This is a genomic window from bacterium (assembly GCA_028821235.1).
Taxonomy (GTDB): Bacteria; Actinomycetota; Acidimicrobiia; order Spongiisociales; family Spongiisociaceae; genus Spongiisocius.
Genome location: JAPPGV010000143.1, coordinates 1 through 53,930 on the forward strand (window position 1 = coordinate 1; position 53,930 = coordinate 53,930).

General features: G+C 65.8%; 47 protein-coding genes. 27 read left to right on the forward strand and 20 right to left on the reverse strand.

Going from position 1 to position 53,930, the window contains the following annotated elements:
- The first annotated feature begins 118 nt into the window (after positions 1 to 118).
- Entirely contained in the window at positions 119 to 1,552 is a 1,434-nt protein-coding gene (locus OXK16_14455) for an IS1380 family transposase (GenBank protein ID MDE0377146.1), read from the forward strand.
- Between the two features lie 255 nt (positions 1,553 to 1,807).
- Here OXK16_14455 and OXK16_14460 read toward each other — a convergent pair whose 3' ends face one another.
- From OXK16_14460 to OXK16_14470, 3 genes are all read right to left on the reverse strand, one after another.
- On the reverse strand, positions 1,808 to 2,353 hold the full coding sequence (locus OXK16_14460; protein ID MDE0377147.1) for a MarR family winged helix-turn-helix transcriptional regulator: 546 nt from the start codon (positions 2,351 to 2,353) through the stop codon (positions 1,808 to 1,810).
- A gap of 203 nt (positions 2,354 to 2,556) precedes the next feature.
- Positions 2,557 to 3,609 carry an ABC transporter permease gene (locus OXK16_14465; protein ID MDE0377148.1) on the reverse strand — a complete coding sequence of 351 codons (1,053 nt, stop codon included), beginning with the start codon at positions 3,607 to 3,609 and terminating at the stop codon, positions 2,557 to 2,559.
- Between the two features lie 105 nt (positions 3,610 to 3,714).
- Positions 3,715 to 5,040, reverse strand: a complete 1,326-nt coding sequence (locus OXK16_14470; GenBank protein ID MDE0377149.1) for a sugar ABC transporter substrate-binding protein — start codon at positions 5,038 to 5,040, stop codon at positions 3,715 to 3,717.
- Positions 5,041 to 5,405: 365 nt separating this feature from the next.
- On the opposite strand from OXK16_14470, the gene OXK16_14475 reads away from it, so the two are divergent.
- The 3 genes from OXK16_14475 to OXK16_14485 all read left to right on the forward strand — a co-directional run bounded on the left by OXK16_14475 (position 5,406) and on the right by OXK16_14485 (position 6,021).
- Entirely contained in the window at positions 5,406 to 5,537 is a 132-nt protein-coding gene (locus OXK16_14475) for a hypothetical protein (GenBank protein MDE0377150.1), read from the forward strand.
- A complete protein-coding gene (locus OXK16_14480) occupies positions 5,534 to 5,734 on the forward strand; it encodes a hypothetical protein (protein MDE0377151.1) in 201 nt (66 codons plus the stop codon). Before OXK16_14475 ends, OXK16_14480 begins: the two co-directional genes overlap by 4 nt.
- 107 nt (positions 5,735 to 5,841) lie before the next feature.
- Positions 5,842 to 6,021, forward strand: coding sequence for a hypothetical protein (locus tag OXK16_14485; protein ID MDE0377152.1), 180 nt, complete (start codon positions 5,842 to 5,844; stop codon positions 6,019 to 6,021).
- Positions 6,022 to 6,111: 90 nt separating this feature from the next.
- Here the strand turns inward: OXK16_14485 and OXK16_14490 are convergent, their stop codons facing one another.
- Genes OXK16_14490 through OXK16_14500 form a run of 3 tightly spaced genes read right to left on the reverse strand, consistent with a single transcriptional unit; the run spans position 6,112 to position 11,074 of the window.
- Complete coding sequence (locus tag OXK16_14490; protein MDE0377153.1) at positions 6,112 to 7,830, reverse strand: hydantoinase B/oxoprolinase family protein; 1,719 nt, start codon at positions 7,828 to 7,830, stop codon at positions 6,112 to 6,114.
- Positions 7,827 to 9,866 carry a hydantoinase/oxoprolinase family protein gene (locus tag OXK16_14495; protein MDE0377154.1) on the reverse strand — a complete coding sequence of 680 codons (2,040 nt, stop codon included), beginning with the start codon at positions 9,864 to 9,866 and terminating at the stop codon, positions 7,827 to 7,829. Before OXK16_14495 ends, OXK16_14490 begins: the two co-directional genes overlap by 4 nt.
- Positions 9,867 to 9,892: 26 nt before the next feature.
- Complete coding sequence (locus OXK16_14500) at positions 9,893 to 11,074, reverse strand: amidohydrolase family protein (GenBank protein ID MDE0377155.1); 1,182 nt, start codon at positions 11,072 to 11,074, stop codon at positions 9,893 to 9,895.
- A gap of 419 nt (positions 11,075 to 11,493) precedes the next feature.
- Here OXK16_14500 and OXK16_14505 point away from each other — a divergent pair, with 419 nt between their 5' ends.
- Positions 11,494 to 12,750 (forward strand): M20/M25/M40 family metallo-hydrolase, encoded by a 1,257-nt coding sequence (locus OXK16_14505; protein MDE0377156.1) that lies wholly within the window; start codon positions 11,494 to 11,496, stop codon positions 12,748 to 12,750.
- Positions 12,751 to 13,317: 567 nt separating this feature from the next.
- On the opposite strand, the gene OXK16_14510 is transcribed toward OXK16_14505, so the two are convergent.
- The 3 genes from OXK16_14510 to OXK16_14520 form a co-directional block, all read right to left on the reverse strand.
- Positions 13,318 to 13,977 carry a hypothetical protein gene (locus tag OXK16_14510; GenBank protein MDE0377157.1) on the reverse strand — a complete coding sequence of 220 codons (660 nt, stop codon included), beginning with the start codon at positions 13,975 to 13,977 and terminating at the stop codon, positions 13,318 to 13,320.
- A gap of 259 nt (positions 13,978 to 14,236) precedes the next feature.
- Positions 14,237 to 14,992, reverse strand: coding sequence for a glucose 1-dehydrogenase (locus tag OXK16_14515; GenBank protein MDE0377158.1), 756 nt, complete (start codon positions 14,990 to 14,992; stop codon positions 14,237 to 14,239).
- A 14-nt stretch (positions 14,993 to 15,006) separates the two neighbouring features.
- Entirely contained in the window at positions 15,007 to 16,047 is a 1,041-nt protein-coding gene (locus OXK16_14520; protein MDE0377159.1) for a hypothetical protein, read from the reverse strand.
- Positions 16,048 to 16,592: 545 nt separating this feature from the next.
- Between OXK16_14520 and OXK16_14525 the strand changes: the two genes are divergently transcribed.
- Positions 16,593 to 17,276 carry a hypothetical protein gene (locus tag OXK16_14525; protein MDE0377160.1) on the forward strand — a complete coding sequence of 228 codons (684 nt, stop codon included), beginning with the start codon at positions 16,593 to 16,595 and terminating at the stop codon, positions 17,274 to 17,276.
- Complete coding sequence (locus tag OXK16_14530) at positions 17,273 to 17,779, forward strand: hypothetical protein (GenBank protein MDE0377161.1); 507 nt, start codon at positions 17,273 to 17,275, stop codon at positions 17,777 to 17,779. Before OXK16_14525 ends, OXK16_14530 begins: the two co-directional genes overlap by 4 nt.
- 129 nt (positions 17,780 to 17,908) lie before the next feature.
- On the opposite strand, the gene OXK16_14535 is transcribed toward OXK16_14530, so the two are convergent.
- The gene (locus OXK16_14535; protein MDE0377162.1) at positions 17,909 to 18,829 is read right to left on the reverse strand and encodes a dipeptidase; all 921 of its coding nucleotides are present in this window, start codon (positions 18,827 to 18,829) and stop codon (positions 17,909 to 17,911) included.
- 301 nt (positions 18,830 to 19,130) lie between these two features.
- Between OXK16_14535 and OXK16_14540 the strand changes: the two genes are divergently transcribed.
- The 12 genes from OXK16_14540 to OXK16_14595 all read left to right on the forward strand — a co-directional run bounded on the left by OXK16_14540 (position 19,131) and on the right by OXK16_14595 (position 36,017).
- Complete coding sequence (locus OXK16_14540; protein MDE0377163.1) at positions 19,131 to 21,011, forward strand: ABC transporter substrate-binding protein; 1,881 nt, start codon at positions 19,131 to 19,133, stop codon at positions 21,009 to 21,011.
- Between the two features lie 123 nt (positions 21,012 to 21,134).
- On the forward strand, positions 21,135 to 22,178 hold the full coding sequence (locus OXK16_14545; protein ID MDE0377164.1) for an ABC transporter permease: 1,044 nt from the start codon (positions 21,135 to 21,137) through the stop codon (positions 22,176 to 22,178).
- Complete coding sequence (locus tag OXK16_14550) at positions 22,175 to 23,005, forward strand: ABC transporter permease (GenBank protein ID MDE0377165.1); 831 nt, start codon at positions 22,175 to 22,177, stop codon at positions 23,003 to 23,005. Before OXK16_14545 ends, OXK16_14550 begins: the two co-directional genes overlap by 4 nt.
- Positions 23,002 to 23,961: an ABC transporter ATP-binding protein gene (locus tag OXK16_14555; protein MDE0377166.1), complete on the forward strand. Its 960-nt coding sequence runs from the start codon at positions 23,002 to 23,004 to the stop codon at positions 23,959 to 23,961. Before OXK16_14550 ends, OXK16_14555 begins: the two co-directional genes overlap by 4 nt.
- Positions 23,958 to 24,926: an ATP-binding cassette domain-containing protein gene (locus tag OXK16_14560; protein MDE0377167.1), complete on the forward strand. Its 969-nt coding sequence runs from the start codon at positions 23,958 to 23,960 to the stop codon at positions 24,924 to 24,926. Before OXK16_14555 ends, OXK16_14560 begins: the two co-directional genes overlap by 4 nt.
- The gene (locus tag OXK16_14565; GenBank protein MDE0377168.1) at positions 24,923 to 26,962 is read left to right on the forward strand and encodes a hydantoinase/oxoprolinase family protein; all 2,040 of its coding nucleotides are present in this window, start codon (positions 24,923 to 24,925) and stop codon (positions 26,960 to 26,962) included. The genes OXK16_14560 and OXK16_14565 overlap by 4 nt, the downstream gene beginning before the upstream one ends.
- A 138-nt stretch (positions 26,963 to 27,100) precedes the next feature.
- Positions 27,101 to 27,379: a hypothetical protein gene (locus OXK16_14570; protein MDE0377169.1), complete on the forward strand. Its 279-nt coding sequence runs from the start codon at positions 27,101 to 27,103 to the stop codon at positions 27,377 to 27,379.
- Entirely contained in the window at positions 27,379 to 27,609 is a 231-nt protein-coding gene (locus OXK16_14575; GenBank protein ID MDE0377170.1) for a type II toxin-antitoxin system HicA family toxin, read from the forward strand. Before OXK16_14570 ends, OXK16_14575 begins: the two co-directional genes overlap by 1 nt.
- A gap of 190 nt (positions 27,610 to 27,799) precedes the next feature.
- A complete protein-coding gene (locus tag OXK16_14580; GenBank protein MDE0377171.1) occupies positions 27,800 to 29,083 on the forward strand; it encodes a DUF4143 domain-containing protein in 1,284 nt (427 codons plus the stop codon).
- A gap of 179 nt (positions 29,084 to 29,262) precedes the next feature.
- The gene (locus OXK16_14585; GenBank protein MDE0377172.1) at positions 29,263 to 30,936 is read left to right on the forward strand and encodes an amidohydrolase family protein; all 1,674 of its coding nucleotides are present in this window, start codon (positions 29,263 to 29,265) and stop codon (positions 30,934 to 30,936) included.
- 117 nt (positions 30,937 to 31,053) lie between these two features.
- Complete coding sequence (locus OXK16_14590; GenBank protein MDE0377173.1) at positions 31,054 to 32,754, forward strand: hydantoinase B/oxoprolinase family protein; 1,701 nt, start codon at positions 31,054 to 31,056, stop codon at positions 32,752 to 32,754.
- A gap of 95 nt (positions 32,755 to 32,849) precedes the next feature.
- Positions 32,850 to 36,017, forward strand: a complete 3,168-nt coding sequence (locus OXK16_14595) for a S8 family serine peptidase (GenBank protein ID MDE0377174.1) — start codon at positions 32,850 to 32,852, stop codon at positions 36,015 to 36,017.
- A 309-nt stretch (positions 36,018 to 36,326) separates the two neighbouring features.
- Here the strand turns inward: OXK16_14595 and OXK16_14600 are convergent, their stop codons facing one another.
- Entirely contained in the window at positions 36,327 to 36,608 is a 282-nt protein-coding gene (locus OXK16_14600; protein ID MDE0377175.1) for a DUF433 domain-containing protein, read from the reverse strand.
- A 46-nt stretch (positions 36,609 to 36,654) separates the two neighbouring features.
- Here OXK16_14600 and OXK16_14605 point away from each other — a divergent pair, with 46 nt between their 5' ends.
- Together OXK16_14605 and OXK16_14610 are read left to right on the forward strand one after the other, a co-directional pair.
- Positions 36,655 to 37,428, forward strand: a complete 774-nt coding sequence (locus OXK16_14605; GenBank protein MDE0377176.1) for an AAA family ATPase — start codon at positions 36,655 to 36,657, stop codon at positions 37,426 to 37,428.
- The gene (locus OXK16_14610) at positions 37,403 to 37,885 is read left to right on the forward strand and encodes a DUF4143 domain-containing protein (GenBank protein ID MDE0377177.1); all 483 of its coding nucleotides are present in this window, start codon (positions 37,403 to 37,405) and stop codon (positions 37,883 to 37,885) included. The genes OXK16_14605 and OXK16_14610 overlap by 26 nt, the downstream gene beginning before the upstream one ends.
- 72 nt (positions 37,886 to 37,957) lie before the next feature.
- Here the strand turns inward: OXK16_14610 and OXK16_14615 are convergent, their stop codons facing one another.
- Genes OXK16_14615 through OXK16_14645 form a run of 7 tightly spaced genes read right to left on the reverse strand, consistent with a single transcriptional unit; the run spans position 37,958 to position 43,499 of the window.
- Complete coding sequence (locus OXK16_14615; GenBank protein ID MDE0377178.1) at positions 37,958 to 38,593, reverse strand: adenosylcobinamide amidohydrolase; 636 nt, start codon at positions 38,591 to 38,593, stop codon at positions 37,958 to 37,960.
- Complete coding sequence (locus OXK16_14620) at positions 38,590 to 39,126, reverse strand: hypothetical protein (GenBank protein MDE0377179.1); 537 nt, start codon at positions 39,124 to 39,126, stop codon at positions 38,590 to 38,592. The genes OXK16_14615 and OXK16_14620 overlap by 4 nt, the downstream gene beginning before the upstream one ends.
- A gap of 36 nt (positions 39,127 to 39,162) precedes the next feature.
- On the reverse strand, positions 39,163 to 40,299 hold the full coding sequence (locus OXK16_14625) for an SIS domain-containing protein (GenBank protein ID MDE0377180.1): 1,137 nt from the start codon (positions 40,297 to 40,299) through the stop codon (positions 39,163 to 39,165).
- A gap of 4 nt (positions 40,300 to 40,303) precedes the next feature.
- Complete coding sequence (locus tag OXK16_14630) at positions 40,304 to 40,714, reverse strand: Rid family detoxifying hydrolase (GenBank protein ID MDE0377181.1); 411 nt, start codon at positions 40,712 to 40,714, stop codon at positions 40,304 to 40,306.
- A 3-nt stretch (positions 40,715 to 40,717) separates the two neighbouring features.
- A complete protein-coding gene (locus tag OXK16_14635; protein MDE0377182.1) occupies positions 40,718 to 41,617 on the reverse strand; it encodes a carbohydrate ABC transporter permease in 900 nt (299 codons plus the stop codon).
- Between the two features lies 1 nt (position 41,618).
- The gene (locus tag OXK16_14640; protein ID MDE0377183.1) at positions 41,619 to 42,509 is read right to left on the reverse strand and encodes a sugar ABC transporter permease; all 891 of its coding nucleotides are present in this window, start codon (positions 42,507 to 42,509) and stop codon (positions 41,619 to 41,621) included.
- 39 nt (positions 42,510 to 42,548) lie between these two features.
- Positions 42,549 to 43,499, reverse strand: coding sequence for a nucleoside hydrolase (locus OXK16_14645; protein MDE0377184.1), 951 nt, complete (start codon positions 43,497 to 43,499; stop codon positions 42,549 to 42,551).
- Positions 43,500 to 43,855: 356 nt separating this feature from the next.
- On the opposite strand from OXK16_14645, the gene OXK16_14650 reads away from it, so the two are divergent.
- On the forward strand, positions 43,856 to 46,246 hold the full coding sequence (locus OXK16_14650) for an S-layer homology domain-containing protein (protein MDE0377185.1): 2,391 nt from the start codon (positions 43,856 to 43,858) through the stop codon (positions 46,244 to 46,246).
- A 163-nt stretch (positions 46,247 to 46,409) separates the two neighbouring features.
- On the opposite strand, the gene OXK16_14655 is transcribed toward OXK16_14650, so the two are convergent.
- Positions 46,410 to 48,140, reverse strand: coding sequence for a CHAD domain-containing protein (locus tag OXK16_14655; GenBank protein MDE0377186.1), 1,731 nt, complete (start codon positions 48,138 to 48,140; stop codon positions 46,410 to 46,412).
- Positions 48,141 to 48,618: 478 nt separating this feature from the next.
- On the opposite strand from OXK16_14655, the gene OXK16_14660 reads away from it, so the two are divergent.
- Both OXK16_14660 and OXK16_14665 read left to right on the forward strand, forming a co-directional pair.
- Entirely contained in the window at positions 48,619 to 50,058 is a 1,440-nt protein-coding gene (locus OXK16_14660) for a sugar ABC transporter substrate-binding protein (protein ID MDE0377187.1), read from the forward strand.
- Positions 50,059 to 50,350: 292 nt separating this feature from the next.
- Positions 50,351 to 50,560 carry a hypothetical protein gene (locus tag OXK16_14665; protein MDE0377188.1) on the forward strand — a complete coding sequence of 70 codons (210 nt, stop codon included), beginning with the start codon at positions 50,351 to 50,353 and terminating at the stop codon, positions 50,558 to 50,560.
- Positions 50,561 to 50,635: 75 nt separating this feature from the next.
- Here the strand turns inward: OXK16_14665 and OXK16_14670 are convergent, their stop codons facing one another.
- Positions 50,636 to 50,857 (reverse strand): hypothetical protein, encoded by a 222-nt coding sequence (locus tag OXK16_14670; protein ID MDE0377189.1) that lies wholly within the window; start codon positions 50,855 to 50,857, stop codon positions 50,636 to 50,638.
- Positions 50,858 to 50,899: 42 nt separating this feature from the next.
- On the opposite strand from OXK16_14670, the gene OXK16_14675 reads away from it, so the two are divergent.
- Genes OXK16_14675 through OXK16_14685 form a run of 3 tightly spaced genes read left to right on the forward strand, consistent with a single transcriptional unit; the run spans position 50,900 to position 53,446 of the window.
- Complete coding sequence (locus OXK16_14675; protein ID MDE0377190.1) at positions 50,900 to 51,439, forward strand: DUF3830 family protein; 540 nt, start codon at positions 50,900 to 50,902, stop codon at positions 51,437 to 51,439.
- A complete protein-coding gene (locus OXK16_14680) occupies positions 51,436 to 52,359 on the forward strand; it encodes a PfkB family carbohydrate kinase (GenBank protein ID MDE0377191.1) in 924 nt (307 codons plus the stop codon). Before OXK16_14675 ends, OXK16_14680 begins: the two co-directional genes overlap by 4 nt.
- Positions 52,352 to 53,446 (forward strand): alkaline phosphatase family protein, encoded by a 1,095-nt coding sequence (locus OXK16_14685; GenBank protein MDE0377192.1) that lies wholly within the window; start codon positions 52,352 to 52,354, stop codon positions 53,444 to 53,446. The genes OXK16_14680 and OXK16_14685 overlap by 8 nt, the downstream gene beginning before the upstream one ends.
- The last annotated feature ends 484 nt before the right edge of the window (positions 53,447 to 53,930 follow it).

Here is a 53,930-nt window from a genome sequence, read left to right on the forward strand (position 1 = left end):
CCCCAATTCTTCATGGGGGTAGTGGTGGGGGTGGGTGGTTTGACACGGGAATGCCCTTCTGACCTGCGATTATGGGCTGTGCAGTAAAGGTCCATGTCGCAGTCAGGAGGGCACCCGTATGGTGAAGGCTAACAGCAGTTCGGCGTTGAAGGTGGAGGTGGGTGGCGGCGGCCAGGTGGGTCATGTGGGGTTGTGGTTGTTGGGCCGGTTCGCGGATCGTCTCGGGCTGGGTGAGGCGCTGTCGGAGGCGTTCGGTGTGTCGGGTGTGACACATGATCGGGGCCGGTTGTTGGTTCATTTGATGCTGGTCCTAGCGGGGGGTGGGGAGGCGGTCACTGATATTGAGGTGTTGGGGGTCCAGCGGGAGTTGTTCGGTGATGTTGCGTCGGACTCGACTTTGTACCGGACGCTGACCAAAGCTGATGAAGGGACCTCCGAGAGGTTGGCCGGGGCGGTGGCCACGCTCCGGGAGCGGGTGTGGGCCGACTTCCCTGCGGGCGGGACGGTGGTGTTGGATATTGATTCGTCGGTTCATGAGCTGCATTCGGAGAACAAGGACGGCGCAGCGGCGACTTACAACTCCAAGTATGGGTTCCACCCAATGTATTGCTTCGCGGACTGGACGGGGGAACCGCTCGCTGCCCTGCTGCGGCGGGGCAACGCCTCGCCCAACAAGGTAGCGGACCTTACCGAGGTGCTGGACGCGGCTATTGCGGCGCTGCCCCCCCGGATGCGGGTGGGTCATTCGCCGGGTGACGACCCCGAGTCGGTGGTATATCCGATCCGGGTCCGGGCCGATTCCGCGGCGGGACCCGCGTTCGCTGCCGAATGCCGCCGCCGTAACGTCGGGTTCAGTTTCGTCGCGCAGAGCTCCGACGGGATCGCGGAAGCTCTCTCCTATGTTCCCGTGGACGACCCAGCCTGGGAGCCTGCCCTTCCCCAACCCCGCCCACTACAAGGTAACGATCCGAACAGTGGGCAAACCGACACCGGATCCTCCGACACCGGACTCGAACACGCAGAACCCACACGGCCACGTTCCCATGTGATCGAACTCAGCGGCCATGTCAAAGCCTACCGATGGCCCACAGACGGCCTCCGGCTCATCATCCGACGCGAACCCAAGCATCCCGGAGCCAAGACTTCACTGTTCGACTCCGACCGCTGGCGCTACTGGGGACACTGGACCGACAACCCCGCATCCCCACCCGAATCCGACCGTGACATGCGCGCCCACGCCCGGGTCGAAACCAACATCGCCCGTATCAAAGACCAAGGCGGCAGCCGCTTCCCATTCGCCCGATTCGCTCCCAACCGTCTCTGGCTCTACATAGTCGCTCTCGCCGACACCTTGGTCCGCTGGTTCCAGAAACTCTCCCTACCCAAACAACACCCCCTCTCACGCGCGAAACCCAAAACACTGCGCTGGAACCTATGGCACATACCCGCCACCATCGCCCGCCACGGCCGCCAAACCACCCTCCGAATACCAGCCATCTGGCCCACCGCCCCCCTCATCGCAACCACCCACCAACACATCCACACCCTCTAAACAACCCCGCACCCACACCAACCCGAACCCCCGACCCCCCACGCCCCGAACACCCCCGCCACCCTGCACAAGCCCCACCTGCGAACACCCAAACCCCTGAACCCCCCACAGCAGGCACCGCTCTAACCCCCCAACAGCTACAACACCCCCCAAACACCACCACCCGACCCCCTCACACCCCCAACCCGCCAACCCCGTGAAGAATCAGGGCTAGTGGCTAGTTTATGTTTGGTTATATTGACTGCTGACTGCTGACTAGTCCGGAGTGTGTGCTCCGAGAGGTCCGGGTTCTGCGGCGCGTCTCATGATGCTGCGAAGCAGGCGTGACAGTTGATCCTGTTCATCGGTATCGAGACCGGTCGTCAACGTGCGTTCGCACGTATGGAAGTGCGGGTAGAGCTCCTCGACCACGGCGAGCCCGTCAGGTGTCAGGGACACGGCTACCCGACGCCGATCCCCGGACAGGCGACGACGGGAGACCAGATCGCGTTTCTCGAGGGTCTTCACCAGGCCCGTAAGGGTGCCTTTCGAGACTCCGGCCTCGTGGGCGAGCCGCCTTGACTCCATCTCCCCCCAGATCCACAGTATCCACAAGCAGGTGAACCCTCCCCACGTGAGCCGCCAGCGCGTGAGCAGTTCCTGTTCGAGCCGGTTGCGCACGGTGATGGCCGCCCGGTAGATGTTGACAACCGCCTGATGGGCGCGGAAATCGAACCATGGCTCGTCGCGGAAGTGGTCACGGATGTCCCTCTCGACGCGAAGGATCGCATCACGGTCTTCGGACGGGTCGCCGCCTCTCAAAGCCCCTCTCTCTCCGGGCCACGCCACGTGAACACCCGTGGCAGATGACCCGCGGAAACATGGCCGGCTCAGCCTCTCCTCGCAATGATATGTCGTCATCCGGGTTACAGGTGCAAGGGGTCAGGTGCTACCAGACATGTCGCATCGTGACACGGGCCTAGCTCGGTAGTCGAATACCGTCAAGACTGACAGCTGACAGCTGACTAAATCCCCGAGCGGCCGAGCGCGCCGAGGCCACCGGTGCTGCGCCCTTCTAACCGGCGTCCGACCCCGTCGAGCCCGGCCGCCACGACGAGCGCTGCTCCTGCGCTCACGCGGAACCAGAACGGGGCCACACCGAACAGCAGGAGCCCGTTGTTCAGGAGCCCGACGAACAGGACACCGGCTATAACCCCGACCAGCGACCCTCGCCCGCCGCCGAATGCCACCCCGCCGAGCAGCACCGCGCTGAGGACGTTCAACTCGAGACCTTCACCGGTGAGCGGTGGCGCTGCGTCGAGCCTCGAGACGAGGATCATCGCGCCTACCGCGCTGCCCGCCCCGGTCGCCATGTAGAGGTAAACGGGAATCGCGTTGATCCGGATCCCAGCCCTGAACGCCGCTCTCGCGTTGACGCCGATCGCCACCACGTAACGGCCCCATCTGGTCTTGTAGAGGAAAATCGCCCCGAGCAGGACGGTCACCGCGGCAATGGCGACCGGAACGGGTATCTCCAGCCACCGGACCCGGCCCCGACCGATGATGGCGAAGGTGTCACCGAATCCAGAGGCGGTCCGTCCCTCGGTCACCACGAACACCACGCCTCGGACCCCCGTGAAGAAGCCCAGAGTCACCACGATCGGGGACAGCCCCAGCGGGGAGGAGAGGATCCCCTGCGCGGCGCCGACCGCCAAGCCGATCAGCACGGTGATGATCAGGGCAGGCACGATCCCCATGGTTCCCAGGAGCTTTCCGAGGAGAACCGCACACAGGCCGGTGATCGAGCCGATCGCGAAGTCGACGTAACCGGCCATCAGGAGTAGTGCGCTCGGTATTGCCAGGGTGGCGATGACGGCGGTCTGCAACAGGACCAGACGGAAGTTCGAGACGGTGAGGAACCGGTCGGAGAAGATGGCGAAGAAGACGACCTCGACCACCAGCGCCCCGACGATCCCGTTGCGCAGGATCTTGGCCCAGGTACCTGCGATCTCCTGCCGGTTGTCCCCCAACAGAGCCGCGGCTCGCGAACGCAGGCCTACAGGCTCACGTCCGGGCATCAGGCCTCGATCCGGTACTGATCTTCATCAGAACAACCGAGGCGGCCGACGAGCATGCTCCCTCGCACCGCTCGCCGACCGCCCGAGAATACGTAACCTGGTGATCTAGCCCAGGAATTCCGCGTAGTTGTCCAGCACCTGCTGTGCGAAGCTCGCCATACCCGGGGTGACTGCCACGTAGTTGAGCACCAGGCTCGTGGGCGGCTGCCCTTCCAGGATGTTCGCGGGCAGGTCTGCGACCGCCTTGCCCAGTTGGTCGAGAATCAAAGCTCCCGAGACACGGTAGATGCCGTACTCGTCGGCGCCGGCCAGCAATTCCAGCGCCTCGTTCTGCCCGTCCATTCCCCCGACGAAGATCTCGCCCGGGTCCCTGCCGTCCTGCTCGATCTGGGCAACGAACGCCTGGTAGGCGCCTAGCGCTCCGCCGTCGTTGATCCCGATGACCATGTTGAGTCCCGGATCGGCCTGGAGGAAGGTCTCCGTCGCTTCCAGCCCGCTGGCCTCGGCAACCGACTCCGCCTCGAGGGGCGCCACGCCGGTCGCTTCTGTAATGATCTCCCGGAGCGGATCGGTACGGTCCGTACACGCCCTTCCGCACTGGTCGAACGTGAACAGCGCCCAGGAGAAGGTCTCCGGATCGCCCGTGAAGTCCTCTTCCAACCAGCGAAGAGCCTCGGCTGCCACTGCGCGGGCTCCGTCGATGTTCGCGTAGACGATGGACGAGTCGCCACCGGGGACCGCCGTCGAATAGCCGACTACGACGATGCCGGCGTCCTTGGCCGACTGCACCACTGGCAGGTACGGATCGATGCCGCACAAGGGCAGGAACACGATGGCGTCGACACCGGCCGCCACGAAGCCCTCGATGTCCTGGACCTGCTTCTCGCAGTCGCCGTTCGCCGAACCTTCGACCCAGTCGTAGCCGCGTCTCTCGGCCTCGATCCTGGCGGGGTCGGCGACGATCGGATAGATGCCGGCACTCTCATTGCCAAAGCTGAATGCGATCGTGCCCTTGCTCTCCTGCGCTGCCATCGCCTGCTCTTCGGCCATCCGCTGCGCCTCGGCAAGGGCAGCCTCCGCCTCGGCAAGCGCCGCCTGGGAAGCCTCATCACCCTCCATAGCCTCCTCGGCCATCATGTTGGCTTCATCGAGCGCAGCCTCCGCGTCGGCCAACGCATCTTCCGCGTCGGCAAGCGCATCCTGGGAACCCGCGTCATCATCCATAGCCTCCGCGGCCATCGCCTTGGCACTCGCCAGAGCAGCCTCCGCGTCGGCCAACGCCGCGGCAGCAGCCTCGGCTTCAGCCCGAGCCGCAGCAGCAGCAGCCTGGGCGTCGGCTGCATCAGACTGAGCCGCCGCCGCCTGCGCTTGAGCTGCCGCCGTCTCGTCGGCCTCGCCGCCGTCGCCGCATGCGAAGGCGACCAGCGACAAGGCCGCCAGCAGCCCTAAGAATCTCCACTTCCGACGTGCCTGTCCACGCGGGCGAAATACCCGGTTTGTCCGTGACATGGATCCTCCCTACTCCGATCCGAGGAATGAAGCATCATAACCCAGGGATGATGCTGGTGGCTGGTGGCTGGTAGCTGGTAGCTGGTAGCTGGCGCCGGCAAGCGGCTCGTCGATCGCGACGCCGATTCATAACGGGCGTGGGCGCCGAGCGCCTTCCAATAACACGTGGCAAATAGAGAGGTTACCAACTTTTAAGAGATAGAATCATTATAGAACAGTATGCTCAAGGTTGGCAGAACGGTAGACAATGACTAGACTGGTGGTTGGTCAGCGCTTGGGAAGGTGAGATGACAGACGACAACCGCCAGGCCGATCTCGCCTGGGCAGTTCACAAGATCGAAGCCAGGCTCGACTCCCCGTCGAGGTGGATGGCCGGACTCGACCTCGTGTCGTTCACTGCCGTCGCGGTGCGGCCATGACGGTCACCGAGTCCCTGGTGGACGCCAAAGACGCAGCGGTCGAGGCCCGCCTCGAATCGAAGATCGAGCGAGCCGTGGCAGCCCTGGAGCGCCGCTTCGGCGCAATGGAACGCCGCATCAACCAGCACACGCTCTGGGTGGTCGGCTGGGTCACCCTCGTCGGCGGCCTCATCATCACAGTGGTGCTCAACCAGTAGCGTGGAGGGGAAGGCGAGATGACAGATGTCGAGACCAGGTTCGGTTACCCGTGTAGATGGCTGCTCAGAGTCGACCTCGCCCTGACCGCCGTCGTCACGGTGCGGCGATGACGGTCAGCGAGTCCCTGGTGGACGCCAAAGACGCAGCGGTCGAGGCCCGCCTCGAATCGAAGATCGAGCGAGCCGTGGCAGCTCTGGAGCGCCGCATCAACCAGCACACGCTCTGGGTGGTCGGCTGGGTCACCCTCGTCGGCGGCCTGATAATCACGGTGGTGCTCAACCAGTAGTAGGGGTCCCGCGAACCTGCGCAGGAATTCGCTTCGCCGATCCGGATATAGCTCATCCGCCACCATCCGGGAAGCTGTCGAGAACTGTATTCAGCCGCGGTCCAACCTGGCGCCGGTCGGGGTGGCGGTTCCGTCCGCGCCCACCTTAACGCCGTAGACCTGCTCGGCTTGCTCCGGTGACACGTAGCCGTCGAGGACGTCCTCCCGCACCAACTCGATGGCGCGATCGAGGGGGTTGCCCCAACCTCCCCCTCCGGCTGAGAGGTTGCGGAACCGTTCCCCGGGCTGCATGGTGAACCTCTCCATCCGCGCCCGCTGGGCACGGTCGGTGTCTGGCCAAACGATCATGGCGTTGGTCTCCGGCTCGTGCCCGCCCCGCAGCGCCCACGGCTTCGTCTTGGTCTTCTTCTTCATCGACAGCATCTCGCCGGTGGCGAGGAATCTCACTTCGCGGCAGATGCCCAGACCTCCCCGCCACTTTCCGGCCCCTGCCGAGTCCTGGCGCAGTTCTAGGCGCTCGTGGAAGATCGGGGACTTGTGCTCCAGAACCTCCATCGAGGTGTTGCGGACTGCCGTCGTGGAGGGATGCTGCAAAGCGGTGGCTCCGTCGTAGTCGGGTGTGGCGCCCCAGCCGATTCCCTCGTTGTTGCTGACCGCGTACATCTCTCCGGTCTCGGGATGCGTGCCTACCGCCATGAAACCCGGCTCGTCGGAACCGGAGGAGGCGTTGATCTCGTCCATCCCCTGAGCCAGGGCTTTGTTGATCAGCTCGAAGGCCGCCATCCCCGTCCACAGCGTGAAGGTGGCCGCCGGGTATACGGCATGGAAGAGGTTCCCGGGAGGGCATTCGACGGTGAGAGGGTCGAAATGGCCGTGGTTGGCGGGAGTGTCGGGGGTGGTGAGTGACTTGAAGACCGACTTGGCCAGGCTAGAGGTCTTCCCGAACGGCATGTTGACGGGCCCGGGCACCGCGTCGTCGGAGTCGCCGTAGTCGACGACGAAGCGGTCCCCGTCGATGGTGACCGTCACCGCCATCCTGATCAGGTCGTGTGAGATACCGTCGTCATCCAGCCAGTCATGGGCCGACCACTGCCCGTCGGGCATGGCCCGCACCGCTTCGGCGGCGGTCTGCGCGCCGTGCTCGATGATGCGGTCGATCGCCGCGTCGACGTTTGCCAGGCCGAACTTCTCCCAGATCTGGTGCAGGCGGCGCTCTCCCACCCTGATGGCGGAGATCTGGGCATGGAAGTCCCCGATGATGGTCTCGGGCATCCGGGAGTTGTAGCGCAGGATGGCCATGATCTGCTCATCGACCTCCCCCCGGCGGATCAGCTTCACGCCCGGCATGATCAGGCCCTCCTGGTGCATGGAGGTGGAGTCCAGGACGTAGCCGGGATCCTTGGCGCCCAGGTCCATCCAGTGAGCCCGGACCGCCAGGTAGGCATCGGGACGCTCGCTTCCCTCGCAGAAGACCGGGGCGAACAGCATGGCGTCGGACACGTGGGCCCCGCTCCAGTAGGGATAGTTGATCATCACCACGTCGCCGGGGTGGAGGTTCTCGACCCCCACCTTCTCCACGCCCTTGTGGATGGCGTAGTCGTTGGCGCCCAGGAAGGTGAGTATCCCCGTCGACTCGGAGATCAGCCGGCGGTGGCGGTCGTACATGGAGATGCCGAAGTCCAGGACCTCGTAGATCACCGGGTTGAAGGCGGTCCTGACCAGGGTGCGCCGCATCTGTTCGGAGGTGGAGTTCAGGTAGTGGCGGATCACCTCCACGGTGGCGCCATCGAGAGCCCGAGTCCCGCTCACTTCACCACCAGGTTTCCTGCGGGATCCGGAACTGCCGTTTGATCCCCATGGACAACGGTCACCGAGGTCGGCTCGCGGATGATGGCGGGGCCTTCGATCTCCATCCCCGGTTCCAGCAGGCTCCGTTCGTAGATCGGAAACAGGCGACGTTCCCGGGTGGCGAAGTCGAAGGCGTGACGCTCACCGACGCGGCTCTCCGCTCCACCCGCGGCGGCGGCATGGCTCCCTCCGAGGAGGGCGGACGGTTTCTCCAGACGCCCGATCGCCCTGACCCGAGCGGTGAGGATCTGGACTTCCTCCTCCAGCCGGTGCCCGTACCGCTCCACGTGTCTGTGATGAAAACGGTCGATCACCGAGTCAGTGCCGTCGGCCTTCTCCAGCTCGATCGACAGAGTGTGCTCCTGGCCGTTGTAGCGCAGGTCCAGGCGTCTCAGCAGAACCCGGTTCTCCGCGGGCACGTACTGGGTGGCGAGCACGTGGTCGGCCTCGCTCTCGAGTTGAGCGAATACGCCTTCGACCTGGGCCAGAGCGGCCTCGTCCAGCATCGTCAGGACGGTCTGGCCCAGGTCGTACTCCAGGTCGGACATGAGCATCCCCCAAGCGGAGAACACGGCCGGGGCGGCGGGCACGACCACCTCGGGCAGTTCCATCTCCCTGGCCAGAAGCGGCGCCAGCATCGGCCCCGCCCCTCCGAACGCCACCAGCGAGAACTCTCTGGGATCGAGACCCCTCTCCACCGTTATCTCCCTGATGGCGCCCACCGTGCGGGCCAGGAGAACGTCGAAGACCGAGGCGGCGGCCCGTTGCGTGGACATGCCGAGGGGCGTCGCCAGCTTCTCCGTGACACCCCGGACCGCCGCGGCCTCGTCCAGGCTCATCTCGCCTCCCAGGAACTCGTCCGCCGCCAGATATCCCAGGCAGAGGGAGGCGTCGGTCACGGTCGGCTCCGTGTTGCCCCGCCCGTAGCAGATCGGTCCGGGAACCGCGCCTGCGCTATGGGGGCCGACCCTCAGGAGGCCCTTGTCCATCCAGGCGATCGATCCGCCCCCGGCCCCGATGGTGCGGATGTCGAACACCGGGATCCGGATCGGGAGGCTCTCGATCTCGGCTTCGTATACCTCGGTGGGCGCCCCGTCCACGATCACGCAGGCGTCGAGGCTGGTTCCTCCCACGTCGAAGGAGATGAGCGAGGAGCGCCCGGTGGCCTCTCCCAGGCTGATGGTCCCGGCGATGCCACCCGCCGGACCGGAGAAGACGGTCAGGAGCGGTGACACCCGGGCGATCTCCGAGGTCATCGCCCCGCCCGCCGAGCGCATGATCAGGAAGGAGCCGTCGAAGCCGCCCTCGCGAAGCCGGTCCTCGAGATCGGTGAGGTAGCGGCCGAGTATGGGACGGATGTAGGCGTCGGCAACCGCAGTGGAGGTCCTCTCGTACTCGCGGTACTCCCTCACCAGGTCGACCGACACCGAGACCGAAAGATCGGGGAATGCCTTGGTCAGTATGCTCTTGGCGGCTTTCTCGTGCTCGCTGTTGGCGTAGGAGTGCAGGAAGCAGACCGCAACCGACTCGACTCCCCGCTCCGAGAGGAGCCGACCCGCTTCGATCACCGCCTCGTGGTCGAGCTCCTCCACCACCTTGCCGCGGTGGTCGATGCGTCCCGGTACCCCGACCGTGTGGCGGCGGCTGACCAGGAGTTCCGGCCGCCGGTAGCGGAAGTCGTACATCGAACCGCGGGGCAGGTCGCCGCGGGCGATCTCGAAGATGTCACGGAACCCGGCGTTGGTGATGATCCCCGTCACCGAGCCCTTGCGCTCCAGGATGGCGTTCAGCCCGAGGGTGGTGCCGTGCGTGTACACCGAGGCCTCCTCGAGGGCGGCGTCGGTAGCGCGGGTGGCCGTGATCACTCCGTCGGCGGGCGCGGCGGGAGTGGTGGGAGACTTGCGCACCGTGATCTCCCCGCTCTGCTCGTCGTAGGCGATGGCGTCCACGAAGGTTCCGCCGATGTCCACCGCCAAGCGGTATCTGCGTCCGGTCATGCTCTACTTCGGAAGGGATCCTGCGGTCAGGCTGCCGGCCGGTCGTCGCGCACCACGCGGCCGGACTGCATGACGAAGGAGATGTCTCGCATCGCCGCTACGTCGGAAAGCGGGTTCTCTTCGACGGCGACCAGGTCGGCGACCTTACCCTCTTCCACAGTACCGATTTCGGACTCCATTCCCAAGAGCCGGGCCGCGTTGGAGGTGGCGCCGGCCAGAGCCAGCCGGGGATGGAGCCCGGCGCCCTGCATGAGACCCATCTCGTACACCGCCACCGAGGTCCCCTCGATGGGGTCGCCCGGCGGGTAGTCGGTCCCGTTGACCATCGTGACCCCGGCCGCCACGGCCCGGCGGATGCTGGCCAGGTGCATCGGGCCCACCTCCAGGGAGGTTTCGATCTGGAACTCCTCGAACCCCTTCCAGCGCATCCACTCCTGCGAGCGAGTGACACACAGGGTGGGGGTCAGGAACACGCCCTTGGCCGCCATCCGGCCGGCCGTGTCCTCGTCGAGGTCGTAGGCATGCTCGAACGAGCGGATGCCGGCGTCGAGCGCCCAGTTGATGGCCAGTGACGAGGCTGCGTGGGCCACCACGTAGGTGTCGCGCTCGGAAGCCGCGTCGACGGTGGCCTGCATCTCGGCCTGGTTCATCTGAGGGCTGTCGAAGGTCTCCCCCAGGTTGGCGATCCCGCCCGTGATGAACACCTTGATATGGGAGCAGCCGGCATCCAGTTCGGCCAGGGCCGCCTCCCGGAAGGCTTCCGGTCCGTCGGCGATCGCGCTGCCCTGCCCCGTGCCATGCCCGCCCGGGACGGAGATCGCCCGGCCGGCGCCCACGATCCGCGGCACGTCGGCCCATCCCGCCCGGGCTGCTTCGGCCAGCAGCAGGTCGGCACGGTTCAACTCGTGGACGCAGCGAATGGTGGTGATCCCCGCCCGCAACGCGTCCTGCGCCCGCCCGTAGGCGCGGAGCACCGTCAGCCCCGGATTCTCCCTCTCGTCCGTCGCCGAGAACGGGTACACGACCGACAGGTGGGTATGCACGGAGATCAGACCCGGAACGAGATAGCGCCCGCCGAGGCTCATCCGCTCACCGGCGCCCGGCTGCCTGCGGATGGCTCCGATCCTTCCCCCCGAGATCTCGACGCTCACCCCGTCCCGGACCTCCCCGGTGACAACGTCAACCACCCTGACGTCGGTCAACCACATCTTGGCCTCCTGGTTGTTAGTTACTAGTTGTTAGTTATCAGTATCGGTGCTTAGCCAGGGAACACAACCGGCCACCTGGCCATCGCGACCGGTGGGGTCGACTGCAACCCCTCGTCTGAGCCACGCCACCCTACAGGTGTCGGCAGGCTCTACAGGCTCTGCATTCGTGCATTCCGGCGGCGACCCGGGCTCCCGGCTCGGATATCCTCATCCCCGATTCGAACGACCATAACGCAAGGAGGTGGTCTGCGTGCGAAGTGGCGGCGTGTGATGCGCCGGCAGCGGCGTCCCTCGCCAGGCCCGCCGACGAAGGCGTACCCGCAGCGATACGTCAAGGAGGTGGAACGCCGCGAGGGGCGTCGGTGGCAAGCAGGACACGGCGAATCACTACGCAGGCAGACCACTAGGAGAAGGGTCCCATGCCGGTCGACCTGACCGCCGCCTTGGAGGCGGCCGACCAACTGGAGGGTTACGAGCGGGAGTTGCTCGCCTCACTCGTTTCCACGCGCAGCGTCCGCGCCGAGGTCTCCCGCATCCACGAGTTGTGCGCCGAGGAGGTCGGGAAGCTGGGAATGGCGGTGGAGATGGTCTCTCCCCGGGTGGGCGAACTGGAGAGCCATCCCGAGTGGTGCCCGCCGTACCCGGCCAGCGCCGAGCCAGAGCGGATGGTGAGCGTGCTGGGGTCATGGGGTGAGGGACCGGGCATCTTCCTGTTCGCCCACACCGACACCGAGCGTCCCGACCCGCTGGGCGACTGGGACACCGACCCGTACCGGGCGACGGAGGTCAGGGACCGGATCCACGGGGTGGGAACGGCCGACGACAAGGCGGGGGTGGTGTCGGTACTGGCCGCCACGAAGGCCCTGCTCCCCCGTCTCGAAGGAGTTAGGGTGGTGGTGGGACTCGTGCACGGGAAGCTCGGGGGCGGGCTGGGGACGCTGCCCACCATGGCCAGGGTCGGCGAGGTGGACACCTCCCTCTACTGCCATCCGGCGGAGACGGGCCGGGGAATGGCCCACTTCAAGATCGCCACCCGGGGCTTCTTCAACTTCCGGATCGAGACGATGGGCCGGCGCCCCGATCCGGTGGAGATCCGCACCCCCAACTCCGAGGACCCTCGCCGGGGGATCAACGCCTTCACCCGCCTGCGGGAGGTCCTCGACGCCGTGGACCGGTGGGCCGACCGGGACGATCTCCTCTGCTCGGTGAACTGGGTCTCTGCCGGGGTCAACCCGATCGTGCTGCCGGAGCGGGCGGTCGCGGAGGGCACCGTGTGGTTCCGCCACGGGACGGTGGGCGAGGTGTACGAGAGCCTGGATAGCGCCGCTCTGGCGGCAGGCGCCCTGTCCACCGAGCGGTTCGGCGTCCAGTCCAACCCGGCCGAGATACCGCCCGACCATCCCCTGGTGGTCGCCACGACCCGGGCGATCGCCACCGAGACCGGGACCATCCCGGGCGTGTACCCGGCGCATGTGGCGTCGGATATCCGCTTCCCGATCCGATGCCTCAGTGCGGCCACGGTCGGATTCGGCGCGCTGGGAGGCAACTTCTACGGCCCCAACGAGTGGGTGGACGCCGGGGACATGCACCGGGCCACGCGAGCGATCATCCGGATCGTCTCGGCCTGGGCTGACCGGGTCTCCCACGGTGACTCCTGGCATCTCCCGAACGGATAGTCATCGCAGACCGAGCCGCTCGGTCCGCAACCTCGACGGGCGGCTTGGATGCTCGATACGGGACCGGCAACTCGATGAACGTGTAATGACCTTTGTTGGTGGATCACACAGATCAGAAGTCACAGCCATACCAGAGGCGGCCACGGCGGAGAAGCTGCTACCTGCACCGCCAGGAGCGCGCAGACTCGGCAGGGAGATAGCCGCAGGTGCTTCTGACGCCTACACCGACGATGACTGGCGGAGGATCCTGAACAAAATGAGTCCGGATCGGGCAGCCGCAAAGATTTCCCGCCGCCCACTCGATGATCGTCAGCGGCTCCTGAACCTCGTTGCGCCCGATCGTCGAGCGGAGATCGAACGGTTTCTCACCGCGTTCGCCGCATAGCGGAACTCTTTTGCCCCAACAGTTCCGTGTAGCTCCGTCAGCCTTGATGCCGGGTCCGGGTCAGCGGTCGGGAGCGCCACACCTGTCGATCAATCCGATCGCATACAGTGGTTGGTCCCCGAATCCTGCGAACCGCCACAGGGGGGGTTGACAGCGTCAGGCAGGAACGGCACTTTCTGGGGTCAGTCGTCCTGGTCGGGCAGGATCCTGGCCCACCATTCCTTCGCCGCGGAGATTCCCCCCACACCGAAGGCGATCACCAGAGTGGCTCCCACCGTCCCGACCACGGCTATGAAGAGAGTGTTGACTATCTCCTCGCCGATGTTGAGGGTGTTCAGAGCTACGAAGATCCCGAGGCCGATCACCACCCATCTCGCCGCCGCGGGTAGCCACCGGATGTGGCGTTCCTGCGACCAGGGGGTGGACAGTTCGGCCAGGAACGCACCCATAGCCGCCGCCACGATGACGATGACTATGGCCACCACCACGAGCGGCAGGTATCCGATCAGTCCCGTCAGGATGTCGCTCAGGTACTCGACATCTAGGGCCTCGGCCGTGAGGAGGAACACCACAAGCAGAGCGATCCAGTAGATCGCTCGCGCTGCGAGGTCGGTAGCCGTATAGCCCGCCGCCCGCAGCCGGTCCGCGAGTCCCGCCCGTTCCAGCAAAGTGTCGAGGCCCACGACCTTGAACACACGCTGGAACACCCTGTGGACCAGCCGCGCCACCAGCCAGCCGACGAAAAGGATTACGAGCGCGCCAATCAGCCTCGGTAAAAAGGAGAGAATCGTCTCGCCTGCGTTCGCCAATCCTTCAGAAAGCCCGTCTATGAGATCCGACATCCATACCTCCGTCGCATGCTCAGATTCTAAGTATCCAAGCGTTGTCTAGGCGGGAATAAGCCCGCCGGATCCCGTCACCGCCGGACCTGGCACTCGGGATGGAAGACCCGTGGCAACCGACCACTAAGACCAGAGCGTCAGCCTGGTCGTGGTGAGCAACCGGCGTAGAGGGCACCCGGAACTTGAATCATCGCCACCCGCCCACCAACCACCCGCCCACCAACCACCAACCACCAACCACCAACCACCAACCACCAACCTAGGCGATGGTCTGGCCCGCGTCGAGGTAGAGGGTGGAGCCGGTGGCCATCCTGGAATCCTCGGAGGCCAGGAACACCGCCGCGCCGACTATGTCCTCGGGAACCCCGATGATTCCGAGCGGGATCATCGAGAGCCGGTACTCTCGGAACTCGGGAACAGCGAGATCCGAACGGTTCATGTCGGTCTCGATCAGTCCCGGCGCGATGGCGTTGGCTCGGATCTTGTGTGGCGCCAGCTCGAAGGCCAGCTGCCGGGTCAGCATCCGCACCCCTCCCTTGGCCACGCAGTAGTGCGCGAGGTCCCGCCCCGCCAGGGTATCGCCGGCCGAGGACATGTTGATGATGATGCCGCCGTCTCCCTGGAGGACCATCTGCTTCGCCGCCGCCTGGGAGCACAGGAAGAACCCCTTCAGGTTCACCTCGATGATCCGGTCCCACTCGGACTCCTCGATCTCGAGGAACGGGGTCCGGATCAGGATGGCGGCGTTGTTCACCAGGATGTCGATCCGCCCGAAGCGGTCGACCGCCGCGCCGATCAGGCCGTTCACGTGCGAAGACGACGAGGTGTCGGCTCGAACCGCAATGGCCTCCGACCCCATCGCCTCGATCTCGGCCACCGCCGAGTTCGCCGCTTCCTCGTCGCTCCGGTAGTTGACCACCACCTTGGCGCCTTCCCGCCCGTACCCGAGCGCGATGGCCCGCCCGATGGAACGGGACGACCCGGTGACCACCGCTACCTTGTCCTTGAGTCGCATAGTCGGAACCCGGGCTATTCCAGCTCGAACCCGGGCACCACGAAGCTGCCCCGGTCGATGATCTGGGTGTCCCCGATCCAGATGGAGTGGTTGCGGGTCGGGATGTCGAAGTGGAAGTTGACCCGGTTGTTACCACCCAGCTTGCGGAAGAAGTTGGCGCCGAAGGCGATCAGCATGTTGCCGTAGTAGCTCTCGGTGTCCATCACGCCGCCGCCTTCCCAGAAGCGGAGGCCGAGGGCGTTCCAGTTGGCCCGGTGCTCGTACCCCCAGCCGATGTGGGACAAGCCGTAGACCCGCTGGTCCTTGGGCTGCTCGAAGAAGTCCTTGAGAAGCCGGGCGTCGGCGCCCCCGTCGATGGAGACGATGCTCCCCTCCCGTAGCTCCATGCGGATCGGCTGCTCCACGTACTTGCCCATCGGCAGCAGCGCGTCGCCGGCGTCCACCACCAGGGTGCCCTCCGCCGAGTCCTCCAGCGGCGCCACGCCGCACTGCCCCGACGGCCAGTGGTCCCACCGCCCCGGCTCGTCCGTGTACCCGTACTGGCACCCGAGGGGCCGGCCCGTGTAGCGGACGGTGAGGTCGGTCCCCGCCTCCGACTGGACCCGCATGATGTCCGACGTCGCCATGTACCGCACGCTGGCTTCGCCCCGCTCGCGAATCACCGGGAGAGGGAATAGGCGGCGCAGGTGGTCCTCGGGTTCCTCGATCATCAAGGACCGGACACCGGACTCCAGAGCCTCGTTGTGGGCGTCGGAGTAGATCCAGTGCGACCCCATGCTGGCCAGGAAGCCCACCACCAGGTCGCAGCCCTTCCAAGCCTCGACGATGGTGCGCGACTTCGTCCAGGAGTCATCGGCGGCCACCATGATCTGGAAGAAGTCGCCCCCGAGCACCTTGACCGCTCCCATCAGGGCGGTGATGTAGGCCGGGTTGCTCTGGGTGTTGGTGAAGGCCATGACGGTCTGTCCGGGGCCCACCCCGCACAACTCCATGTGGTCCTTGAACATCGGTACCAGTTCCGCGCCGGCGGCGGACGTGGTGGGGACTCTACGCAACTGCCATCTCCTTGTCGGGTCTCCGGCCAGCATCGTACCCGGCCGCCGGCAAGCCCCTGCCGACGACCGCTGCTCGTCGGCTCCTGATGTTCTGACCACCGGGTCCGCGGCACGATCTGATGATCCGGCCGTCGTGGCATGGCTCAAGGCTGGTGCGGCGCGCCGTCCTCCTTGGAGGTTGATCATGTCACAGTGTTGCCGCATACTGTCGAACAACCGTAAACACCACTCGGTCCGGTTACGGCGTCGCTCCGGGCCGTGGTCAGGGATCATACAGTCCGGGCCGGCCCCGGCAGGGCGGGACACGCTCGGAACCTCGGAGGGTGACGGCAGGGGGAGGGCCCACCGGGAGGCACAGGCGTGGCGCTCTTTCGCGTTCTCGGGCTCCGAGAGCCGGATCGCGAAGTGCTCCGCGAAGTTGGCGGCATGTCAACGGTTGGTCCCGTCCGACACTGCTTCCTGCTGCGAGCCGTGACCACGAATACCCGGTCCTCATGGCTAGCCTGTGGCCATCGCGCATGCCTGGACAAGTGGATGGAGGGGCTGTGTCCGGCTATCACGGTGATCTAACGGGCCGCTTCCGGTCTGCTCTGGCCGGTTGTTACGACGCCCGCCGCGCAGCCGCGTTGTCCGGCGTTCCGGCATCGACGGTCTACTACTGGGCGCGTGAAGATGTGGTGGTCCCCACTGTGTCGGCTACCCGGCAGAAGCTCTGGTCTTACGCCGATCTGATGGCTCTACGGATCGTGTACTGGCTCCGTCACCCGAAACGCGGCCAAGCGGGTGTTGTGCGTGCGAGCCCGATGCCCCAGGTCAGGGAGGCATTGGACGAGTTGGAGAGCCGCGGTCTGGACATTTGGGCTGAGAACTACCATGAGTCGGGGACGCCGTTACTGGTGAATATCGACGGCAGGGTGTATCTGGGTGATGGCTGGGCAGCCGGCATGCATGGCCAGATGTCACTCGTCCCGATGCTCGATCTGCTCGGTCCGTTCGGGATGGGAGACCACCTCGGCCCAGACCTGATCCGGCCTCGACCCGGTCTCCGCATTGTCCCCGGCAAGGTGTCCGGCGAACCGCATTTGGTCGGTTCCCGCATCACCACCAGATCGGTCGCTGCTCTCTACCGACGTTTCGGGGATCTTGGAGCGGTAACGGCGCTATATCCCGAAGCTGACCCAGAAACCATCGAACAGGCGATCCAACTCGAGAGCGTGCTCGCGGCGTGACCGCGCTGCCGCTGGACCACAACTTTCCCCAACCGATACTGGCTGCGCTCTCCGACTGGCTCGGCGATGTCGAGCTTCTCCCGATAGGGCACATAGACGGTCGACTCACGAACCTCAGGGACCGGGAACGGATCCTCACGCTCTACCAACTCGGCTACAGAGGACTGGTCACGAACAACTACAGAATGTTGCAGAATCCGGTCGAGTTGGCTGCGGTCATCAAGACCAAGCTGTCGGTATTCGCCGTCGAAGGCTTGGGGGATGACCCCATCCGAGCCACAGGTGCACTGCTCCTGGACCTCCCATCAGTGGTCAACGCTGTCAAGGCCGGCAGAGCCGGGGTGTTCTGGCTCCGCCCGCGCGTCCCGCAGCCCAGAGACCCATGGGACCTCTTCAAAAGGCTTGCGAATCGGCGGGAAGAGGAAGTCGGTGACCTCTACCGGCAAGTCGCCGTGTCCGACGACGAATTGGCCGCTCCGGTCTTGAGTCGCGCGGAGCAGTGACCGGGGAAACGGATCGTGAAGAGGTTGACCGCTCCGCAGACACCCCGGACTCCATCCGGCCGTGCACGCCAACCAGTCCTACCAATTCATTGAGGGCCATCCACCGACAGTTCCCTCGGTGACTTCAGGTTAAGACGACCACACCCTCTTGAACAGATCGATCCAGTTGAGGCCGAGGATGCCCGCGATGGAGTCGTCCGGGTAGCCCCGCCTCACCATCTCCTTCTCGATGTTGGGGATCTGCGCCGGGGTCTCCAACCCGATCGGGAAGGTCCCCGAGTCGTCCGGGTAGTCCTCGATGCTCCACTCTCCGGAGGCGATCATCCCGGCGTGGATCTCCGGGCTCAACTTGCAGAAGTCCAATCCCAGCCCGACCTGATCCGGACCGATGAGTTCCACCAGGTAGTCGATGTGGTCCACCAGGTCTGCCACGGTGGCGCCCTTCCCGCCGTGGCGCACGAAGGCCGGGTAGGCGTTGACCCCCACCAGGCCGCCCAGGTCGGCCACTGCCCGGATCTGGTCGTCGTCGATGTTGCGTCGGTTGGAGACCAGCGCGCTGGGATTGGAGTGGGAGAACACCGGCGGGGCCGATGTCACCCGCATGGCGTCCATGGTGGTACGGCGGCCGGTGTGGGAGAGGTCCACGACCATGCCCAGCCGGTTCATCTCCTTCACCACCTCCCGCCCGAAGGACGTGAGCGGGCCGTCGCCCGGTTCCAGGCATCCGTCCCCCACCGGGTTGGTCCGGTTGTAGCAGAGCTGCACCATCCGAAGCCCCATGCGGCGGAAGCGCTCGTAGTTGGCTAGGTCGTCCCCCATCGGGGCGGTGTTCTGGAAGTGGATCACCACCCCCAGCTTCCCGGCGATGGGAAACCGATGGAAGTCCGACGGATCGTTGATCGCGACCAATCGGGCGTCCTCCTCCAGCCATCGGGCCCACTGAACGAGCAACTCCCGTGTCTCGGCGGGACCCTCCCAGTTCGCCACGGTCGGCACGGCTATGTCGACCCCTCCGTCGATCCACCTGTCCCAAGAGGAAGGGTCGGTCATCAGGGGGCAAACCCCGTCGACGACCGTCACTCGATGATGTGACGAGCCACGGAGGGGGCCGCGGCAGGGGAGCGAACGCTCGCGTCAAACATCGACACCGTCTCCTCCTATTCTCCCCGAGTTTCGGCTCGATGATCCCAACGCCCAACTGTTCCAAGTTGCGCCAACTGCGCTGCTGGTACCGCTTTGCCGGAGGGACCGGCCGCCGCGTAGGATACCGCCGGTAGGAATCGACCGGCCCCGCTAATCCGTCTGCGCGACCGGCGGCCTCACCTACGAGACCCACGAGAAGGAAGGAACTATGACCAAGATTCGTGTATGGGTACCCATGCTCTTGGTTCTGGCACTCGTCGCCGCCGCCTGCGGTGACGACGAGCCCGAGGCCCCGCAGACCACAGCGGCTGCGGTCGCCGAGACCACTACCACGGCAGCCATGGTCGACGAAGAACCCATGGTCGACGAGGAACCCATGGAGGAAGAGGAAGAGCCCGACGAGGACATGGTGATCCAGGAGGAAGAGGTCACCACCACCACCCAGCTCACCGGCACCGAACTGGCCGGCGGCGAGGGTAGTTGCGCTCCCGAGTCCGAGGCTGCCCCGGCACGCGGCGTCGCCCCCGTCGATGGCATGACGATCGTCCGGGCCATTTCGGGTGATGTCTCCACCATCGATCCCCGCCGTAACTTCGAAGCGCGCGCTTCCGAGATGGTCGCCAACATGTACGACCAGCTCACCACGTTCCATCTCATCGAGAACGACAACGGCGTGCTGGTGGCCGACTCCACCCGTCCCCAGGGTCTGCTGGCCGAGGGCTGGGACTTCAACGAGGACTGCACCTCGGTGATCTTCACCCTGCGCCAGGGTGTGAAGTTCCACCACACCGGCAACGAGATGACCGCCGATGACGTCAGGTGGAGCTTCCTGCGGGCAGCGCATCTGGACGCGGGCGGATGGTTCGACCATGCGGTGATCGGCCTCTACGACTTCGGTTCGGAAGCCGACATCGAGAATGCCATCACCGTCATCGACGACTACCACATCCGGTTCGACTTCAACAAGCCCACTCCATTCCCGTTGCACGTGCTGTCCAACGCCGGAGTCACGGTCTACGACTCGGAGGTGTTGATGGCCAACGCCACCGACGACGACCCGTGGGCCCACGAGTACCTGAAGACCAAAGACGTTGGTACCGGACCCTTCTACCTGGAGAAGCTGGAACCGGGCGTCGAGATCGTGCTCAAGCGCAACGACGACTACTTCCTCGGCCCGGCCCAGGCCGAGCGGATCATCCTGCGGGTCATCCCCGATGCCGCCCAGCAGGCCGCCCTGCTGACCGCCGGCGAGATCGACTTCGCCGAGGCAGTGCCGGTAACCGCCATCCCCGACCTCCGCGACCAAGGAGTGAAGGTCACCACGGTGGGCGGTAACAACCAGGCCGTCATGTACATGAACCCGACCCGGGCTCCGTTCGACGACCAGAACGTCCGCCAGGCCATCGCCTACTCCTACCCGTACGATGACGTGCTGGAAGGCGTCTACTTCGGTGCGGCGAGCCGCGGCGGCGGGCCGATCCCGTCGACCACGCCCTCGTACAACCCGGACGCCCCGTTCTACAGCCAGGACCTGGACAAGGCCGCCGAGCTGCTGGCCGCCTCGGGTTATCCCGACGGCTTCAGCGCCGATCTGTACATAGACGGCACGCTGGCCTTCGCTCCGGAACTGGCGATCGTGGTGCAGGCTTCGCTGGCCCAGATCGGGATCGACGTGAACATCGTGAGGCTGGACTCCGGGCAGTTCCGGGACAACGTCTTCGCGCAGGACGAGGACGGCAACCGGATCAACCCGATGGACTTCTTCCTGTTCTACTTCGGGTCCGGTTCCTGGGTGAACGAGCCCCAGTACCACATGGAGCTGTTCTGGGAGCCCAACGCCTTCGCCATGCGGAGCAACTACGAGAACCCGGAGGTCACGGAGAAGCTGATCGCCGCCAAGTTCCTGAGCCCGGCCGATCCGGCGAGGGCCCAGCTCTACCACGACGTGCAGGCGCTGATGCTGGCCGACGCCCCCGCGGTGTGGCTGGCCGAGCCGCATCACATCGTGGCGTCCAGCCAGGACGTCCAGGGATTCATCTGGAGACCCGATCAGATCAACCGTTACTACTACGTGACCAAGTCGGCCTGATCACCCGGTAGTAACCCGAGGAACAACGGACAAGCCGCCGGGCCGGTACGCTGGCCCGGCGGCTTTCCCCTTTTTGGGGGACCGGTGCTGTAATAAAAGGAGAAGGCACGGGGCTAGGAGAAGATGCTCTCTTACGTGATCCGGAGGCTGGCAGCCCTCATCCCGATCCTGATCGGGGTCACCCTGCTCGCCTTCATCGTCTCCCATGCCCTGCCCGGGGATCCGGCCCGCCAGTACGCGGGCATCAACGCCTCCGAGGCCCAGGTGGAGGCCATCCGGGCACGTCTGGGACTGGACCGCTCCCTGCCCCAGCAGTACTGCGTCTACATGATCGGCGACACGTGTCTGGGGGGATCCGGGAAGGGCGGGTTGTTACGGGGCGACCTCGGCGAGTCGATCCGAACCGGGTTCTCAGTTGCCGAGGACGTAGGTGCCAGGCTGCCGGCGACCCTCGAGATGGTGGCCGCCGGGATGCTGTTCGCCCTGGTCGTGGCCCTGCCTCTAGGGGTATGGGCGGCGGTGCGCAAGGGCAAGCTGTTGGACAAGTTCTGCCGATTCATCTCGACCCTGGGGGTGGCGGTCCCCGACTTCTGGCTGGCCATGATCCTCCTGCTGATCTTCTTCATAGTCCTCCAATGGCTACCGGGACCGGTGGGACGCCTGCCCATCGGCGCCACGCCCCCGGACGGCCCCACCGGCCTGTACGTGATCGACTCGCTGGTGAGGGGCGAATGGGAGACGTTCCGGACGGCGGTCAAGCACCTGCTCCTGCCCATGGTGGCGATCGGGTTCCCGGCCGTCGCCCCCATCCTGAGGCTCACCCGCAACGCCACCCTGTCGGTGCTCAACTCCGACTACATCGCCTTCGGCCGGGCCGCCGGCTTGCGGGGGGCGCCGCTCTACCTGAAGTACGTTCTCCGCAACGCGCTGCCGGGCGCGGTGACCATGACCGGACTGATCGCCGGATACATGATCGGCGGGGCGGTGCTGGTGGAGAGGGTGTTCTCCTGGCCGGGGGTGGGTCTGTACGGCTTCAACTCCCTGGTCAATACCGATTACCCGGCCATCCAGGCGTACGTCCTGCTGTCCGCCGTCACCTACACGGTTGCCTTCCTGATCGTCGACCTGGTGCAGTCGCTGATCGACCCGCGGGTGAGGCTGAAGTGAGCGGTCGCAAGTACGACGCGCGGCTGGTCATCGGGCTGACCATGTTCGGGTTCATGGTGGCCGTGGCCGTCTTCGCCCCGCTCATCGCCCGTAACGATCCGCTGGCGATCGACCTGACCAACCAGTTCGTGCCGCCGTCGGCGGATCACTGGTTCGGAACGGCCAGCCTCGGTTTCGACGTCTTCGCCCGGGTCGTCTACGCCGCCCGCCACGACCTGCTGATCGCGGTCTCCGCTGTTGCCCTCTCCATCGCCATCGGCCACCCGATCGGGTTGCTGGTCGGTTACGTGGGCGGTTGGGGCGACTCGGTGACCATGCGCTTTCTGGACGTGATCCAGGCCTTCCCGGCCCTCGTGCTGGCGATCGGCGTGCTGGCCGCCCTGGGTCAGGGAGTCCGCAACCTGATCCTCGTGATCGGGATCGTGGGCGTGCCCACCTTCGTCCGCCTGGTGCGGGCCGAGGTCCGCTCGCTCCGGGAGCACGCCTATGTGGAGGCGGGCCGGGCGGTGGGCAACTCCCGGTCCAAGATCCTGGTGCGTTACATCGCCCCCGGGACGGTCGGCACGGTGGTCACCCAGGCGGCGGTCAGCTGCGGCTGGGCGATCCTGCTCGCCGCCGCCCTCGGCTTCATCGGCCTGGGCGTACCGCTTCCCGAGCCCGAGTGGGGGGCGATGATCGCGGAGGGCATACCCGAGATGAGGAGGGGAGGCAGCTGGTGGATCCCGGTCTTCCCCGGAATCGCCATCGCCATAACCGTGTTCTCCCTGAGCCTGATCGGTGAGTCGGTGGCCGACCTCGTGGAGCCCACCCGGAGGAAGTCACGATGAGCGCCCTCCTCGAAGTCCGGGGCCTCGAGGTGGGGATCGGCGGTCTGCCCATCCTCCGCGGCGTGGACATGGAGGTCAGGCCGGGGGAGATACTCGGCGTGGTGGGCGAGACCGGGGCCGGCAAGTCCATGACCGCCCGCTCCGTCCTCGACCTGCTCCCCGCCGCCGCCACGGTCGACTTCGCGTCCTGCACGTTCGCCGGGCAGGACTTCATCCCTCCGAAGGCCCGCCAGGAGGCCCGCGGCCACCGGATCGGCTTCGTGCCCCAGCGGCCCCGCGGCAGCCTCAACCCGGTGTTCCGGGTGGGCAACCAACTCTCCGCCACCCTCCGCCGCCTCCGCGACATGGGCAGGCGGGAGGCGAAGGACGAGGCCCTCGACCTGCTCCGATCGGTGCGAATCACCGACCCCGAGCGGGTGTACCGGTCGTTCCCCCACGAGCTGTCGGGAGGCATGTGCCAGCGGGTGTGCATAGCCATCGCCCTGGCCGGACAGCCGGAGCTGATAATCGCCGACGAGCCCACCACCGGCCTCGACGTCACCATCCAGGCCGAGATACTCCGGCTGCTGGGCGACCTGATCACCGAGCGCCACGCGGCCGGGATGCTGATCACGCACGATCTCGGGGTGGTGGCCGACGTGTGCGACCGGGTGGCGGTCATGTACGCGGGGCGGGTGGTGAACCTGGGCACCACCACCGAGATCTACCGCGAGGCCCTGCATCCCTACGCCAACCGGCTGGTGTCCATCGCCACCTCCCTCGACTCGGGCGGCACTCCCCGGGAGATCCCGGGGAGGGTCCCAAACCCTGGCGATGAGCTGGCCGCCTGCGCCTTCGCCCCCCGCTGCTTCCGGGCCGGGCCCGGCTGCTTCGACGTGGAGCCGCCCCGCATCGACCGGGACGGCCAGATCGCCTTCTGCCACCATCCCGTCAACGCCGGCGAGGTCCCGCGATGACCGCGGCCGCCGACACCCTGGCGATCAGGGACCTCACCAAGGTCTTCCGGATCAGGACGAGAGGCTTCCGCCACGCCGACCTCAAGGCGGTCGACGACGTCACCCTCTCCATCGCGCCCGGGCGCACCCTGGCCGTGGTGGGCGAGTCCGGATCGGGCAAGACCACGCTGGCCCGCCTCATCCTCCGCCTCCTGGAGCCCACCGAGGGGACGGTGCTCCTCGAGGACGCCGACATCACCGCCATGGAAGGCGCCGAGCTGGAGGACGTGCGGGGCCGGATGCAGATCGTCTTCCAGGACCCCTACGACTCCCTCTCGCCCTGGCAGACGGTGGGCCGTACCGTGGCCGAGCCGCTGCTGCTGCACGAGGACCTCACCATGAAGCAGGCATCCGGGCGGGTGGCAGAGATGCTGGAGCGGGTGGGCCTCAGCCCCGAGCACGCCCGCCGCTACCCCCACGAGCTCTCCGGAGGCCAGGCCCAGCGGGTGGGCATCGCCCGGGCCATGGTCACCGAGCCCGCCCTGGTGGTGCTCGACGAGCCCACCTCATCGCTGGACATGTCGGTCCAGTCCCAGATCCTCCTCCTGCTCCAGTCGCTCCAGGAGGAGATGGACATCTCCTACCTGTTCATCTCCCACGACCTGTCGGTGGTCCGCTACATCGCCCACGACCTGGCCGTCATGTACCTGGGCAAGGTGGTGGAGTCGGGCCCCGCCGCCGAGATATTCGCCTCGCCCCGCCACCCCTACACCGAGGCGCTGCTGCGGGCCGCCCCCCGTCCCGACCCCTCCCACAAGACCGACCACGTCTACCTGGTCGGCGAGCAGCCCTCCGCCCTGGACCGGGCCCCCGGCTGCCCCCTCTACGGGAGGTGCCCGATCTCCGAGGAAGTCTGCGCCGACACCCCCCAGGAACTGGTGGACATCGGCGCCGGGCACCGAGTCGCCTGCTGGAAGCGGATTTGAAGCTCCGGCTGGCAACCGACATCGGCGGCACCTTCACCGACGTGGTGGTGTTCGACCCGGACGCGGGCAGGTACACCACCTCCAAGGCGCCCAGCCGCAGCGAAGACCTGGCCGGAGGGGTGATGGACGCCCTCGGGCTCGTGGTCGACGACCCGTCGGGAGTCGAGTCCTTCGTGCACGGATCCACGGTGGGACTCAACGCCTTCCTGCAGCGGCGGGGCGAGCGGGTCATCCTCCTGGCCACCAGGGGCGCCAGCGACATCTACCACATCGCCCGGGGCAACCGCCTGGATATGTTCAACATCCGCTACCGCAAACCGGTCCCGCTCATCCCCCGCCGCGACATCATCCCCATCGGCGGACGGCTCGACTGCGACGGCAACGAACTCGCTCCCCTCGACCACGACGACCTGCGACGAGCGGCCGAGCGGATCCGCTCCGAGAACGTCGACTCCGTGGCCATCGCCTTCCTGTTCTCCTACGTAGATTCCTCCCACGAGCTGGCCGCCGCCGAGATACTGGCGGACCTACTGCCCGACGTGTCCGTCTCCCTCTCCCACCAGGTGGCGGCCGAGTGGCGGGAGTACGAACGGACCGCCTCCACCGTGATGGACGCCTACATCGCCCCCTCCGTCTCCCGCTACATGGCCGACCTCTCCACCCGCCTCAGCGACCGGGGGATGGAGGCACCACTCCGGGTGATGCAGTCCAACGGGGGCGTCATCTCGGCCCGCTCCGCGTCCGAACGGCCCCTCCAGACCCTCCTGTCCGGCCCCGTGGGCGGGGCGGCGGGCGGGGTCGCCCTGTCCGAGGTCCTGGACCGGCCCAACCTGATCTGCATCGACCTGGGCGGGACCAGCTTCGACGTGAGCCTGATCACCGCCGGCCACGCCGACAGCTCCCCCTCGGCCCTGCTGGAGGGCCTCCCCGTACTCATGCCGGTGGTCGACATCCACACCATCGGAGCGGGTGGCGGGTCCCTCGCCTACCAGGAGGCCGGAGGCCTGCGGGTGGGACCCGAGAGCGCCGGCGCCCATCCCGGCCCAGCCTGCTACGGCAGGGGAGGGACCCAACCAACCGTCACCGACGCCAACCTGTACCTGGGCCGGATCGACCCGACCTACTTCCTGGGCGGCAACCTCACCCTCGACGTCGACGCGGCCCGGCAGGCGCTGGAGGATCTGGGACACAGCCTGGAGCTGGACGGGGAGAAACTGGCGCTGGGGATCATCGAGGTGATCAACGCCAAGATGTCCCAGGCCATCCGCACCCTCACCGTGGAACGGGGCATCGAACCCCGGGAGTTCAGCCTGGTGGCCTTCGGAGGCGCCGGGCCCATGCACGCCGTGGCGCTAGCCCAGGAGCTGGGCATAGCCGAGGTGATCGTCCCCCCCGACCCGGGCGGCTTCTCGGCCTGGGGCATGCTGCAGTCGGCGGTCCGCCAGGACTTCAGCGAGGCCTTCTTCCAGGACTTCGCCGACCTCGACACCACCGAAGTCGAAGCCCGGTTCACCCGCCTCGGCGAGAGAGCCGTCGCCAGCCTGCTCGGGGAAGGGGTGGACCACGACCGCATCTCCCTGATCCAGCGCGTCGACATGCGCTACCAGGGCCAGGAGCACACTCTCACCGTCACCCTCCCCGACCACGCCTCCCCCTCCCCCAACGGCCACCTCGCCACCCTGCGCCAACGTTTCGAGGACACCTACCGCGCCCGCTACGGCCACTCCAACCCCGACGCCTCCCTGGAGACCGTGAACCTGAGGCTCACCGCCCTCGGCGACGTGGGACGCCCCCTCCTAGAGGCCAACTACCGCCCTGATCACCCCTCCGATTTGCCGTCCAAGACCACCCCGGTCCTGTTCGCCACCGGTTCCTACCCCACCGCCCGGTTCCACCGCGAATCCGTCATGCCCGGCCAAGCCATCGCCGGCCCCGCCATCGTGGAGGAAGCCACCGCCACCACCGTCATCCCGCCGGAAGCGTCGGCCACCATCGACCCGTACGGCTGCCTGATCATCGAAGCGGCTTCGCAGTAGCATGTTCTGCACCACTTCCTAGCGGACACCTCTCGGGCTTGGAGACAGTCACATGCAGTATTTTCACCGCATCGTTGAGGAATGTATTACACCGCTACTCGGTATACTAGAGTGAGCAAGCGCAAGAGGGGGTCACCGATGGCCGCGACCGACACTGTCGCAACAACCGCATACGACACCACCACGATCGGTCGATGGGCCAAGGCTGCGATCGCCCACGCCGAGGTGGAAGCCATCAGCGATCCTGCCGGGTACTTCGCTACTGTCCCGGCCTGCAAGGGTGCCTGGGCTTGCGGGCCTACCCGTGAAGCGGCCGTTCGGGAGTTGGAAGATGCGCTGGCTGATTGGGCTGCGGTTCACCTACGGACCGGGAACCAACCACCCCTCCCTGCCATGGGTGGCATAAGTCTTGGCTGATGAGCCGACGGATAACCCCCGTCGGTCACCGCGATCTTGTAAGGAAGCTCCACCGCTTCGGCTGGGAAGGACCGATCCCGGGATCGAAACACTTTCACATGGTGCATCGAGATCGAAGGTATCCGCTGATCATCCCGAACCCGCATTCCGGTCAGGAAGTGGGCGTGCCCTTACTCCGGCGAATCTTGCGCCAGGCCGGGATTTCACGTGACGAGTGGCTGAGCGTATGACGAATACAAACGTGCCAGCGATGAAGACTCCGCAATGAAGCCCACCCGAGTCAAAGACTCGGAGACAACCGTGAACGCGGATCGCATAGTTTCAGAGCCGCAAATCTCATAGTTTGTATAGCGCAGATCTTATAATTTAAGTGGCGCAAATCTCATAATATCCTTCGGCAGGGGTTAGTCTCCTGGCAACATGGTGAACCGATACCCGAGAATCGTCGAGCGCCTGCTCGAAGAAGAGTTGCTGTCGATCTTCCCCGCGGTGCTCCTGGTGGGGGCGCGCGGCGCCGGTAAGTCCACGTCGGCCGGCCGGTTCGCGGACACCACCATCGATCTCTCCATGCCCGGCCCAAAGCTTGCCGCCCGCCAAGATCCTGACGGGCTCCTTGCCGCCTCCCGGGGAACGGTGGTGATCGACGAGTGGCAGGAAGCGCCCGAGATCGTGGGCGCGGTGAAGCGATTCGTCGACACCGACCGCTCCCGCACGGCGGGCCGGTTCATCCTTACCGGCTCGGTGCGGGCGGCTCACCAAGCCGCCACCTGGCCGGGTACCGGTCGCCTCATCCGGGTGCGAATGTCGGGACTGACCCAGGGCGAGATCGAACATGACCGGGTGTACAACCCGATCGAAGAGCTGTTCTCGGCAGCCGACCCACCGAACGGAGGAGCCTGCAATCTCACCAGATCGGACTACCTAAGGCGTCTAGTCGCCGGTCGCTTCCCGGACGTGCTACGTCTGTCCGGACGCTCCCGGTCACGCTGGTTCGCCAGCTACGTCGAGCAGCTGACCGAGTTCGACGCTCCCCAGATCGCGGTCGGGGCCCCGAGACCGACCAAGCTGCGAACGGTGCTGGCGTCGTGCGCGGCCCGAACCGGCCAGGTGCTCAACCATGCGGCCACCGCGCGGGACGCTGGCGTCGCCGCTGCTACTGCCGACGCCCATGTGCGCCTGCTGGAGGATCTGTCGATCATCGCCCGCATACCGGCTTGGCACTCGAAGCGGCTATACCGCCTCACGAGATCGCCGAAGGTCCACATCGTCGACCCGGGTCTGGCCGCCCATCTGCTCCATGCCGACGAGGACACCCTGGCGCGGGACGCGACCCTCGTCGGACAGCTGTTCGAGACCTTCGTCGTGAGCGAACTCCGACCCCATCTCGAGGCGGTCTCCACCGCCACCGAGATGTTCCACTTCAGGGACCGTTCCGGGCGCGAGATCGACTGCATACTCGAACGGAGCGGCCGGATCGTCGGGCTGGAGGTGAAGTCATCGACCGGAGTGGGTCGCCACGACGCCAGAAGCCTCATATGGCTGCGCGACCAACTGGGTGACCGCTTCCATCTCGGAGTGGTCCTCTACGCCGGACAGTTCCCGTTCCGGATCGGCGACCGCGTGTGGGCGCTACCCATCGGCGCGTTGTGGCGTCCATCGGACTCACTCGCGAAGATCGGGCAAACACCGGGCAACACCGCATGAAGGGAAGGAGTCACCGAAGCCTCCGAGCGACACCGCTAGATACACAACCGGGCGCGACACGACGGCTCGATGGTCAAGGTCGCGATCGCTCTAGCCGAGGGGTTGGCAGTGGCCGGGTTCTCGGCTTCCCAGCTCGAGATCGTGCAGATCTCCGACCGGTAGGCCGATCGGATTGAGGAGTGGCGCGACCCACCGGGGATGGCGAGGACTACATGGCTGAGATAACCGTGTTCCTGGCTCGCACGGTGCGAACGATGGAACCGTCGCTGCCCGTGGTGGAAGCGGTCGCGGTGCGCAACGGTCGCATAGTCGAGGTCGGGACACTGGAGACGATGCGGCCATGGCTTGAATCGCGCAGTTACGAGGTTGACGACACGTTCAGGGACCGGTGCATCATGCCGGGGTTCATCGATCCCCACCTGCATCCCTCCATGGCCGCGATGCTGCTGCCCATGCACTTCACGACGGCGGTGGGGTGGGATCTCCTGGGAGAGCAAATCGAACCCGTACATGACCAGGAGCAGTTCCGAGCCCGTCTGGTCGACATCGAAGCCGGCCTGGCGTCCGCCGAACCGCTGTTCGCGTTCGGCCATCACCCCATATGGCACGGCGACATCGACCGGCGCACCCTCAACGAGATTTCGACAAGCCGTCCCATAGTGGTGTGGCACCGGGGATACCACTCGCTGGTGGTGAACGACGCCTGCCTGCGGTGGATGGACCTGGACACGGCCACGACGGGCCGCCACCCCCAGATCGACCTCGAGGCGGGCCGGTTTTTCGAGACGGGCCTGGACGTGGCGTTGCACCACCTCCGCAGCTTCATCCTTGGGACAGACCGATTCCGCAACGGGCTGGACCGGATGCGCCAGGTCATCCACCATGGTGGCCACACGACCATCGGCGACGCCGCCTTCGGTTTCTACGGATTCGAAGAGGAGTGGGCACATCTGCTGGCGGTGATGGAACAGCCGGACACGCCGTTCCGGATCCACCTGATGGCCTACGCCGCGGGACCGGACGGCGACGTACGAAGCGACCGGAGATTCCTCGAGGACGTCCTGGCGTATCCAACGCGCAACACCCACCGCCTGCGGTTCAGCGACCACGTCAAGCTTTTCGCCGACGGCGGGTTCTTCGCAGAGTTGTTGATGCTGAAGCCCCCCGGCCACCTCGACGGTCGTCACGGAGAATGGATAACACCCCCCGAGAGGTTCGAACAGATCGCCCGGATCCTCTGGAACGCCGACCTGAAGATACATGTGCACTGCAGCGGAGACCTCGGCGTCGAACTGGCCCTGTCCACCCTCGAGAAGCTCCAGCGCGAACGTCCCCGCTTCGATCACCGCTTCACCTTCGAACACTTCGGCATCTCGACCTCGCAACAGGTCGACCGTATCGCCGCCGTCGGGGGTGTCGCCTCGGTCAACGCTTACTACGTATACGAACTCTCCGAAGCCTTCGCCACCCACACCCTCGGATACGAACGGGCGTCCCAGATCTCAAGGCTCGGCTCCCTCGAGCGTGCAGGAGTACGGTTCGCCGTCCACTCAGACTTCCCGATGGCACCGGCGAAACCCCTCAACAACGCCTGGGTCGCCGCCAACCGTCTCACCGAATCCGGCGCGCTGATGGGCCCGAACGAGCGGGCCTCCCTCGACGCGGCGCTCAGAGCCATCACCACCAACGCCGCGTACGTCCTCGGACTCGAAGACGAGATCGGATCGTTGCGCTGGGGCAAGCGAGCAGACTTCACCATCCTCGACGCAGACCCCTACCAGGTGGACGTCGAATCCCTCCGCGATATCCCCATACGAGCAACGGTCTTCGAAGGCGAGAAGTACGAACTCTGACCCGTCCCGAACCCGGAGATTGCAGGACATCCCGGTTCCGGGGCTACGGTGAGGCGAGTGGCGGCGGTACCGCTCCACTCCAAGCAAGTGGTTGCCCGACATCGGAGTTCCACCGGCATGAAACCCGACCCGATCACGATCGAGATCCTCCGTAACGCCTTCATCATGGCCGCCGAGGAGATGAACGCGGCCTTGATCCGCTCCGCCTACACGCCGGTGATCTACGAGTCGAAGGACTGCGCGGTGGCGCTGATCGACAGCCGGCACCGGGTCCTGGGCCAGTCGTCAGGAGTCCCGCTGTTCCTGGGCAACCTGGAGGCCTGCACCCTCGCCACCGAGGAGATGTTCGGGCGGTCCGTATGGGGCCAGGGCGACATCTGGATCATGAACGACGCCTACCTGACCGGCACCCACATGCACGACGTTACGGTCTTCGCCCCCATCTTCTACCAGGGCGACCTGGCCGGCTTCGCCGCCTCCCGGGCCCACTGGCTGGACATCGGCGCCAAGGACCCGGGAGTGCCGATGGATTCGGTCGAGATCTTCCAGGAGGGGGTCCGCCTGCCCCCCACCATGGTGGTGAGAAACGGCGAGCCCGTGCAGGACATCTGGGACATCATCGAGGCCAACGTGCGCTTCCCCCGCTCCGCCATCGGCGACATGACCGCCCAGTTCGCGGTGGCTTCGATCGGCGAGCACCGCCTGGGAGCCCTCTTCGACCGCTACGGGCGGGACACCGTGGAGGCTGCCGCCGAGGAGATATTCCGCCAGAGCGAGCAGCTCGACCGCGAAGCCATCCGAGCCATCCCCGACGGCGAGTACACCGCCGAGGGCTTCCTGGACTCCGACGGGGTGGGGGACGACCCGGTCCGCATCAAGGTCAGGATCAACGTGGAGGGCGAGCGCCTGCTCTTCGACCTCACCGAGGCCGACGGACCCGGCCAGGGCCCCATCAACTGCGGGGCCGTGCAGACCCTGTCCGCCTGCCGCTTGGCGTTCAAGTACCTGTTCAACTCCCATCACCCCGTCAACGGAGGCACGTTCCGGCCCCTGGAGGTGAAGACCCGGCCCGGATCGATCCTCCATGCCCGGTCCCCGGCCGCCTGCCAGTTCTACTTCACCCCCCTGGGCCTGATGATCGACCTGATCTGCTCGGCCCTCTCCCCCGCCCTCCCCGACACCGTCCCAGCCGCCCACTACGGCGACGGCATGATCTTCCAGTTCACCGGCATCAACCCCCGCACCGACGAACTCTTCCTCGACAACGAACCGCACGTGGGCGGATGGGGCGCCTCCCACGGCCGCGACGGCGAGGACGGCATGATCTGGACCCTGTCCGGCAACTTCCACGACATGCCCATCGAGGTGTTCGAGTCCAAGTTCCCCGCCCTGATCACCGAGTACGGATACCGCCAGGACTCCGCCGGCCCCGGCCGCTGGCGGGGAGGCAACGGCATCATCCGCGAGTACCGGATGACCACCGACACCGAGATGAGCCTCTGGTTCGAACGCTCCGGCAACCCCGCCTGGGGCCTCTTCGGCGGCCTGGGCGGAGCACCCCCCGAAGTCGTCATCAACTCCGGAACCCCCAGAGAAACCCGCCGCCTGAAGACCAACCGCATGCCCCTTCGCGAAGGAGACACCGTCCGCTGCTACACCGGCGGCGGAGGCGGATACGGCGACCCCTTCGAACGTGATCCCCAAGCCGTCCAAGCCGACTTGGCCGACGGCCACATCTCCCCCGACTATGCCAAGCGCCACCACCCGCAGAACTCCCGGGACCGAAGACGGTCGAAAAGAGGTGGGCACCTTCAGTGACGGGCAGGCGCGTGCGACTGGGCGGTTCCGCGTCAGTGCGGGCTGTGTTGGCTGTGGTGCTGGTCTTGCCGATGGTATCGGTGGTTCCGTCACCTTTGTCAGCTCAGACCGATGCCGGGTACGTTGACATCGGGACGGGGGACGCTCATTACGACAATGTGGTGTTCTTGGCGGCGCGGGGTGTGTTGGAGGGTACGGATTGTGGTGAGGGAAGGTTCTGTCCGGGTGAGGCAATTAGCCGTCGCACGTTCGCGGTGTGGCTGGTCCGGGTTCTCGACAACGGGGCGGAGCCGACCCGCCCGGCCGTGTCCCCATTCGCGGATGTCGAGGTTACCGACACTGAGGCGGGGTTCATCGCTCGGCTGGCCGAATTGGGTGTGACGACCGGTTGTGCGGTAGATCCTCTGAGGTTCTGTCCGGACCAGACCGTCACACGTGGGCAGATGGCGTCGTTTCTGGTTCGGGCGTTCGACATGCCCCGAGCAGCGCCGGCCGGGTTTGTCGATGTGCCGGCCGGCAATGTACATGCGGGGTCGATCGACCGCCTCGCCGCGGCCGGTGTCACCGCGGGATGCGCTACCGATCCTGCCCGGTTCTGTCCTGGCGGCAGGACCACCCGGGCGCAGATGGCGTCTTTCCTTGCCCGGGCGATCAGGTGGGTCGACAGTCAGTCGGCGGGGTTCGACCCATTTGTGACGCCGTCGTTGTCGGGTCTCGACCTGGAACGGTTGGCGGAGGCGGTGGCGACGCTGGATCCGAAGGCGGCCTGTCCTGAGGTGGATCTGCCGGCGTCGTACGACGATGTGGTCGAGGTGGCTCGTATTGATAGGGGCTGCGCGTTCGTGGAATACGTGCCGCTCGACGGCCGCACGGTCGAGGAGGTGCGGGCCGGGTTCGTGTCGGATCCGACGGTGTTCGCGGTGAGTCGGCCGGTGACGCGCCTTGTACCGGACACATCACATATTTTCGAGTTTGATGATCCCTCGCTGGAACAGTGGCATCTACCGGAGTTGGCTGCTGACGAACTGTGGAGTGGGTGGCCGTCGGGAAGCCACGTAAGCGTGGCGGTGATCGACGATGGTGTGGACGGTAAGCACCGTGACCTGAGCAACAACGTGTCGCGTTCAGGCGATCCCTGTCATAGCAATCCGTATGGTGACCACGGTACCCATGTGGCAGGAATCGTCGCCGCCGAGCAGGGCAACAGCCACGATGTGGCAGGTGTGGCACCGGACGCCGAGATCCTTCCGGTAAAGACCTTTTTCGGGGGAACGAAGGATGTTCACTGTGCCAATATCGTTCCTACTTTCACTCAGGCGGTAAACCTGGCCCGGCTTGGCCGTGCTGATGTGATCAACTTGTCATTCAGCGCGGACCCAGAAGCAGACTATCCGGGCATAGATGCTCCGATAGTGATCACCAAGGTGGCTCAGGCGATCGGCACCGATACCCTGCAGTGGGCGATCCGCGTAGCGACCATGCAGAACGTGGTTGTCGTCGCGTCGGGGGGTAACTGCGGCGACAACACTCAATGGACGGACGCGAACGGTAATCACGCCTTCGGATGGGAGCACCAAGGTTGTGCAGCGCACAACCAGGATCGGGTCCCAGCTTCGTATCCTGAGGTCATCGCCGTGGCAGCGACGGACTCCGACCGTAATCGGGCCGCATTCAGCACCTCCAACTCGGATGTCGATATAGCCGCACCGGGTCACAGGATCCTTTCCACCGTCCGCGCCTATACAGCCGGACCCGACGATCCATGCCCCTCGACTACGACATGCCAGGTACAGGTCGAGTCCGGGACCTCCATGTCGGCGCCCGTGGTCTCCGCGGTGGTCGCTCACATGAAGGCCCGATACCCGCAAGCGACTGTAAACCAGATCATGAGCGCTCTGTACACAACCGCCGACGACAAAGGCCAAGGCAGGACCGATGACCTCGGGCACGGCATCGTGGACCCGGCCGCGGCGATACGAGAACTCCACCGGCTCATAACCGGCGAGAGCCTGCCCGAAACTATTCCCGCGGTCGGCGGTGATCAGGCCGCGGTCATCCTGGCCGCCGGCGACAGCGCCCAAGGCCAGCCCGGCTGCAGCTCCCCACACTGCCGGAATCTGGACATCACCCTCCAGAACGCCCTCGAAGGTGACTACACCGTGGCCTGCTGGTCGAGCCGCGACCCCCAGCAACCCTGGCACACAGCCACATGGCACTGGCCGACCTCCACGAACTGGAGTGACGGAGGATGCTGGTACGGGTATCCAGACGAACAAGTATGGGTAGTCGTCTCCAACGCCCACGGCACGGCCAGGTCCAACACTCTCACCTGGCCAGGCACCACCACCGCCACCGTACAGCCCACCACACCGAGGGCCGGAGTTACCGCCGGCGTCATCTCAGCCGGTTGGGTGCACTCATGCGGGGTACGCACCGACGGAACGGTGGAATGCTGGGGCAACAACGCGGAAGGACAGGCAACCGCACCGGCCGGATCGTTCACCCAAGTCTCCGCCGCTGCGCAGCACTCATGCGGGGTACGCACCGACGGAACGGTGGAGTGCTGGACCCGCAACGTGCTCGGGCGGGCGACCGCACCGGCCGGATCGTTCACCCAGGTCTCCGCGGCCGTGCAACATTCATGCGGGCTGCGAACCGACCAATCGGTGGAGTGCTGGGGCAACAACCGGTCCGGGCAGACGACGGCACCGTCCGGATCGTTCACCCAGGTCTCCGCCAACGGCTTCCATTCATGCGGGCTCCGTACCGACGGAACGGTGGAGTGCTGGGGCAACAACGCGGAAGGGCAGACGGCAGCACCGTCCGGATCGTTCACCCAGGTCTCCGCCGGTGGACATCACTCGTGCGCGCTACGTACCGACGAAACGGTGGAATGCTGGGGCAACAACCAGCTCGGGCAGGCCACAGCGCCGTCCGGATCGTTCACCCAGGTCTCCGCCGGTCTCACCCATTCGTGCGGGCTGCGCACCGACCGGTCGGTGGAATGCTGGGGCAACAACCAGCTCGGGCAGGCCACAGCGCCGTCAGGTTCGTTCACCCAGGTCTCCGCCGGTGGACATCATTCGTGCGGGCTGCGTGTGGACGGGTCGGTGGAATGCTGGGGCCGCAACGACGACGGCGAGACCGATGTGCCCGCCGGTACATTCGGTACCCCGGATGCAGATCGCCCCACGGTCACCTTGACGAAAGGCGATCTCCGGTCGCGCTCTGCAACATGGCTTCCCATTCACGCGCCGCCCTGAACACAAGAATGACCATCTCATCCCGAGTGATCTGACTCCCGTGGGGATCCAACCAGATTACCGGCTGTGGTTGTTCGAGGCAGAGCAGAATCATGTCGTGATTCGAGGTGACCACTACCTGGTTGGTAGATCGGGCATACTCGATGATCGTCTGGTCGGAGGAGCCTCGAGGAGGAGCGCCGTCTCCTTCGTGCCCCGCATAGCTCACGCTGTATCCGAGTTCCCGCAGCGCACCGGCCACTCTCCGAGGAAGGTTCTCATCGAATAGGAGGCGAAGGTCGGGGAGGTCTACGCCGCTGTCTTCGACGCTCAGGCAGCGAGCTCGTACTGGAGGGCAGCGCGTACCTGGTTGATGTTCAGGCTCAGGTCGTCTGCGATGTCCTCGATGTGGTCGCCCACCGCTTCGAGGTCGGCTACCAGTCTTGTGGGAACCCGGGTTCCATCGATACACGGCGCGCCCGCCTGGACTCTGGGGTTGAGCCACACCCCCTTCGCCGGCCGCCAGATGGAAGCGTGGAGGTCGGAACCGAACTCGATCGGATTCAGTAGCTCCTCAGCAGTGGTCAGACAATGTGTGAAAACGGGAATCAATAACGTGTGTGACCGGGAATTAGCTCCGATTTGCTAGACTTCCCTCATGGAGGGCTACGTCTCCCGCCTCGTCGACACGCTCCTAGAGGAGTACCTCGGAGAGCTTCCGGCCGTCATGGTCGTGGGGCCGCGCGCCTGCGGCAAGACCACGACCGCCCTCCGTCTCGTCAGCAGTGTCGTCCGCCTGGACTCCGACGAGGCCGCCGCATTCCGCGCCAGCCCCGATGCTGCACTGCGCGGCCGTGCCGAGCCCGTGCTGCTTGATGAGTGGCAGATGGTGCCGGAGGTGCTCGGCGCCGTCAAGCGGACCATCGACGCGGACCGGCGACCCGGACGCTTCCTCATCACCGGATCAGCCCGAACCGACCCGGGCGACCGGTTCTGGCCTCTCACCGGCCGGGTCGTCATGCTGCGCATGCACCCGATGACCGTGGCCGAGCAACAGCATCGGCCCGTGCGTCCGCTCATAGACCGCATTGCGGAGGGCGATTGGCCGGAAGGCGCCCCGGGAGCTCCGGTCGATCTTCGATCGTATCTGCAGTTCGCTCTCCGCGGCGGGTTCCCCGAGCCTGCGCTCGAGCTGAGCGACCGCGGCGCCCGAGCATGGCTCGAGAGCTATGCCGACCAGATCGCCCTGCGCGATGCCCGCACTCTCGGCGCCCGAACCCGATGCCTACCGGCTGCAGCGCTACCTGGAGGCTTACGCGATCAACTCCGGACGGGTGGTCCAGCACAAGACGGTCTACGACGCGGCCGGTATCAGCCGCAAGACAGCCCTGTCGTACGATGCGCTGTTGCGGGACCTGACGGTCGTGAATGAACTACCGGCTTGGGCGACCAACCGGCTCAAGCGCCTCACCCGGGCGCCCAAGCGCTACATGGTCGACTCCGGCCTGCTCGGGGGAATCCTGCGCGTCGGCATCGACGATGTCTTGGCCAGCGGCGACCTGCTCGGCACCATGATCGAGACGTTCGTGGTGGCCCAGTTGCAGGCCCAAGCGGCCGTGTCGAGCACCCGCTACCGGCTCTCGCACCTGCGCGAGTACGACGGCCGCCGGGAGGTGGACGTGATCGCAGAACTGGCCGGCGGGCGGATCGTCGGCGTGGAGATCAAAGCCGCGGCCGGCGTCGGGAGCTCCCACGCCCGCCACCTGTCGTGGCTGGCCCAGACGATGCAGGACCGCTTCGCGGGCGGTGTTGTGCTCCACACGGGCCGGGACACCTTCGAACTGGGTGACGGCATACTGGCGGCGCCCATCTCCACCCTGTGGGCATAGTCGGCGCCGCTTCCGGCTAGGTACCACCATGCCCGCGAACGGGTCGAGTTCCGGCAGGCCCCGGCTTCGTATTCAACTCCTTCGTTCAGCTCCAGCCCGTACTGCCTGGTAGACGGCTTGAGCGATCCTGCTGCCCCACGGTGACCGCGGACCGGCGAACCGCTCCGCAGCGGCCTTGGCCGGCCACACGATCGTGACCGCGTCGGTGGCGGTCCCGGTCCCAGGTATCCCTCGGTTTGCCAACGCCTGGGCCTTGGCTTCTGTGGCTGTGATCACCGCGTTCACTGCCGCCCCCGGGTCCAGTGCGACAGGCAGCTGCACCACGAGGTTGATCGTGCCTCCCGCCGCGGGCGTCTCAGTCGCAGGCGTTCCGGCGGCCCAGGTGGGATGGCTGATCCCCACGGTGGCGTCCACCACCACCCCTACCGCGGTGCTGCGTTGCCGGCGGCTCAGGTCCACCGCCGTGAACATCGCCACCCCGGTTCCCCGCAGATCCAACTCGGCCGCCACTTCATCGGCATGGTCGGAGAGGTCGGTGCGGTCGTAGTCCGATCTGACGCCAATGTTGAGCACCCACTCCGCCACACCCGGTCCACCGCCCACGGGCGCCGACGACAGTACCGACACCGGAGTTCCCCACCGCCACACCAGCACCCCTCGATGCTCGCCGGTTGCAGGGACCAGGTGGGGGTCGACCAGACGGCTCACCTGCCACAACGATCTATAACGTCTCGCAGTTCGCACCATCGCTGGGGCGTCGTGAGGCTGTCGAGCGTTGACACCCGCACGGTCTTCTGGGCGCCGAGTTGGTCGTCGAGCCTCGCTGTCGGGATCACCCAGAAGGTCCAGCGAGCCGGATCGGCAACGTTCTCGTTCGTCGCCGGCACTGCTCGATGAAGACAGAACACGTACACGTCGGCAACCCGCCTGGGCGGATCGCAACTCTCCCATGTGTCGGTAGCCGCGTCCCAGGCCATCTTGCGGGGAGGGATCCGGAAGTTCGGCGTCGACCGGTTCTCACGATTCCAGCTCTGGCTGAGACCGGAGGCCTTGACCTCGATCTTGAGATCTCTGTACCGCAGATCGACCGAGTCCCACTCGGCGCGAGTGTCGCCGTCGCCGATAATGCCGAGCGCTTCGCCGACCAGCCACTCTGCAAACCACCCCCTGGTGGCATTGTCGACGAGGTTCCCCACAGCCCAGTTCCGGAAGCCATCGATGTCTTGAGAGCGATCGACCATCGCAACGATCCTATCGACGGGTCTTCCCGGACAGACCTACAGATCGGCGTCCTGTATTGTCTTGCCCTGGCCGATCAGGCGCATGTTCACCGCGAAGTACCTGACGCGGTCCGGGTCCTGTCCCCGGGCGAGCGCCAGGTGGAGCGCGTAGAGCTGCAAGGGCATTAGGTGGGTCAGCGCGGCTACCTCCTCGACGGGTTCGGCTAGCGGCGCGACCGGGAGTACCCGATGGCCACCAAGGTCCGAGGGCTCGAGTTCCGAGACGATGACCGGGTCGCCATCCAGGTCGGAGACACCGTCGGCGATCTCCACCGCCTTCCGGTGCGATAGCCCTCGCGATGTCACCACCAGGACCGGGTCCCCCGGTTCGAGGATGAACATCTGCTCGTGTGCGTACTCATCGAGGGCCTCGCATATCGCCGGTACGTAGCCCGTCTCGTAGAGCTTCGCCGCCCCGGTGAGAGCGGTGGCGTGATGCGGACCGGCGCCGAGCAGTACCCAGCGGTCCCTGGACCTGTGCCGTGCTGCTGTCTCCTGAGCCTTCGGTCCCGCCATCTCTATCGTGTCGCGCATCGCGGCAGGCGCGCTCGCCAGCGCCCGGTCGATCGAGGTGGTTTCCCTGGACCGGATCGCGGCGACCCGGGCGGCGAGGCCCAGGGTCGATGCGATCATGGCGGTGTGGCTCGTGGTGTGCGACGCCGCGACCGGTGCTTCGGGCAGGGTGGTCACCAGGACGTGGTCGGCCAGCCGCGCCAGCCGCGACCCTTCGTGGCCGGTGACGGCGAGTACCGGGACACCGCGGATCGCGGCGGCTTCGGCACAGGCCACGGTCGACTGGGACTCCCCGGAGTTGGAGTAGGCCAGGAGGATCCCTCCGCTGATCTCCTCCAGCAGGTAGGAGTGGGCGTCGAACGACTGGTGTACGGCCGACGGCATCCCTGCCCACCGGGACATCGCGTAGCGGCCCACTTTCCCGGTGAACCGCGAGTCGCCGCACCCCGCGAAGTGGAGATGCTTCGGGCCCTGCTCGGCGATCCACGCTGCCGCCCTCCCGAGCCCATCCTCGTTATCGAGATTCAGGGCCGCTACCTCCGGTTGGCGGTGGATCTCCCGCCACATGTGCAGTTCCGTGTGTTCGGTCTTCGTCGTCCGGTCTGAGGTAGCCACTTTCATCCTCTCATTCATCCTCGGATGGCCGGCCGGGTTCCGGCACGAACGCGACGGCCTCGATGATCACGTCGACCCCTTCCGGGAGGTCCGCCACTGTGATGAACGTCCGGGCCGGGTAGGGCTCGTCGAACGCCTCGGCGTAGGCCCGGCTGACCGCCTGGAAGTCGGTGTAGCGGCGGGCGAACACGCAGCAGCGTATGACCGAGTCCATGTCGGAGCCTCCGGCCACGACGATCCGTTCGATGTTCTCCAAGCAGGTCCTCACCTGTGCCTCCACCGAGCCGTCCACGATCCTCCCGGCTTTCGGGTCGAACGGGAGCTGGCCGGAGGTGTACAGGATGCCGCCCCCGGCGGCGCCCTGCGAGTACGGGCCCTCGAACCCGGGATAGAGCGGGAGGTCAACGGCTGTCCGGCTCATCGGTCATCCTTTCATCGCGCTTTCGGTGAATCCCTGGACGATGTATCGCTGCAGGAGGAGGAACAGGATCAGGACCGGGACCGTGGCGATCGTCGCGCCGGCCAGGATCGCCCCCCAGTTGGGCAGCTCGCCGGGAACCACCGTCTGGGCCAGGGCCACCTGGATCAGCTGCAGCTCGGGCCGCTGGATGATCACGAGGGGCCACAGGAAACCGTTCCAGGACCAGAGGAAGGTGATCACCGACAGGGTCGCCAGGGCCGGCTTGATGTTCGGGAGGAGGACATCGAAGTAGACCCGGAAGTGGGACGCCCCGTCGACCAGGGCGGCATCGTCGAGCTCGCGGGGGACGTCGTCGAAGGCCTGCCGCAGCAGGAACAGGCCGAAGGCGCTGGCGATCTCCGGCAGGAAAACGGCCGGCAGCATGTCCCCGAGCCCGAGGCGGCTCGCCATCAGGTACATGGGGATGAGGATCGACTCGAAGGGCACCAGGAGCGTTCCCAGGATGATGATGAACAGCACCCTCCGCCCCGGGAACCGCAGGCGGGAGAACGCGTAGGCGCCCGTCGAGCAGAGGACCAGCGTCAGGATCACCTGGGATACGGCCACGATGGTGGAGTTGATCAGTGCCCGACCCATGCCGAGGCGGCCGAACACCTCCCGGTAGTTGTCGAGGGTGGCGTCGAACGGGAGGAACGTGGCGGCGGTGACCGGCGCGGCGTCACGGAAGATGGCGAACTGCGGCTTGAACGACGCCGCCACCACCCACCACACCGGGGCGATGAACACCAGCGCCACGGCGATGCCGAGCGCCACCCGGAGGTATCCGGGCACCGGAGCGCTCAGCCGCATCGGCGCCTGCTCCGCCTCCCGCCGCCGGCGCCTGATCAGCTTCAGCCCGGCCATCTCAGGCGTCCGTCCTCGACAGCAGCCGCCGCTGGAGGAGCGCCACCACCAGCACCGTGGCGAGGAAGACCACGGCTATCGCCGATGCGTAGCCCGGGTCCAGGAAGCTGAAAGCCTGCTGGTAGAGGTAGTACACCACGAACAACGTGCTGTCGCTCGGCCCGCCACGCGTCATCACGTAGGCCGGGGCGAACTGCTGGAAGCTGAAGATCGTGATGATGACCACCACGAACACGGTGGTTCGCGACAGGAGCGGGAGGGTCACGAACCGGAACCGCTGCCACGGTCCGGCGCCGTCCACCGCGGCGGCCTCGGCATAGACCGTTGGGATGGCTTGGAGGCCGGCCACGAACAGGATCATCGTGAACCCGATCTGGTACCAGATGATCATCAGCATCAGCGACGGGAGCGCCTGCGACGTGCTGGTGATGAAGTCGAGACCCTCGAAACCGAGGCGTTCCAGCACCCCGTTGAAAATGCCGTTGGCCGGGTCCAGCAGCAGCCGCCAGATCGCCGTCACCACCACGATCGACATCGTGACGGGGGAGAACACGATCGTGCGGATGCGGCGGATTCCCCGCTGCGAGCCGCGCAGGGCGAGCGCCAACCCCAGCGCCAGCGGGATCTGAAGGACGATCATGCCCACCACAAAGGTGGCGCTGACCTGCATCGACTTCAGGAACCTGTGATCGGACGCCAGCCTGACGAAGTTATCCACCCCGATGAAGAGGCGCTCGTCGGGGCGGAGCAGGTTGAAATACTGCAGGCTCGTCAGTGCCACCTCGGCGATCGGTATGAGGCGGAAGACCACCAGCAACACCAGGAACGGCCCGAGGAAGCCGGCCACGGTGGTGAAGCGGGAGTACCGGGTCTTCGTTCTTACCTTGGCCATGTCGGCTCCCCTGCGGCGTGGAGGTCTGCTGCGCCTACCTCATCTGTCGTCGTCCCCGGACTCCTGGGAGTGGAAGATCCGGGAGAGGAAGTCGAGGAAACGCTCGCGATCCGCCCAGACCGCCACCCGGGCGTTCTTGGGTTGCGAGGCGAGGAAGGTGTGCGGTCGCTGGTCGACGACCGTGCGGCCCCGGGTGAGGGTCCCGTGCAGTTCAATCTCGACATTGGCCCGTTCGAACCTCACCAGATCCGGATCGACCAATGCGCCCACGGCCAGCGCATCGTGCACGGGAGCGCCGCCTCCCTCGACGGGCATCCTCGACTCGTACATGTGGATCCGTTCCGGCAGGAACGCGGCGGCGGTCAGGGCGGCCGGGGTCCCGGCTTCGGCCCAGCGGGCCACGTCGCCGGAGGTGACGGGGGCCATGTGGGTGGCGTCCAGGGGGAACATCTCGATCGGCGCGCCCGCCCGGAACACGACGTCGGCGGCTTCGGGATCCCAGTAGATGTTGGCCTCGGCGCTGGCCGAGATGTTGCTGACCGCGATGCCGCCCCCCATGATCGCGATCCGCTCGATGTTCGAGACGATCCCCGGACGCATCCGGAACGCCAGGGCGAGGTTGGTCAGCGGGCCGACCGCGGCAAGCGTGATCGGAGTCTCCGCGGTCGCCAATGTCTCGACGAGGAAATCGACCGCATGCACCGGCTCGGCCGCGATCGACGGCTCCGGCAGGTCCAGATCCTGGGGCCAACCCGCGCTACGGTCGATCTGGCCGATGAGAGGACCGTCGGCCCCCCGGTACACGGGGACCCCGGAGATGGCGGCGCTCTCGAGGACCTTGAGGGTGTTCAATGTGGTGATCTCGACGGGACAGTTCCCGGCGACCGTGGTGACCGCGATCAGGTTCAGGTCCGGATGGAGGGCGCCCACCAGCAGCGCTATCGCATCGTCGGAACCCGTGTCGCAATCGATGATCAGATCTTCCGACACTCGCCCCTCCACCCGACAAATCTCTCCGGGAGGCTATCACCCTCGAGGCCGTCAAGGCCGGTCGAAAAACTGCGCTGTATCGGCCGGTTAAGAACTGCGCGGTCAGTGGGGTGGTCTCCTTTCGGTTGCCTTGGAGTCGGTAGCTCCGGTCGGTGTTTGATCGGATACGGGGGCTTCTCATCGCCGCCTCCGAACGTGTCAGCGACCGGGGCCGGACACGGCTGCGTGGCTTCCTCACCGAACCGTATAGTAGTATCAACTATTAAACCCGATGAGGGAAGCGGCTAAGTTGACTGACCACCCAAACCGGGCGCAAGCTCTTTGTAGCCCTTTTCCGAAGCGCGGTCCGCGTTCCAGTGGCCGACGCGCTCGCCGGACTCGGACGACTGAGGATGCTGTCCGCGTTGATTCTCAAGCGATGGGTTGCGGCATCGAGTGTGGTCGCGGTGTTGGCTGTGGGTGCTGTCGCAGCGGCGCAGTCCGGCGACGACTGCTACGCGGGCCTGGTGGTGGGTCCGGGGGAGAGTTGCACCTACCCAGGCACGACTCAGGAGTTCTCGGTCGATGACGCCGGCTGGGGGCACTTCATCTTCGCCGCCTCCGGAACGGGTATCGACATGCGCGGCACGACCTTCAACGGAGTCACCTACAACTTCAAGGCCTCCAAGCAAGCCGACGGCACCTGGCTCATCGAGACCGCCGGCGCGACAACAACCACCAACACAACGGTGGTATCGACCGGGTTCCCGGACGTGGCGCCGGACCACTACGCCTTCGAGGCTGTCGAATGGGCGGTCGAGGTCGGCGTGACCGCCGGCTACACCGATGGCACGTTCAAACCGCAGCGGCCTCTCATCAAGCGGCACGCGGTCGTGTTCATGGAACGCTTCTACGACGAGATCCTTCAAGCCGAGGAGTCAGAGGACTTCACCCGTGCCGACATGATGGTGCTACTCAAAGCCATCAACGACGGCACCATCCGCGGGACCGGGTCCGGCACCGCAGCCGAGTCGCCTTCACGACAGGGAGCGAGCCGGCGTTTCTCAGACGTGGCGCCGGACCACTACGCCTTCGAGGCTGTCGAATGGGCGGTCGAGGTCGGCGTGACCGCCGGCTACACCGATGGCACGTTCAAACCGCAGCGGCCTCTCATCAAGCGGCACGCGGTCGTGTTCATGGAACGCTTCTACGACGAGATCCTTCAAGCCGAGGAGTCAGAGGACTTCACCCGTGCCGACATGATGGTGCTGCTCAAAGCCATCAACGACGGCACCCTGACCGCTGCCCGGCAAGCGCCCGGGTCCGACGCAATGTTCCCGGGTTCGCCGGAGTCGGATAGAGCCGCGCTTGTTGCGTTGTATCACGCCACCGACGGACCCAACTGGCACGTCAACGACAACTGGCTTACAGACGAACCCTTGGGGAATTGGTACGGAGTCACCACTGACCACACCGGCCGAGTCGTTCGACTGGTACAACATTACAATGGTCTCGCGGGCGAACTGCCACCTCAACTTGGTGACCTGGACGCTGTCGAGACGGTTGAGTTGAACGGCATCGATAGCAATAACCTCGACCTATCACCGCTGTCAGGTCTAGCACGGCTGCGTCACCTTACGCTGTTCAGTTCTCAGGTTTCTGACCTTTCAGGACTGACGGACCTACCTCAACTCGAGACCCTTCAGCTTTCTGATAACGAGATCCATGATCTATCGCCGATTCTACGTCTCCACAGCTTGCGGACTCTGAATGTGGCGGAGAACCCTCTCAGTCGTCGGTCCGTCCACACACTCATTCCGATTCTCGAAGCCAGGGGTGTCCAAGTTTATCATCACGGCTACGCCCTTGGCGACGGCGATTTGACCGTTGAAGATGGCCCATTGATTTACAACGACAATCTGGTTGTATTGCCGGTAGCAAAAGGTTCAGGACTCCTGGCCTACACGTCGACCTTCTACCGCCATTTCGAAGATGACTTTGACTTTCTGGTGATTGTGAATATTGATGGTGAGTCTGAGATAGGTGCCGGTGGGTATTATATCCCCGTAGCCAATGATATACAGGGGATTGGGCAAGCGCTATACTCGTATAGCAACGAATTTGGATCAGCCGGGAAACTCCACGGAGTCCCATACTTCAGTGAACCCTGGTGGTTTCGGGGTATCATTCTGCACGAGGTGATGCATAGGTGGGCTGCCTACGGCCACCATCCCCTCGCGCACGGTTCACACTTTGCTGACTTCAGCAACATCTTCGGGGCGTTTGGTGGAGAGTTCTCTTCTTCTTTCGACCAGATCGTCGATCTCGGAGATGGCCAGTTCCGTGCCGACAAACAGGAATGGTCTTACACGTATGGCCCACTAGAGCTCTACTTCGCAGGTCTCATTCCTTCAGAAGAGGTACCTGACTTTTGGGTCGCCGTTGATGGAGCGTGGGTCGATCAAGAATCTGGGGTGTTCTCTGCAACCCGGATAGAGCCGTTCACCGTAACCGATGTCATCGCTGCATACGGGCGACGGGTTCCTCATGTGTCCAGCTCCCAACGTGAGTTCAGGGCCGCAGTGATTCTGCTGTTGGATGAGCAGAATCCGACAGTGGATTCGAAGCTGCTCGAGAGCTTGAGTAGCGACATAGCTTGGTTCAGCTTCATCGGTGCGGATGAGTCCTCCGAAGAGAACTTCTTCGAAGCGACCGGGGGTCGGGCTACTTTCAGAACCGATGGCCTGGCGCAGACGCTCAACAACTAGATCGCTGAGCCTCACCGGGTATTGCGCAGGCTGTGGTGCGCCCCTGGGTGTCACACGGTGGGGATAGTTGGCCGTCAAGTATGAGTGTTTTCGCGTTCTCGGCGTCCCAGGCTTCCCGCTGCGGTGTTCAGTCCGTTCCGGGTATCGGCAACGAGTCCGGGAGTCAGTCCCTGGGTTCGTTCGCCGTAACGTCGGCCCCGCTCTCCGCCAGGCGGGCGACGAGTCCCTTCCGACCACCGGTGGAATCGAACCGCTCCCACGCCTGGGCGAAGTCGGCCCGGCGCATCGCAGCCTGACGGTTCTGGCCGCCGATCAACTGGCCCAATGCGATGAGCTGGCCTCGGTTGCTGCTGCGCATGGGTAAGCCTTCGGCGTAGCGGCGAAGGAACTGGCCGGCAACGCATGCGTCCTGGAACTCGCCCAGCACATCCTGAAGTTTCTTCAGCCGCCTGGTCTCCGCCTTCAGCAACCCGCCATAGGCCGGCCGGAAGAACTCGAGGAGGTAACGCAGCTGCTTGCATCGAATCCTCAGCGCATGCAGCGACTCGTCCCTGGACGCGGACGTGATCGCACGACCACGGCGCACCACACCCCGGTAGCGCTTACCGATGAGCAGCTGCGCGCCGTCGCCGACCGTGACCGAACCCAAGGCCTCCATGGTGCGCGCGGACGGACCCCGTTCGAGCGATTGCGCAAAGTCCGCCTTCAGACGCCCGTACCTCCGGCTGGTCAGGCAGGTCAGCAAACGCCTTCGCTCCTCCTGCCACCGGTCGGCGAGATACTGCTGGTAGTCGTCCAGGTGCGCAGCATCCTCCGGGGCAATCTCGGACAGGAAGCCCGGGAGGTTCCCCATGGCGACGTCGAGGTCCCGCACACCGCCGAGCGTGGCCGCGAGCCATTTGAACTCGCCGTTGAACGAGCGGATCGAGGCGGGCAGCACCTTCTTGAAAGCGCGCAGCGCGGAACGGAGGCGGCGCGTCGCCACCCGCATCTTGTGCACGCCTTCGGGGTCCAGACCCTCCCAGGCCCTGGGCTCCTGGGCGATCATCTCCTCGAACTGCTCGAGCAAGCGGCCGTAAGCCAGGTGGATGGCCGGATCGGACGGCGCGGGCTTCCGTTCCCGCAACGCCAGAACGAACTGGGTGCTCGCCAGCAACACCGTTCCCGGAGCCCGCGGGGGCGACAGGCCCGCGGTCTGCAGTCCCCGTTCGAACTTGCTGAGGCGGGCGGCCAGAAGGCCGAACCGTTGTTGCGTTTCCGCGGCCAGTTGCCGTAGCGACTCCTCCCCACCCTCCTTCAGCTCGATCTCCAGTTCCACGAACGCCATGCGGCCCGGCGCCGGCTTCTTGACCGGGCCGTCGGTGGTGATGGTCGTCCGGTCGATCCCCAGTTCCACCAGCGCACCATCGGGCAGCCGGATGTCGAACAGGCGACGGTGCGTCCGAACGCGGAAGAGCTTCCGCAGGTCCCCCGACCGGAGACCGCCGGACCGGTCGGCGACATGCTCGGCAACCAGAGGGTGGCTGCCGTCCTGCGGAAAGGCCGTGACCCGGCGCTCGACCTCCTCGCGCTTCTGCACGATCCCGTCCCGCAGCTTGTTGGACTTCAGGGTCATGCTCTTGTCGCCCGAGCGGTCGCGCCACCGGTACGCCCACCCCGCCCTGAACAGATGCCAACCGGGAGTGTCCCAGTAGTCATCCACGATGTCCACGGTCAAGGCGGACTGCACGTCGTACGAGTCGAGAGAGTCGATCAGATCCTCAACGTGCGCGGCGTCTTCGATCAGGAACTTCGCTTCGATCTCCGAGTGAGCCGCCTCGAGCGGAGAAGGCGCGTCCTCCTCGGGCGTGCCGTCTCCCGGTGGTTCCGGGACTGATCCCAGCCGTGAGACCATGGTGTGGTCTCCTGTTTCGACACGTACCTGGTTCAAGATCCAGGGGCATACAGCTTACTTTGACCGCGTATTCAGCGCTGAACAGAGGGCCCATCCGGCCGCGAAACGTGGGTTGGCGTGTAATGCCGACAACGACGGTCCGGAGCCGATTGCCTCCACCTAAACCCACGCAGCCGGATCCCCATGTATGGCCATGATCCGCCCAGCACATCCGGAATGCTAAGAAAACCAGTGGACGCCGATCTCGGGCCAGGGTTAGGGTTGACCCATCCTTGATCGAGAGATGATGGCAGGCATCCCAGCCGATCCGACGGGAAGCTGCGTTCCCCGAGCACTCCCACGCGGGATCGCTCCCGAAGCCGTTCGCAACGTTCTCGTCGGGCTCCTCGATCCGCTATCACGCTCGATAGGAGGTATTGCCAGGTAGTGACGGTCCGCGCCAGGCGGACAGGCACGAATCAAGGGAGGGCCCAGGGCCATGTGGAGCAAGAGCAAATGGAGAGCCGCCGCGTTCGCGGCATTGACGCTAGCGCTGGTCATGTCAGCGTGCGGAGCAGAGGAGGAACCCGCTCCGGAGGAACCCGAAGCAGCCGCGGTCACCACCGCCGCGCCCGAGCCTGCTCCCGAACCCGCTCCCGAGGAACCCGAAGAAGCCGCGGTCACCACCGCCGCGCCCGAGGCCGCTCCTGCGGAGGACCCCGACGCCTGTGACGAGATCATCACGCTCCGGTTGCTCCGCTGGCAGGGAGACACGCTCGACATCGCCATCGCCGACTACAAGGAAGTGGAACCCTGCGTCGAGATCGCGGTCGAGGAAGTGCCGTTCGGCCAGCTGTACGAGAAGATCAGCATCGTGGCGACGTCGGACGATCCCCCCGACATCCTCCTCTACGACGGGCCGTTCACCCAGTCCTACGCGGAGGCCGGGATGCTGCTGCCCCTCGACGACTACATCAGCGACGAGCACCTGAACGACATCCTCTTCGCCACCCGGTCCGAGCACAGCTACCAGGGCGTGCTGTACTCGCCCGGGCTGGAGCAGTCGGCCATGGCCCTCTTCTACAACAAGGACATGACCGACGCCGCGGGCATCAACCCGCCGCAGGACATCTCGGAGGCCTGGACGTGGGAGGAGGCCGTGGCGGCCTTCCAGAAGATCCAGGATGAGGGGATCGCGGAGTGGGGCCTGGCCCCGTCGGCCTTCGGCGACGGCACGCCCGGCTTCGCCTACCGGGACCTCATCATGACGAGGTCGATGGGCGATCCGAATGCTGCCATGGACTCGTCCGCCTACCGCACCTTCTGGGCCATATCCGACGACGGATGCACGGTGGACGGGTACCTGAACACGCCTGAGGCGATCGAAGGGCTCGAGTTCTACGCCAAGATGTTCAACGAGTGGGAGATCACGCCGAAGGTCGGGATCCCGAACGCCCTCCTCGACGGGACCGCGGCGTTCGGCCTGGAGCCCCCCTTCGTGGCGGGAGTCCTGGAGGCCAACGCCGACTTCGAGTGGGGGATCACGCCGGTGCCCTACTTCAACACGCCGTTCACCCATACGGGTAGCGTCACGGTCGGCGTCAGCGCCAAGACGAAGTACCCCGACGAGGCCGCCGCGTTCGTGATGTTCGCCACCAACCCGGAGCAGTCCAAGAAGTACTCGGACAACTACCAGTCCCTGCCGGTCCGCCAGTCCATCCTGGATCTGCAGACGTTCTTCGAGGTGTACCCGCAGAGCATCTTCGCCGAGTCGCTCGCAGTGGCCGGGCAACCGCGGCCCCCGACTCCGGCGTTCACCCAGTACGAGCAGATCGTGACCACCGCCCTCGGTGACATCGCCCTCGGCGCCGACGCGCAGGAGACCATGGATTCGGCCGTGGCCCAACTGGACCCGATCCTGGCCCGCTACTGCGGCTAGCAAGAGCCGCTAAAGGCTGACCCCCGCAATGCTCCGGCGGCACCGCCCGTCGCGGCATGCGGGGTGAGGCGTTCGCACAGGCAAGGCGAGCGTGCGCGCACATGCGCCCGCTGCTCCTCGACGAACCGGAGAGTCCATACGGGCACGGAGACCCCACGGTTTCGGTCCTCGACAGTCGTGTTATATCGGCAACCGTGAAATACTCACGTGTGTGTCAGGTGAACCGTCCGGCCCTTGACGCCCGGGCGCGGTACGATGGATCGTCAGCCGGTCTCAGGAAGGAACATCGTCGATGGCTACCGCCACCCAAAGCTACGTGGACGCACACACCGACCGCCTCAACGAGCGACTACGTGCGGACCAGGCAAAGGCCCTGTTGCGTATTGCCGAATACATCAACGAATCGAACAAGGCACGGTCTCGGGAGACGATGTGGATGACCGGCGTCCTGCTGGCGGCTATGGCGTCCGTCGCCGGTCTCATCATCGCGGTACTGCGATGAGTTCCGGGTCCCGAGCCTGGTGAAACCGTAAGTAGGTCCGAGCGCCGCTCCGTCGATCTGCCAAGCCATCCGGGCCTACGGTGCTGCGTCCCGACCCCCCGACTCGGCGCGTAACGCCTCGATCATCGCGGGCAGGTCGTCGGGCCCCAGCGCGACAGGCGGGGGTTCCCCGGATGCGAGTTGCCGCTGCAACGTGCGTTCGGCGGACAGGAAGGCATCGTCGTACACCGAGAAGTCGAAACCGGGATCGACCGGAGCGTCCGACTCGTCGAGGCGACTCCAGTCCCCGGAACCCACTGCCTCTCCATCCGTCGGGATCCCTACATAGAGTAACGATCCATGAGCCCCGTGGACAGAGGCATAGAGGCGTCAATGTCGCAACCCGGCAGCGGACTCCGGGTGTTCATCGACGATGAGTTCGTGGCGACCGCCGTGCTCAGATTCGACGTCGCGAGCCGGACCGCGTCCGCCATCAGGGACGTGCTCCCGCTGGAAGCAACCCTCATGCACATCACGTGCTCCGGCGAAGGAGTCTTCTTCCCCATCGACGCCGAGTTGGCGATCGACACGGTGCCGGGCGGGGCAGGATCCGACGGGGTCACGGATGAAGGGGTCGTCGTCCACGGCCTCCCGCTCGTCCACCCCGAGAACCTCACCGTGTACCTGTCGCAGGGCGACTTCGTCCTGACCCCCGACAAGGCCTGCATCATCGCCTACGGCAGAAGGTGCATCGTCCGCTCCTACGTCGGCGACCTGCCGAGCAACGCCTTCGCCTACATGCGCGATCCGGACGGCCTCGATCGACTTGAGATTCTCGCCAAGCGAACCCTCAAGGAGGGAGCCAAGACGATCCGGCTCGAACCGGACACCACCCGGTGACGCCCTGGCCGGACGTCTGGTCCGTCGGGCTCATCATGATCGACGACCTTTACGTCGAGGGCGAGCCGAGGGCCAGGGGGCTCCTGGCCGGCGGGGCCGCCTACGCATGCGTCGGAGTCGCCTACGCGGGAGCCCGGGCGGGACTCGTCGCCCGCGCCGGCACAGGCATCGATCCGGATACGCTCGCCCAGCTGCAGCAACGCGGCCTGGTGCTCGAAGTGAAGCAGGTGGCCGCCCCGAGCATCCACGAGCGCGTCTACGTGTCAGCCGCCCGGGAGACGGTGTACGAGTGGGAGCCCGGTTCGGGTGACTATGAAGGCACGTGCCCGCAGCCAAGCGACTTCACGTCGGATCTCGCGCCGGACCAGTGCGTGCACATCGCGCCCATACCCGTGCGATACCAGGCCGAGTGGATCGCATTCGCAGCCGGGGCCGGGTCGATGATCGTCCTCGACCCGCACACGGACGACGCCGCCGCCGACCCGGACGCTTACACCAACCTCATACCCGAAAGCACCGCCTTCCTCCCCAGCGCGCTGGAGAGCGAATGCATCGCCGGGCCGGACCACGAGCAGGCGGCCCGGGACTATGTCGCGGCCGGCGCCCGGATGGCCGCGGTGAAGCTCGGCCAGGAAGGATGCGTCGTCGCCACCGCTACCGACGTGACGTTCGTTCCGGCTCAGACGGTCCATCGACCTACGGACACGACCGGAGCCGGCAACGCGTTCTGCGGTGCGTTCGCGGCAGCCGTCGCCCAGGGTCGCAGCGCCGTTGAAGCGGCCCAAGTGGCCGTGCGGGCCGGAGCGCACATGGTCCAGCATGCCGGCACCGTCGCAGCTCTCGACGGTCTGCCGTCGAAGCCCGGCCCAAGGACATCGAGCAGTACTCGAAAGGACCAGACGGACCCGGACGATGGATGACCCGACACCCTCCTACGACGGCGTCAACCTGGCGAACCTTGCAGCCGAACTGGAGGTCCGCCTCACCGGCCGTTCCCCGACCCGAGGCCTGCGCCCCGAACTGGCCGATCTGATCCCCCACACGCGGAACTACCTCCTGCTGATCATCGACGGCCTCGGCGATCAGCAACTCGCCCACCCCGCCGCCGCCACCCTGCGCCAGCACCGTCGAGCAGCCCTGACCGCGCCGTTCCCCACCACCACCTCGGTCGGGCTCTCCTCGGTGACCACGGCACTGGCGCCCATGCAGCACGGAGTGATCGGCTACACCCAGTGGATGCCCACCCTCCGCACGGTCGTGAACATGCTGGAGTGGGTGGACATGGCAACGGGACAGGCCATCGACCTCGACCCGGTCGGTTTCCATCCCAGCCCCAACCTGCCCGAGCGCCTCAGCGCAGCCGGTGTCAGAACAATGATCTTCCAACCCACCGAGCTCCTGGACACCCCCGTGAGCAATATGCTCTGCCGTGGAGCCGAACGCCACGGATACTCATCCCCCTTCGACATCCGGCCGCCGGCCCTCTCTAGCGACGGCAACCGCACCCTGACCGTCGTGTACACGGCCCCCGTGGACACAGCTGCCCACGCCTACCGGCAACGATCACAGGCGTACAGCACCGCCCTCTCCCAAACAGGCCAGGTGTGGGAACACTTCAGACGTTCCCTGCCACTCGACACCACCCTCATCGGATCAGCCGACCACGGCCACTGCGACATCCCACCCGACAGAAAGATGTACCTGGACGAGAACCTCGCCAACGGCTTGCAATGGTGGGGAGACGGCCGATTACTCATGTTTCGCGGGCCCCTCGAACCAGTACACGGGATCGCTCGGCGGACGGGCGCCCAGTTCGTCAGCGCCGAACAACTCCGCCGATGGCTAGGTGGAGGACCCCCACACCCGGCCCTCACCGAATTCCCGACCGCGGCCCTCCTAGCCCTGCCGGGAACGGTCATCTTCCCCCAATACCTCCCGAGCCCTTACGTCGGCCACCACGGCGGGATCACGCCCCACGAGCTACTGATCCCCCTACTAGTCGCCTAGAACCACCAACCCGACCAATGGTCGCAACGGTACTCTCGTCTTGCGGTACCCCACCTCTCGGGGCTGCCAGGCAACGATGACACCACCCCGGATTCTGAATCGCGCACGGGTGGATATCGGTCGTGAACAGCCCAGCGATGATGACAACCGACACCGAGATGAGCTCTTGGTTCGTACCCTCCCGCAACTCCGCCTGGGTCTCTCGGCGGTAGGCGCGGAGCGCCCCCGGAGGTCGCTATCGACGTACGAACCCCCAAACCCGAGGGTTCAAGATCAACCGGAGGCCCTCCACGAAGGCTACACGCTCCGTTGCTACACCGGCGGCGGGCGAATACGGGACCCTCTCGAACGCGACCGTCAGTTAGTCCTAAGCAACGTAGCCGTCGGCCACATCTCCCCCCTACGCTAGTCACCATGATCAATTGATGCCTAGCCCCAATTCTTCATGGGGGTAGTGGTGGGGGTGGGTGGTTTGACACGGGAA

What these genes read in the sequence shown, in the direction of transcription:
- OXK16_14455 (MDE0377146.1), top strand. Translation starts at nt 119, where the DNA reads ATGGTGAAGGCTAACAGCAGTTCGGCGTTGAAGGTGGAGGTGGGTGGC.
- OXK16_14465 (MDE0377148.1), bottom strand. Translation starts at nt 3,609, where the DNA reads ATGCCCGGACGTGAGCCTGTAGGCCTGCGTTCGCGAGCCGCGGCTCTG.
- OXK16_14475 (MDE0377150.1), top strand. Translation starts at nt 5,406, where the DNA reads ATGACAGACGACAACCGCCAGGCCGATCTCGCCTGGGCAGTTCACAAG.
- OXK16_14480 (MDE0377151.1), top strand. Translation starts at nt 5,534, where the DNA reads ATGACGGTCACCGAGTCCCTGGTGGACGCCAAAGACGCAGCGGTCGAG.
- OXK16_14485 (MDE0377152.1), top strand. Translation starts at nt 5,842, where the DNA reads ATGACGGTCAGCGAGTCCCTGGTGGACGCCAAAGACGCAGCGGTCGAG.
- OXK16_14495 (MDE0377154.1), bottom strand. Translation starts at nt 9,866, where the DNA reads ATGACCGGACGCAGATACCGCTTGGCGGTGGACATCGGCGGAACCTTC.
- OXK16_14500 (MDE0377155.1), bottom strand. Translation starts at nt 11,074, where the DNA reads ATGTGGTTGACCGACGTCAGGGTGGTTGACGTTGTCACCGGGGAGGTC.
- OXK16_14505 (MDE0377156.1), top strand. Translation starts at nt 11,494, where the DNA reads ATGCCGGTCGACCTGACCGCCGCCTTGGAGGCGGCCGACCAACTGGAG.
- OXK16_14510 (MDE0377157.1), bottom strand. Translation starts at nt 13,977, where the DNA reads ATGTCGGATCTCATAGACGGGCTTTCTGAAGGATTGGCGAACGCAGGC.
- OXK16_14515 (MDE0377158.1), bottom strand. Translation starts at nt 14,992, where the DNA reads ATGCGACTCAAGGACAAGGTAGCGGTGGTCACCGGGTCGTCCCGTTCC.
- OXK16_14535 (MDE0377162.1), bottom strand. Translation starts at nt 18,829, where the DNA reads ATGACCGACCCTTCCTCTTGGGACAGGTGGATCGACGGAGGGGTCGAC.
- OXK16_14540 (MDE0377163.1), top strand. Translation starts at nt 19,131, where the DNA reads ATGACCAAGATTCGTGTATGGGTACCCATGCTCTTGGTTCTGGCACTC.
- OXK16_14545 (MDE0377164.1), top strand. Translation starts at nt 21,135, where the DNA reads ATGCTCTCTTACGTGATCCGGAGGCTGGCAGCCCTCATCCCGATCCTG.
- OXK16_14555 (MDE0377166.1), top strand. Translation starts at nt 23,002, where the DNA reads ATGAGCGCCCTCCTCGAAGTCCGGGGCCTCGAGGTGGGGATCGGCGGT.
- OXK16_14560 (MDE0377167.1), top strand. Translation starts at nt 23,958, where the DNA reads ATGACCGCGGCCGCCGACACCCTGGCGATCAGGGACCTCACCAAGGTC.
- OXK16_14570 (MDE0377169.1), top strand. Translation starts at nt 27,101, where the DNA reads ATGGCCGCGACCGACACTGTCGCAACAACCGCATACGACACCACCACG.
- OXK16_14575 (MDE0377170.1), top strand. Translation starts at nt 27,379, where the DNA reads ATGAGCCGACGGATAACCCCCGTCGGTCACCGCGATCTTGTAAGGAAG.
- OXK16_14580 (MDE0377171.1), top strand. Translation starts at nt 27,800, where the DNA reads ATGGTGAACCGATACCCGAGAATCGTCGAGCGCCTGCTCGAAGAAGAG.
- OXK16_14590 (MDE0377173.1), top strand. Translation starts at nt 31,054, where the DNA reads ATGAAACCCGACCCGATCACGATCGAGATCCTCCGTAACGCCTTCATC.
- OXK16_14605 (MDE0377176.1), top strand. Translation starts at nt 36,655, where the DNA reads ATGGAGGGCTACGTCTCCCGCCTCGTCGACACGCTCCTAGAGGAGTAC.
- OXK16_14620 (MDE0377179.1), bottom strand. Translation starts at nt 39,126, where the DNA reads ATGGTCGATCGCTCTCAAGACATCGATGGCTTCCGGAACTGGGCTGTG.
- OXK16_14625 (MDE0377180.1), bottom strand. Translation starts at nt 40,299, where the DNA reads ATGAAAGTGGCTACCTCAGACCGGACGACGAAGACCGAACACACGGAA.
- OXK16_14630 (MDE0377181.1), bottom strand. Translation starts at nt 40,714, where the DNA reads ATGAGCCGGACAGCCGTTGACCTCCCGCTCTATCCCGGGTTCGAGGGC.
- OXK16_14635 (MDE0377182.1), bottom strand. Translation starts at nt 41,617, where the DNA reads ATGGCCGGGCTGAAGCTGATCAGGCGCCGGCGGCGGGAGGCGGAGCAG.
- OXK16_14640 (MDE0377183.1), bottom strand. Translation starts at nt 42,509, where the DNA reads ATGGCCAAGGTAAGAACGAAGACCCGGTACTCCCGCTTCACCACCGTG.
- OXK16_14655 (MDE0377186.1), bottom strand. Translation starts at nt 48,140, where the DNA reads ATGGTCTCACGGCTGGGATCAGTCCCGGAACCACCGGGAGACGGCACG.
- OXK16_14660 (MDE0377187.1), top strand. Translation starts at nt 48,619, where the DNA reads ATGTGGAGCAAGAGCAAATGGAGAGCCGCCGCGTTCGCGGCATTGACG.
- OXK16_14665 (MDE0377188.1), top strand. Translation starts at nt 50,351, where the DNA reads ATGGCTACCGCCACCCAAAGCTACGTGGACGCACACACCGACCGCCTC.
- OXK16_14675 (MDE0377190.1), top strand. Translation starts at nt 50,900, where the DNA reads ATGAGCCCCGTGGACAGAGGCATAGAGGCGTCAATGTCGCAACCCGGC.
- OXK16_14685 (MDE0377192.1), top strand. Translation starts at nt 52,352, where the DNA reads ATGGATGACCCGACACCCTCCTACGACGGCGTCAACCTGGCGAACCTT.